Source organism: Luteimonas sp. A611, from assembly GCF_054072715.1.
Map to the genome: position 1 here is coordinate 1,300,024 of NZ_JBSVRP010000001.1, position 56,086 is coordinate 1,356,109.

Sequence of the window (56,086 nt, forward strand, 5' to 3'; positions counted from 1 at the left end):
TCGCGTAGCGCGCCCCGGTACTCGCGCGTCATGGCGTCCGCCATGATGACGAGTGGGGCTGGCGAGGCGGCCGGCAGCGCGTTTGCGACCGCGGACGCCTGCGCGGGCTCCGCACCGGACGGCTGAAGCTGCCAGCCCAGTCCGATGGCCAGCGCGAGAACAGCGGCTGCGGCCAGGGCGGGGAACAGGCGCGGGTGCCGGCGCGGTGAAGCCTCCGGGACTTGCGGCTGGGCCGCGATGCGCGCGGCGATGTCCGGCCACAGTTCGCGCGCCGGCGGCTCGGGGGTGCGCAATGCGCGCAGCTGCATGCGCAGCGCGGCGGGCAGGTCGTGATCGTGGCGACGGTCGTTCATGCGGGATCTCCCAGCTTCGCGCGCAGCAGCCGGCGCGCGCGGTGAAGTTGTGCCTTGGAACTGCCGACCGCCATCTCGAGCGCGGTGGCGATCTGCTCGTGCGTCCAGCCTTCGATGTCGTAGAGCACCAGCACCGCGCGCGCCCGCGGCGGCAGGCTGTCGATGGCCTGCTGCAGGTCCATCGACAGGGCGGTGCGATGGCCGGCGGTGTCGCCGGTGCCGATCTGGTCCAGCACGTCCTCGCCGCTGTCGATCATCGGCCCGCTGCGGCGGCTGCGCAGCTCCATCAGCGCGGTGTTCGCGGCCAGCCGGTGCAGCCAGGTACCGACGGCGCTTTCGAAGCGGAACCCCGGCAGCGCCTGCCAGGCGCGGACGAAGGCTTCCTGCGTGAGGTCCTCCGCGCGGCTGTGCTGGTGGCCGACCAGGCGCAGGATCACGCCGTGGACCCGGCCGGCGTGGCGCCGATACAGCGTCTCGAACGCAGCCACGTCGCCGCCGGCCGAGGCCCGCGCCAGGGCGTGGTCCACGTCGGCCGCAGTTGCGGCCTCGTCGAGGGAAGCATTCATCGTCGCCATCAGCATATCGAGTCCGATGCGGGGGCGCGGGGCAGGGTTTAAAGCGGATTAGTGGCCGCACCTGCCAGCCGGAAGCTGCGATGCGCGTCCGACGACCGGCCTGCCGCGCCCGGAAGCGGCGCGTTCTTCAACAGGGCATGGCGCTGGCCCTCCATGCTGCTTTTGTCGAGGCCCGATACGCCAGCGAGGGCGAAGGGAATCCATCCGGGGTCTTGCAATCGGGCACGCGATTGCTATCGTGCAATCGATTGCATCCATGCGGATTCGCGTGTCTGTACCGGTTGGGAGGCCGGTGGATGGATGGGCATCAGTTCGAGCAGGCCGAATGCGGCGGGCGCGGCAACAGCGCACGCCACGGGCACCACGATTCATGAACCTGTCCGCCGGCGGTTGCTCCGGGTGACGCGCGACGTATCTTCGAGGACTCGCCATGGCCCCGCAGCGTCGCCCGGCCGCCGTGCAGTCGGCCGCCGCAGGTGCTTGCCCGGACGGCGGCATCGGCAATCCCGGGGAGGCCTAATTTGAACCACACCTTCACCAGGCGCGATGCGTTGCGCGCCACGATGGTCGGCGGAATAGGGCTGGCCGCGTCCGCGCTCGTTCCCGCAGCGGCTGCTGCCGCGCAGCCGCTGAAGACCAACCTGAAGCATTCCGTGGCGCGCTGGACGTTCGGACAGATGTCGATCGCCGAGCTGTGCCGGACAGTGAAGCAGATCGGCTTCTCCGCCATCGACCTGGTCGGCCCGGACGACTGGCCCACGCTGAAGGCGCATGGCGTGCACAGCTCGATGTGCAACGGCGCCGAGCTCGGGCTGGAGAAGGGTTTTTCCGACACCCGCTTCCATGACGAACTGGTGGCGCGCTACACCCGCCACATCGACCTGGTGGCCGATGCCGGCTATCGCAACCTGATCTGCTTCTCCGGTAACCGGAACGGCATGGACCCGGGCGAAGGCATGGCCAATTCGGCTGCCGGCCTCAAACGCATCCTCGCCCACGCCGAGAAGCGCGGCGTCGTGCTGGTGATGGAACTGCTGAACTCGCGGGTGGACCACCCCGACTATCTGTGCGACCGCTCCGCATGGGGTGTGGAGCTGTGCGAGACGCTGGGTTCGGACCACTTCGGCCTGCTCTACGACATCTACCACATGCAGATCATGGAGGGCGACATCATCGCCACCATCCGTCGCCACCACCGGCACTTCCTGCATTACCACACTGCAGGCGTGCCTGGTCGGCGCGAGCTCGGCGAGGACCAGGAGCTGAACTATCCGGCCATCTGCCGCGCGATCCGCGACACCGGATTCGACGGGTATATCGCACAGGAATTCATGCCGTCGGCGCCGGACCCGGTGGCCTCCCTGCGCGAGGCTATCCGCCTCTGCGACGTGTAACCCCCGCCTCAACCAGGAACGCAGTCTCAATGGCGAACAATCATTACGACGCGATCGTCGTCGGCTCGGGCATCAGCGGTGGCTGGGCCGCCAAGGAACTGGCTGAAAAGGGACTCAAGGTGCTGATGCTCGAGCGCGGTCGCAACATCGAGCACATCAAGGACTACGTCAACGCGGGCAACGAGGCCTGGGACTACCCGCATCGCAACGTGCCCACCCAGGCGATGAAGGAAGCGCATCCGGTCCTGCGCCGCGACTACCCGCTGTCCGAGAGTACCCACGGGATGTGGGCCGACGAGACGGAGTGTCCGTACAACGAAACCAGACGCTTCGACTGGTTCCGCGGTTACCACGTCGGCGGGCGCTCGCTGCTGTGGGGCCGGCAGAGCTACCGCCTGTCGGACCTGGACTTCGAGGCGAACGCGCGCGAGGGCATCGCCGCCGATTGGCCGATCCGCTACGCCGACATCGCGCCCTGGTACGACCACGTGGAGACCTTTGCCGGCATCGCCGGCACCGTCGAGGGCCTGGACGTGCTGCCCGATGGCAAGTTCCTGCCGCCGATCCCGCTGAACGTGGTCGAGAAGGATGTAGCGGCGCGCATCCGCAAGGCCTTCGGCGACACGCGGCGGATGATCCACTCGCGCACCGCCAACATCACCGAGCCGCGTCCCGAACAGGGCCGGGCCAACTGCCAGTACCGCAACAAGTGCATCCTGGGCTGCCCGTACGGCGCCTACTTCTCGACCCAGTCGGCCACCCTGCCGGCGGCGATGCAGACCGGCAACCTCACCCTGCGTCCGTTCTCGATCGTGAAGGAAGTGGTGTACGACAAGGACCGCCGGCGCGCGCGCGGCGTGGAGATCGTCGATGCCGAGAATGGCCAGACCTACCTCTACACGGCCAATGTCATCTTCCTCAACGCATCCACCTTCAACTCAACCTGGGTGCTGATGAACTCGGCCACCGACGTGTGGGAAGGCGGCCTGGGCTCGTCGTCGGGCGAGCTGGGCCACAACGTCATGGACCACCACTTCCAGGTCGGCGCGCACGGCATCGTCGATGGCTTTGAAGACAGGTATTACTCCGGCCGGCGTCCCTGCGGTTTCTATATTCCGCGCTTCCGCAACGTCGGCGGCGACCGGCGCGATTATCTGCGCGGCTTCGGCTACCAGGGTGGCGCGAGCCGCCAGGACTGGTCGCGCAGCGTCGCCGAAATGGGCATCGGGGCCGGCCTGAAGGAAGCCGCGAGCATGCCGGGCGACTGGAGCATCGGCATGACCGCCTTTGGCGAGATGCTGCCCTACCACGACAACACCATCCGCCTGGACCACGGCACGCAGGACAAGTGGGGCTTGCCGGTCCTGGCGATGGACGTCTCGATCCGTGACAACGAGAAGTCGATGCGCCGCGACATGGGCGCCGACGCCGCCGAGATGCTGGAGGCGGCCGGGGTGCGCGACGTGCGCAGCTACGATGGCGACTACGCGCCGGGCATGGCGATCCACGAGATGGGCACGGCGCGCATGGGCCGCGACCCGAAGACCTCGGTGCTCAACGCGCACAACCAGGTGTGGGACGCGCCCAACGTGTACGTGACCGACGGGGCCTGCATGACCTCGGGCAGCTGCGTCAATCCGTCGCTGACCTACATGGCGCTGACCGCGCGCGCCGCCGACCATGCGGTGCGCGAGCTCAAGGCGGGGAACCTGTGATGGAACGCCGTGAACTGCTGAAGATGATTGCGTCCGCCACCGGCGTGGCGATGCTCGGCATGCCGGCCTTCGTCCTCGGACAGGCACCCGTCGCGCAGGGCGCCGCCGGTTTCACCGCGGACGACGTGGCCCTGCTGGACGAGATCGCCGAGGCGATCATCCCGCGCACCGACACGCCCGGGGCGAAGGACGCGGAGGTGGGCGCGTTCATGGCGCGCTTCGTCACCGACTGCTACAGCCGCGAGGACCAGGCCGCCTTCCGTGCCGGATTGACGGACCTGGACAGGCGCGCCGCTGGAAGTTTCCTGGCCCTGCCGCCGGCGGTCCGCCTGCAGATGCTGACCGGACTGGACCAGGAGGCGGGGGAACAGGCCCGCCGGGCGTGGGTGGCCGCCGATGGCTCGGGCAGCGGAGGCGGGGTGCATTACTTCACGATGATCAAGCAGCTGGTCCTCTTCAGCTTCTTCACCTCGAAGGTGGGTGCCACCGAAGTGCTGCGCTACGACCCGGTGCCCGGCCACTACGACGGCGACCTGCCTTACGAGCCGGGGACGCCGGCGTGGGCGACAAGGTGATGCGCGGCCTTTTCAACCGTTCGCGGCACAAGGTCACGGGCGCACGCGCGGTCCTGCTCGTGGGCGGCATCCTGGCCGGCGCGGCTGCGCTGGCCCATGATCCATCGGCCGATCCGGCGAAGACCGAAGCCTGGGCTCCGGTGCCTGCGGTCGTGGCCACGCCCGCAGGCGCGGCGCCATCGGATGCGGTGGTGCTGTTCGACGGCAGCGGCCTGACGGCGTGGGAATCCGAGCAGGGTGGCGAGGCACCGTGGGCGGTGGCCGATGGCGCCGTCACCGTGTTGCCTGGCAGCAAGGGCATCCGCACCCGGCAGCGCTTCTGCGACATCCAGCTGCATGTCGAGTGGCGCACGCCGATCCAGACCAGCGGTCTCGACGGCCAGAACCGCGGCAACAGCGGCATCTTCCTGCAGGAGCTGTACGAACTGCAGGTGCTCGACAGCCACGACAACGCCACCTATCCCAACGGCCAGGCGGCCTCGATCTACAAGCAGGCCATCCCGCTGGTGAACGCCTCGCGCGCGCCCGGCGCCTGGCAGGCCTACGACGTCATCTGGAAGGCGCCGCGCTTCTCCGAGGGAGGCGGGCTGCTTGCGCCCGCGCGCATCACCGTGCTGCACAACGGCGTGCTGGCGCAGGACGATACCGTCATCGCCGGCACCACCGAATACCGCGGCCCGCCTTCGTACTCTCCGCACGGCTGCGCGCCGATCTACCTGCAGGACCACGATTCCGAAGTCAGCTTTCGCAACATCTGGGTGAGGGAGCTGTAGGAACGCGTGGAGCCCTGCGCCCATCCGGGCAGCGTGCGACGACGCAGGTGCGGTCGCGAGCGCTGCCCGTGTGGCCGGGGATGACGGCTAGCCCACCGGATAGGCGAACTCGCTCAGCCCGAGTTTTGCCAGCACCGTATCCAGATGGCTGTAGGCCTCTCGCGTCGGTCCGGGGTAAGTCCCTGCAATGGCCACATTGCCCAGGTAGCCGATATCTTCCATGCCTTCCGGCGTGCAGAAATAGGCTGCCAGAACCAGGTTGCGCAGCCGGGCGAAGGCCCTGGCAATGCGCTGGAACTGCCGTGGGGTCTGTTCGTTGTCGTAGGCGATGTCATCGATGATCGCCAGGTGCTGCGGTGTGCCCAGCGCCCTGAATGACTGCGAAAAGCGCATGGCGGCTTCGTCGTCGAGCCAGGCGAGGGCCGACAGGACGGTCAGCCGGTCCTGCTGCTGGTCGGGATAGGGTGCACTCACCCATTCATCGATCACTGTCGGCACCTGCACCGCGGACGCCGACGGCGACTGGCCTTCCGTTGGCACGATGATGTCCGACAGCAATGCCAGCAGCGACAGCTGGGCCGGCGTCAACGTCAGCGGCCAGGACGCGTCCGGCGGAACCATCAGGTCCGGATCTTTGCCATAACCCTTGGCCGTCACCGGCTGCAGTTCAAGCTCCGGCCAATGCCCTTGGTCCGCTACGCCACCGGCGGCATCTTCCGTCGATGTCGAATCACAACCGGACAATGCAGGCAGCATCGCGCTTGCAGCCAGTGCGGCCAGCAGCTTCAGCGAGTCGCGCCGGCTCAACCTGTTCGCGTAAGCAGGTGCGATGCCGTCGTCGTGGGCAGCAATGTCCTGGTCCTGCGGTGGTTTGCGCATCACAGCGTCCCCGCCTTGAGTTGGGTGGCCAGCCAGGCGCTGTTGCGCATCGCCAGTGTCATGATGGTCAGGGTGCAGTTCTTGTGCGGGTTGGAGGCGAAAACGCCGCCATCCATCACGAACAGGTTCGGACAGTCCCAGCTTTGTCCCCACTGGTTGGTCACCGAGTCCTTGCTCGAGCCGCCCATCCGGGTGGTGCCCACCTCGTGAATGATCTCGCCACCTTTCTTGATCGCATCTTCTGCAGCGGGCAACTCGCCGACAGTCGCACCCATGGTTTCCAGGATGGCCTTGGCGGTTCTCAGGCCATGCTCTACTTGCTTGAGTTCATTTTCCGACCATCGCCAGTGGAAACGGGGTACCGGAATCCCCCATTTGTCCGTGACCCGTGGATCGATGTCCATGTAGCAATGCTCGTTCGGCAGCATCTCGCCGCGTAGAGCGAATGAAACGTAAGCCCCGTAATGCGCGCGCACCTGCTGTTTCAGCGCGGTGCCATACCCTTGCAGGTCGCCGCTGACATAGGCACCCGGCTCGGCGAAGCGTCCGCCAAGTTCAAAGTGGTAGCCGCGCGGGAAATCCAGTTCCTTGTTGGCGTGTGCCTTGTGTCCCCACCAGGGAATGAACAGGTGGTTGGCGGTGTGGCCGTCCTCGTTGTAGCGGGGCCGGTTCATCAGTGCCGGGACCAGCGCCGACAGGCTTGCACCGGTGGAGTCCATCAGGTTGCGGCCGACCTGGCCGCTGGAATTGGCCAGTCCGTCCGGGTGGCTAGCGCTTCTTGAATTGAGCAGGATGCGCGCCGACTCGCAGGCACTGGCTGCCAGGACCACAACTTTCGCGCCCAGTCGCCGTTCAGTACCGGTCTTCTTGTCGACATAGATCACGCCCGTGACGTTGCCGCCGGCATCGGTGGTCACGGTCCTGACCATGGCATCGGTGACGATCTGCAGGTTGCCGGTGGCCTGCGCCATCGGCAGGAGCGAGGTGGTGGTCTGGAAGGCGGCACCGATCGAGCAGCCGTAACCGCAGGGCGTGGCATAGAAGCAGGGCGCGCGGTCATCCAGCGGCCTGGTCAGCACGGCCCGGTGCATCGGAACCGCCGCGATGCCGTGCTTCTTCGCCGCAGCGGCAATCAGCAACTCCGGTACCCGTGGTACGGGTGGTGGCTGCAGGACCCCATCGGACGACGGCGGCATGTCATCCAGGCCGGTATTGGTGCCGCATACGCCAACCAGGGCTTCGGTTCTGTCATACCAGGGGGCGATGTCGTCGTAGTCGATAGGCCAGTCGGCGCCCAGGCCATCCCGGCTTTTTCCCTTGAAATCATGTTCGCTGAAACGCAGCGAATAGCGGCCCCAGTGGTTGGTGCGGCCGCCCAGCATGCGGGCTCGCCACCACAGGAACTCGGTGCCTTCGGCGGTGGTGTAGGGTTCGTCCGGCACCTGCCAACCGCCGCCGACGGTGGAATCGTAGAAGCCGAAGTCCTTGTCCGGTGTAGAGGCGCCCATCAGCGGTGCGGCAGAGTTGGGCCTGAACATCGGAGTTTCCGTTCTCGGGTCGTAATGGCGGCCGGCTTCCAGCAGCAGCACCTTGTGGCCCTGGCGGGTCAACTCGTAGGCGGCCATGGCGCCGCCGGCGCCTGAGCCGACAACCAGCACGGAATAGGCGGGATCGCTCATCGCTTCAGTTCTTTGATCTTGAGGTTCTTGAACCACACCACGTCGCCGTGATCCTGCAGGCCGATATGGCCGCTGCTGTTGGCGGCGAACCCCGGCCAGTTGGCGAATTTGCTTGCCGCCACCAACTGCTGCCACTCCGGACCGTGGATTTCCAACGATGCCGTCTGCACGCCGTTCTGCCAGACGGTCAGCTGGCCCTGGTCCAGAAGGATGCGCACCTGGTTCCACTCGCCGGCGACCCTGTGCGAGGCCGCAGGTGAGGCGATCATGTCGTACAGGGAGCCGGACCGATGGGTGTCCAGCTTGTTGTCGGGATGGCGTTCGTTGTCCAGGATCTGGATTTCCGGTGCGTGCGAATAGATGTGTTCGCCGGTTTCATTCGCCAGGATCAGGATGCCGCTGTTGCCGCCTTCTGCGATCTTCCAGTCCAGCGTGAGGTCGAAGTCCTGGTACTGAGCCCTGGTCAGGATGTCGCCGCCGCCTGCGCCGGTGAGCTTGATGGCGCCATCCTCGATGACCCACTTGTCGCTCAGCCCGTCCTGTTTGAAGTTGCGCCACTGCGACAGATCCTTGCCATCGAACAGAAGTTGCCAGCCGTCGTCCTGTTCCTGCCTGCTCAGCTGGTTGTCGGGGGCGAGGTGGTCGCCGAGAAAGGCCGCGCCCGTCCCGATGACGGCGGCAGGATCGAGCGGATGGTCGTGCTCGATGATGTACCACTTCACGCCCGCGTCCGCGGCGGCGGGAAGGATCGCATTCCAGTCGAGGACGCCCTTGCCCACGGCAGCGAAGCCCTGTTCTTCCTTCGCCTGGCCATCCGGCGCGTTGTCCTTGGCGTGGACTGAGTACACACGTCCGGGGAACTTGCCGAGGAACGCCGCCGGGTCGTGGCCGGCGCGCGCCACCCAGGCCAGGTCCAGCTCGACGGCGAGCGCCGGACCGGCGGCTTCGAACAGCAGCTCGAGTCCCGTCTCGCCGTCGAATTCGACCAGCTCGAACTCGTGGTTGTGGTACGCCAGCTGCATGCCCATCGGCTGCAGGCGTTCGGCCAGGGCGCCCAGCTCGCGGCCCAGCGCGCGCCAGCCTTCCGCGTCGGTCGGCCGCTCGACTTCCTGCAGGTACGGCACCACCAGTACGCGGTTGCCGATGGCGCGGTGGAACGCCACCACCTCGTCCAGGTCGCCGCGCAGCTCGGACAGCGCCACGTGGCTCGCGATCGCCTCGATCGAGTACTTGTCCAGGAGCCGTTTCAGCTCCGCGGCCGGGACATTCTGCGCACCGACCGTCTCCACCGCGTGGATGCCCGCGTCGTGGACGATCTTCAGCTGCTCCTCGAGCGAGCCGACGTTGCGCAGCGTGTACATCTGCACGGCGAGGGGGCTGGCGGCATCGCCCTGCTGTGCGCAGACGGGCAGGACGGTGCAGAGCACGAGTGCAGCGGCCGCAATCCTGCGCAGGGTACGGATGGTCATGATGTCCTCCGGGAATCGGGGTGACGGAACGGAACCCACGCCAGGCACGAGGCATGGCAGGTGGATGCACCGGCGCGGATCGGCACGCAGCCGGCCGCGCCGCGGGAACTCAGCCGATCGGCGTCCATGCGCGCGACCTGGCCGAAGCGATGACGCGATCGACGATGAGCGCCGAGCGCAGGCCGTCCTCGAACGTCGGCAGGCCCTCCGGGCGTTCGCCCGCGATGGCCCGGTAGGTGTCGGCGACAAAGGCCTCGAAGCAGTTGGCATAGCCCTGCGCATGGCCAGCGGGCAGCACCGACAGCCGCCGCTGCTCGGCGCTGCCGGCGCCCGGTCCGCGCACGAACACTTCCTCGCGCTGGTCCGGATAGCCCATCCACAACCGCTCGCAGTCCTCCTGGTCGAACGCCACGCTGGCCTTCGCCCCGTCGATCTCGAACCACAGGCGGTTGCGGCGCCCGGCCGAGACCTGGCTGACGGTGAGCGTGGCCAGGGTGCCGTTGCCGGTCTTGAACATGGCCGCGGCCACGTCCTCGCTGGACACCGCGCGGGTGTCACCGCCGGCCGCAGGCGTGGCGAAGCTCTTGCCGGAGGCCACGCCGCGCTCGGCGATCACCGTTTCGAACGCCGCGCTGACTTCGGCGAAGCGCTCGCCGCCGACCCATTCGACCAGGTCGCACCAGTGCGAGCCGATGTCGGCGAACACGCGCGACGCACCGCCCAGGGCCGGGTCCACCCGCCAGTTGTTGCTGGCCGGATCCAGCAGCCAGTCCTGCAGATAGCTGCCATGGATCAGGCGCAGCGGGCCCAGCTCGCCCTGGGCGATGCGCGCACGCGCCTCGCGCACCACCGGATGGTAGCGGTAGACGAAGGGCACTGTGGCCACCTGCCCGGTGGACTTGGCCAGCGCGGCCAGCGCGCGGGCGTCTTCAAGCGTGGTCGCCAGCGGCTTTTCGCAGATCACGTGCTTGCCCGCTTCCAGCGCCGCCTGCGCCATCGCCCGGTGCAGGTGGTTGGGCGTGCACACGTGCACGACCTGCACCTGCGGATCGGCGATGACGTCTTCGATGCCGCCATAGCCACGCGCGACGCCCCAGGCCCGAGCCGCTTCCTGCGCTCGTGCAGGCGAGGACGCGGCCACGCCGCGGACCACGGCGCCGGCCAGCACCGCCGCGCGGCGATGCACTGCGCCGATCATGCCGGTGCCGACGATGGCGACTCCAAGCGTGCTCATCGTGCAGGCCTCAGTGCGCGGAGGAAGCGGCAGGCGCGGCGACCCGCCCTTCGCGGAACAGGAACAGGAAGGCCACCAGCACCACGAATGCGACCGCGGCCGGGAACAGCCAGATCCTCTCCCAGTCCGGGCCGGCGTCGGTGGTGTAGTACTCCACGACCGCGCCCGACAGGAGGGTGCCGATCAGCATGCCCACGCCATAGGTGGCCAGGGTGATGAAGCCCTGCGCGCTGCTGCGGAAGCCCGGTCCTGCATGGGCGTCGGTGTAGATCTGGCCGGTGACGAAGAAGAAGTCGTAGCAGATGCCGTGCAGCACGATGCCGATCACCAGCAGGGCGAAGCCCGCGTCCGCGTCGCCGAAGGCGAACATCACGTAGCGCAGCACCCACGCGGCCATGCCCACCGCCAGCATGACCTTCACCCCCAGGCGCACGAACAGGAACGGCATGGCCAGCATCAGCAGCACTTCGGACACCTGGCCCAGCGACTGCAGCCCGGCCGCGCGACGTACGCCCACGTCATTGAGGAAGGGGTTGGTGAAGTTGTAGTAGAACGACAGCGGGATGCAGATCGCGATCGAGGCCAGGAAGAACACCAAGTAGGCGCGCGACCTGAGCAGGTGCAGCGCCGCATCCAGCCCCAGGATCTCGCCCAGCTTCGCATCGCGCTCGCGCGCCAGTGGTGGCGTGTGTGGCAGGGTGAGCGCGTACAGGCCCAGCACCGCCGAGGCGATGGCGGCCATCCTGAAGGTCAGGTCCAGGCGCTGGGTCTGCTCCCAGCCCAGCCAGCCGATCAGCACGCCCGCAATGATCCAGCCGATGCTGCCGGCCACGCGCACCGGCGGGAACTGCTTCTCCGGTGACTGCATGTGCCGCATCGCGATGCTGGTGGCCAGCGCCAGCGTCGGCATGAACAGCAGCATGTAACCGAAGACGAACCCGGAGAACGCATTGAAGCTGGTAGCCGTCGACGCCCCCCACATCAGCGCCGCGCCGGCCAGGTGCAGCAGGGCCAGGATGCGCTGCGCGGCGAAGTAGCGATCGGCGATCAGCCCGACCAGGAACGGCGCGACGATCGCACCGACAGACTGGCTGAGGAAGGCCGTCGCCACCTGGCTTGCGCTGGCTTGCAGCGGCCCATTGACCAGGTACGTGCCCAGGGTCACGAACCACGCGCCCCAGATGAAGAACTGCAGGAACATCATCACGCCAAGGCGCGACATCGTGGACGTCATCACTTCTCCTCCCAGGTCGGTGTCCGGATCAAACGGTGTGGATTCACAACCCCAGCATGCCGCGCAGCTCTTGTGGGCTGGCGCCGCCGTCGGCAAAGTCGTCGAACGCGTGTTCGGTCACGCGGATCAGGTGCTCGCGGATGAAGGCCGCCCCCTCGCGCGCGCCGTCCTCCGGGTGCTTCAGGCAGCACTCCCACTCCACGACCGCCCAGCCCGGGAAGTCGTACTGGGCCAGCTTCGAGAAAATCGCCTTGAAGTCGATCTGGCCGTCGCCGAGCGAGCGGAACCTGCCCGGGCGGTCGATCCAGTCCTGGTAGCCGCCATACACGCCGCTGCGCGCATCGGCACGATACTCGGCGTCCTTGGCATGGAAGATGCCGATGCGCGCGTGGTAGCGGTCGATGAAGCCCAGGTAGTCCATCTGCTGCAGCAGCAGGTGGCTGGGGTCGTAGAGGATTTTCGCGCGCGGGTGGTGGTCGACGGCGTCGAGGAAGCGCTCGAAGGTCGCGCCATCGTGCAGGTCCTCGCCCGGATGGATCTCGTAGCACAGGTCGACGCCGCAGTCGTCGAAAGCATCGAGGATCGGGCGCCAGCGGCGGGCGAGTTCGGCGAAGGCCTCGTCGACCAGGCCGGGCGGGCGTTGTGGCCAGGGATAGAGATAGGGCCAGGCCAGCGCGCCGGAGAAGGTGGCGTGCGCCTTGAGGCCCAGGCGCTGGCTGGCCTGTGCCGCCAGCGTCAGCTGCTCGACGGCCCAGGCCTGCCGGCCCGCGGGATCGCCGCGCCTGTCCGGCGGCGCGAAGCCGTCGAACATCGCGTCGTAGGCCGGGTGCACGGCCACCAGCTGTCCCTGCAGATGGGTGGACAGTTCGGTGATCCGGATCCCGTGGTCGGCCAGCATGCCGGCCAGATCGTCGCAGTAGGCCTGGCTTTGCGCAGCCTGGGCGAGATCGAAGATGTGCGGCGCGCTGGTCGGCACCTGGACGCCGCGATAGCCGAGGCCCGCGGCCCACTGGGCCAGGGTATCCAGGCGATTGAACGGAGCCTCGTCGCCGATGAACTGGGCCAGGAACAGCGCCGGGCCCTGGAGTGTCCGCATGCCGAGCCACCTGATGCAATCGATTGCATTCGATCCTAGCATGCGATGATCGGGGCACGCGTTGTGCACTGCATCGGGCGCATCCGGGACGGGGACATGGCCACCATCTACGACATCGCCAGGTACGTCGGCGTCTCGGCAGGCACCGTGTCCCGCGCGCTCTCGCGGCCCGAAAAGGTCCTGCCGGACACGCGCAAGCGCATCGAGCAGGCTGCCGCCGTGCTGGGCTACGTGCCCAATGCGGTGGCCCGGACGCTCAAGACCCAGCGCAGCGGCAAGATCCTGATCACGGTCCCGGACATCGGCAACCCGTTCTTTGCCCAGGTCCTCAAGGGTGCGGAGGACGCCGCGCAGGCGGCTGGCTACGCGGTCTTGCTCGGCGATACCGAGCACCAGGCGGAGCGGGAGGAGCGCTACGCGCAGATGCTGCCGCGCAACCAGGCCGACGGCATGATCGTCCTCGGGCATCGGCTTCCGCCGACCGCGCGGGAGATCGTCAGGCGGCTCGGCGCGACGGCGCCGGTGGTCAATGGATGCGAGTTCGATCCGACGCTGGGGATTCCCAGCGTCCACATCGACAACGCGGCCGCGTCGCGCACGGCGATGGAGCACCTGTATGCGCTGGGGCACGCGCGGATCGCCGTGGTCGGCGGTCCGCCCGACAATCCGCTGCATCGCCAGCGCCTGGAAGGCGCCAGGGCCGCGGCCCTGGCGCACGGCCGCCTGGAGTTGCTGATGCCGGTGCCGGGGGACTTCACGGTGGAATCCGGCTACGTGGCCGCGACGCGGTTTCTGGGCCAGGCGCCCGCGCCCACCGCCGCATTCTGTTTCAGCGACCAGATGGCGCTGGGGGTGCTCGCGGCCTGCAGGGACCTGGGCATCCGGGTGCCGGAGGATTTCTCGGTGGTCGGTTTCGACGACCTGGCATCCTCGCGCTATCTGAGCCCGCCGCTGACGACCATCAGTCAGCCCATGCGGGAGATCGGCGTCCGCGCGGCCAGGCTCCTGCTTGCCATCATCGAGTCCGTGGACGTGCCGCATCAGCAGACCTTGGACTTCAGCCTGATGCTGCGCGGGTCCACCGCCGCGCCGCCGCATGGACGCGTCTGACGCATGGTGATGGTGCAAGGGTAGCCGCGAGGCTCGGGGGCCGCCCCCCCCCAGAACTTTCCCGCAGCGCGGGGGCGAGCAGCAGGGGCGTGGGCGCCGGATGCCGTGCTCCCTTCCCGCCGGCGGAAAGGATCGATGCGCCCATGGACCCGCAGGAACGGGGGCGAGCGCGCTCCGCGCAGCTAAACTGGCCGTTTCCCGCAAGCCGCCGAGCAAGCCGTGACCCTCGCTTCTACCCGCACGATCAAGCAGGACGACCTGATCCAGTCGATCGCCGACGCCCTCCAGTACATCAGCTATTACCACCCGGTCGACTACATCCGGAACCTGTCCGCCGCCTACGAGCGCGAGGAATCCCCCGCGGCCAAGGACGCGATTGCCCAGATCCTGATCAACTCGCGCATGTGCGCCGAAGGGCACCGCCCGCTCTGCCAGGACACCGGCATCGTCACCGTGTTCCTGGAAGTGGGCATGGATGTGCGCTGGGAGGGCTTCAGCGGCTCGCTGGAGGATGCGGTCAACGAGGGTGTGCGCCGTGCCTACCGCCATCCGGACAACAAGCTGCGCGCCAGCGTGCTGGCCGATCCGGCCGGCAAGCGCCAGAACACGAAGGACAACACCCCGGCCGTGGTGAACATGAAGATCGTCGCCGGCGACAAGGTCGACGTGATCGTGGCGGCCAAGGGCGGCGGCTCCGAGGCCAAGTCGAAGTTCGCCATGCTCAATCCGTCGGATTCGGTCGTGGACTGGGTGCTGAAGACCGTGCCGACCATGGGCGCCGGCTGGTGCCCGCCGGGCATGCTCGGCATCGGCATCGGCGGCACCGCCGAGAAGGCGATGCTGCTGGCCAAGGAGTCGCTGATGGAGCCGATCGACATCCAGGACCTGATCGCGCGCGGCCCCTCCAACCGCGCCGAGGAGCTGCGGCTGGAGCTGTACGAAAAGGTGAACGCGCTGGGCATCGGCGCGCAGGGCCTGGGCGGCCTGACCACGGTGCTCGACATCAAGGTCAAGGATTACCCGACCCACGCGGCCAACCTGCCGGTGGCGATGATCCCCAACTGCGCCGCCACGCGCCACGCGCATTTCACCCTCGACGGCAGCGGCGCGGTCGCACTGGATCCGCCGTCGCTCGAAGACTGGCCCAAGCTCACCTACAACCCGCAGAACGCGCGCCGCGTGGATCTGGATACGGTCACCCGCGAAGACGTCGCCACCTTCAAGCCCGGCGAAGTGCTGCTGCTCAACGGCAGGATGCTGACCGGCCGCGATGCCGCGCACAAGCGCATGGTCGACATGCTCGACAAGGGCGAGAAGCTGCCGGTCGATCTCCGCGGCCGATTCATCTACTACGTCGGCCCGGTTGATCCGGTGCGCGACGAGGTGGTGGGCCCGGCCGGCCCGACCACGGCAACGCGCATGGACAAGTTCACCGAGCAGGTGCTCAGCCAGACCGGCCTGCTGGGCATGATCGGCAAGGCCGAGCGCGGCCCGGTGGCGCTGGAGGCAATCCGCAAGCACAGGTCGGTCTACCTGATGGCGGTCGGCGGTTCGGCCTACCTGGTGTCCAAGGCGATCAAGGCCGCGAGGGTGGTCGGCTTCGAGGACCTGGGCATGGAGGCGATCTACGAGTTCGAGGTCAAGGACATGCCGGTGACCGTCGCGGTCGATTCGACCGGCGAGTCGGTGCACCAGACCGGCCCGAGGCAGTGGCAGGCCCGGATCGGCAAGATCCCGGTGGTCGAGGTCGCCTGAGACGCGTCGCGTGCCGCGTGTCGGGCGACAGGACATACTCGCCTCCCGCATCCTCAGGTCCGCGCCATGGCTGTCGTCCTTTACGGGTCCAGGAGCACGGCCTCCCTGGTCGTGCATTGGCTGCTCATCGAACTGGGCATCGCGCACGAGCTGCGCATGCTCGATTTCGGCCGACGCGAGCACAAGTCCGCCGACTACCTGGCGCTGAATCCGCAGGGTCGCGTGCCGACCCTGGTGATCGACGGCCAGGTGCTGACCGAGTCCGCCGCGATCGCCATGCACCTGGCCGACCTGCATCCGGACGGCGGCCTGGCACCCGAACCGGGCACGCCGCAGCGCGCGGCGTACTACCGCTGGATGTTCTTCTGCGCCTACAGCCTGATGCCGGCGTACCGGCGCTGGTTCTACCCCGACGAGCCGGCGGGGCAAGGACAGGTCCCCGAGGTACAGGCGCGCGCGCTGGCGGAGCTGGAAGCCGCCTGGCAGCAGGTCGAGGATCACCTGCGCCTCGGTGGCCCCTACCTGCTTGGCGCGCAACGCAGTGCAGCCGACTTCGTGCTGACCATGCTGATGCGCTGGTCGCGCAACATGCCGCGGCCCACGGATAGCTGGCCGGCGCTGGTCGCGCATGCGGCGCGCATGAAGGCGCTGCCGTCGTTTGTAGAGGTCTGCCGGCGCGAGGGCCTGACCGACTGGACCTGAGGTCGCGCGCCGTCTAGACCTGCGAGCGCACTGGACGCAGCAGCTTCTCGACCAGCTTGTGGCGCAGCGGCCGGCGCTCCCACATGGCGTAGTCGTACTCGATCGTCTGTTCGAGATCGCGCTCGAAGGCTTCCGTCATGCACGCCGCGAACGCCGTGTCATAGACGTTGAGGCTGGCCTCATCGTTGAGGCGGAACGAGCGGATGTCGAAATTGGTCGAGCCCACCGACACCAGCTCGCCATCCACCACCAGCAGCTTCACGTGGATCATCGTCGGCTGGTACTCGTGGATCTGCACGCCGCCCGCCAGCAGCTCGCCCCACGAGGCCCTGGAGGAATGGCGCACCGTTTCCGAGTCGATGTGCTTGCCCGGCAGCAGCACCCGCACGCGTACCCCGCGTTCGCGCGCGCCCAGCAGCGCGCTGGCGATCAGCGGATCGGGGACGAAATAGGCCGCGCACAGGTCGATGCTGTGGCAGGCCGCGGAGATCGAGGTCAGGTACATCATGTGCATGCTCTCGCTGCCGCCAGCGGGCGATGCGACGAACAGGTGCGCATCGACGTCCCCTGCCGGCTCGATCGCGGGGAAATAGTCCACCCCGTTGAGCAGTTCGCCGGTGGTCTTGATCCAGTTGTCGTTGAAGGCCGCCTGCATCTGCGCCACCACCGGGCCTTCGACCCGGAAATGGGTCTCGCGCCAGTGCTCCGGATCCTGCGCGTGGCCGGTCCACTGGTCGGCGATGCCCACGCCGCCGGTGAAGCCGATCCGCCCGTCCACCACCAGCAGCTTGCGATGGGTACGGTTGTTCATGCGGCCCAGGTTGTACCAGCGCAGTGGCCGGTAGCGCTCCAGGCGCACGCCGGCGCCCTGCATGAGTTCCAGCAGCTCGTCGTCCATCTTCAGGCTGCCCGCCCAGTCCACTACCAGATGCACCGGAACGCCGGCGCTGGCGCGCTCGCACAGGGCATCGGCGACCTTGCGGCCGATCTCGCCCGACCAGTAGATGTAGGTCTCCATGGTGATGTTGCTGCGCGCGCCGCGGATGGCCTCGATCATCGCGGGGAAGATCTCGTCGCCGTTGTGGAAGGCCTGCACGCGGTTGCCGCCGATGATCGCCGGGCCCAGCAGGACAGACATCTCGCGCCTGAACTGCGGATCAGCCACGCCGTGGCGATGCTCGACCTTCTTCTGGATCTTCTTCTCGGGCGTGGCGAAGTTCATCGCCACCACGGCGGCCACGATCGTGGCCACGATTGTCAACGCGATCATCCAGTTCATGCGGCGGCTCCGGAAAAGCGTATGCCAGGGTATCGGGCTGCGTCGGTGCACTGGTCCGTGGCGGCCACGGCGCGGGCGACCCGGCTGGTCTTGGTCAATTCCCGCGCGGGGCGAACCACTCCTGCAGCGAGATGCCCAGGCCCACGTAGCTGGCCTTGTGGTTGTAGTCGATCAGGCTCTCGCCATAGCCGTGGAAGACCTGCAGGCGGCCGCGCATCGGCAGCGACTCGTGGATCGGAAAACCCCAGTCGAACTGCAGCGCGCCGCGTGAGCGGTCGCCGCCGCGCAGCGAATGCCTGGCCATCAGCGAGAATTCGTTGCGGCCGCGCAGGTAGGTCAGGGTCGCGTCGCCGCGACCGACGTAGTCCTCGATGTCGGGGTTGTCGTCGTCGCTGCCGTCGCCCACGCGGATCCAGGGCCGCAGCATCAGCGCCCAGTTGTCGCGGTCAAGGCCGATGTTGAAGATCACCCGGTTCCAGCTGCGCGACAGCGGATCGCCGCGGCCGTTGGACTGGTGGTTGATCCCGACCGCGGCCATGCGCCCCTTCCAGTCGCCGATGCTGTAGCCGTTGCGGAATACCAGCAGCACTTCGGGCTCGTAGTTGGTTTCGCGGAACGGGCGCGACTCCTCGGTGTTGTAGACCTGCCAGCGCGAGCTCTGGGTGTAGCCCATCCAGATGTCGCCGTTGTCGCCGAACAGGTTCTCCACCGCCTTGGTCTTGAAGCTGAGCTGGAACTTGGTCTCCAGCGCGTCCAGGTCCGTCGGCGAGGTGGCGGTGTTATCCGGATTGGCCGAGGACGGCATGTCGTTGACGTCCGAGGTCCAGAACATCGGCATCAGGTAGACCGGCTTGTAGACGCGGAAATTGAAGATGCCGAGCTTGGAGTCGCGCGCCAGCTCCCAGCGACTGTCGAGCAGCGAACCGCGGCCGGCGTTGGCCAGCGCGGCGACGGCTCGCGTTTCATGCGCGAACAGGCTGCCATCCGCATCGTGTTCGCGATCGGCCGCGTCCGGCGCGGCGTCCAGCGCTTGTCTCGCCCTGACTGCGGTCTGGTCGGCCTCCAGGGGATCCGCCGTGCTGCGCCCGGCCAAGGCGTCGTAGCAGGCCAGGCGCGCCGCGTCGACCTGCAGCGCAGCGCAGGCCTCCAGCGAGCTGGGTGTCTGCGCCAGGCAGGGGGCGCTCGCCATGGCGAGTGCGGCGAGTAGTGCGTCACGCAGGTGATTGCGGGTCATGGTGGGCAGGTGGCGGTTCGAGGAGGTTGGTGTCGGCCGCGGCGGCTTCCTGCGCGCGCGCCAGCTGGCGGTCGATGTCGCGGTTGACCGACGTGTCGGTCTCGGTGCCGTGGACCGGCTCGGGCTGCGTCGCGGGTGCTTCGTCGGCGGGCTGGTGTGCGGTGAGGATGTGATGGGTGGAGCGCGGCGGTTCGATGCCTTGTCGCGCGAAGGCGGCCTTGACCAGGCGGATGGACTCGCTGCGCACCTTGCCCAGGTCGCTTTCGCGCTGGTCGACCCAGCCGAAGAAGCGCAGCACGATGCCGGCCGTGCCGTACTCGTGGACAGTCCACGAGGGGCCGGGGTCCAGCAGCAGGCCTTCGACCCCGCAGATCTCCTCCAGCGCCAGCGACTGCGCAGTCCTGATCGACTGGCTGACGTCGATCGGAATGGTGAAGTCGAAGCGGCGATTGGGATTGCGCGAATAGTTGAGGATGATCGCCTTGAACACCAGCGCATTTGGCAGGCGCAGCTCGTTGCCTTCCAGCGTCATCAGCACGGTGGTGCGCGAATGCAGCGACACCACCTTGCCCTCGTTGCCGTCGACCACCACGTGGTCTCCCGGCGAGAACGGCTGGCGCAGGCTCAGCAGGATCCCGGCGACATAGTTCTCGGCGATGTCCTTGAACGCGAAGCCGAGCACCAGGCCGACCACGCCGGCAGAACCCAGCACCGCGGTGACCAGCGCAGTGGCATTGAGCAGGTTGAGCGCGATCACCACGCCGAACAGGATGATCACCACGCGCACCACGTTGCGGATCAACCCGTTCATGTAGGGGTTGTCGGTGCGCAATCGCAGCAGGTGCAGGCGCCGGGAGATGAAGCCGGCAAGCCAGGTGGAAAACAGCACGATCGCCAGCGCAACCGCCAGCAGCGGCAGCCAGGCAAGGAAGTCGCCCAGGCCGGCGCCGAGCTTGTCGAAGGCGTAATCGAAGCGGCCGCGGATGTCGGTTTGCGGCGGCGGAAGCGTCGTCGGTCCCGCCGACGGATCCTGCCCATCTCCCGCCTCGCTGGACGCGTTCGTTGCTGGAGCGGCAACGGGCTGCGGCGCCGTAACGGCCTGCATCGCTGCGACCGGCGCGGATATCGCAGCGAGCAGCAGCAGCGGCAGCAGCAAGTATCCGAACCTGCGCCGGGGGCGCGACGGTGATGCGAGCATGCGGAAGGATCGTGGTGAAAGCGGCAGTCTATCGTCGCGATGGCAAGGCGGCGTCAATCGGTCCACCAGGCCAGGGCGAAGACGCCGATCATCGCGAACGCCAGCGTGAGCTTGAGCACGATCCCGACGAAGATCCCGAACCATGTGCCGATGCCGACCTTGGTGGCGCGCCCCAGGTCGGTATGCGCCAAGCCGCGCCGGTCGATGAGTTCACCGATCACGGCGCCGACGAAGGGGCCGGCGAACACGCCGACCAGGCCGAAGAACAGCCCCACCACCGTTCCCACCAGCGCGCCGATCACCGCCAGCCGGCTGGCGCCGACGCGCCTGGCGCCCGCCGCCGAAGCAAGGAAGTCCACCCCGATCGAAACCAGGGTGAGTATCGCCAGTACGAGGATCGTCCATCCGCCGATCAGCTCGAACCCGCCGGCCCACGCGGCCAGCAGCATCCCGGCGAAGACCAGCGGCAGCCCGGGCAACGCCGGCAGCACCGTGCCGGCGATGCCGACCAGCACCAGCAGCAGGGCAAGGGCGTAGTAGATCGATTGCGCTTCCATGGACGCTCCGGAATCGGCGGGACGCCGCCGTCCGGGCATTCTGGCAAAAAGCGGGCGTCTGCGCGGGCGGCATGTCGACCGGAGACAGGAATCCGGACCCTGCGTCATGTCGACGGGAGAGAGAAATCCGAGCTCTGCGTCATGATACAGACGGGCATCCGGGTCGGTCCTGGACGCATGCGTTCAATGCGCACCTTGGTCCTGACGACGCAAGCGTGGCGGCTACCAGCCTTGGGCAGTCTTAAGCTCCGACACGTTCCCCGCGATTTGCTCAGCTGTGCGCCCGGCATCGGCATCAATGGCGGTGCGAAGTTCCCTCACGCCGGCGATGCCAGCGGAGATCGCCGCCGAGCCAGCGACCGCGGTGCCAAATGCCGCCCCGGGGAGTCTGGAGCCAGTGGCCACCGTCTCGAATTGTTGTACTGGCTTCCACCCCTCCGCAGTCACTTGGAAGACCCGGACCCGCGTGCGCAACTCGCTCGCCCCCATGCCAAATCCGATCACGAACCGCCGCGCTCGCGATCCCGTGTCGATGCGCACGAAGTCGCCCTCGATCACCAGATCGTTCATCTCGGGCTGGGCGGCACCGGCGACGCGCTCGGCGGGGAGACCGAGCGAACGGATACCCTCGACCAGCCTGGTCGCGAGGCTGTCCGCCACCGCCTCGGCGAGCAGGTCGGGCTGTTCTTGCGTCAATACCGCGTGCTCTCCCTCCTGGCGAGGTGAAAAGAGCATCTGGACATCGGTCGGGCCGGTGGTGAAATCGTATATGACGATCCGCGCAGGCCGCGGCAGCGCGAGCGAATGATCCGCCTGCACGTTCTTGACGCGAGCCCCAGCGCACCCGACACAGACCACCGCGATCGCGACGAACCACAGCGCCACCACGACACGTCGATTCGCTGACAGCCCCATGTGGCCTGCAGGCGTCGCTACCTTTACAACGGCGGACTTGATTCCCTGTGCCATGTCGGTTCTTCCTGGGTGACCTAGTTAATGAGCCGCGTGTCTGCTTACTTCGGCGACGGGTACCTCGGGGTCGGGTACCTCGGAGTCAGAAACGAAATACCGGCGCCTGCGTCGAACGCTCACCGCGGGAATCGGCCTTCACCGTCACTTTGCGCGATTCACCAGGTTTCCAAAGTTTCAGACACGCGATCGAAGTCGCCGCAAATTGCCAAGCCGCAGATTCGGATGCTTAACCCTGGCGGGTAAAAACGGTGTGAAGCGCCTCGTCAAGATGCGAGCGCTTCTATCGAGTCAAGGAACATGTCCCGGTCAAGGCTGTCATTGCTTACCTGGAGGCAAGTTTCTGACAGCGACCGTGCGTGCACTGGACGGACCACAGTGCCGTATCCAGACGGTCCAGCTGAAGAGGGACGGCCTCTCTCTTTCACTTGAGTGCCGTAACATCGCTTGTGAGGATTGAGGAGGTCGCCGTGCGTGGAGCCGTCGCGTTTGCGCTATGCCTGCTGCCCACTGCGTGCGCGCAATTGCCGCCGCGCGGCGAACTTCCGGAGGAATTCGCGCCTGCGCCGGCAACCGACGGTGCGATCGCCGAGCGGGTCGTCCCGATGGAGGCACGCCATCCCGGCCAGTCCGGCTTCCGCCTGGTCGCCACCGGTTCCGAGGCCTATGCCCTGCGCGCGTACAGCGCGCAGGCTGCGACTACCAGCCTCGATATCCAGGCCTACATCTGGAATGCGGACCTGACCGGCAAGCTGCTGGCCAGGCAGGCGCTGCTGGCGGCCGACCGCGGCGTCCGCGTCCGCATCCTGGTGGACGACTTCCCGGCGCGTGCGAATGACGCTGGATTCGCCGCGCTCGACGCGCACCCCGATCTCGAGGTGCGGATATACAATCCGCTGGTCAGCCGCAGCGGACTGGCGCGCAAGGCAGGAGAGTTCGCCACCGACTTTCGCCGCCTCAACCACCGCATGCACAACAAGAGCTGGATCGCCGACAACCGCATCGCACTGGTCGGCGGGCGCAACCTCGGCGACGAGTACTTCGACGCGAGACCGGTGGGCAACTTTATCGATCTTGACATGTTGATGGTGGGGCCCGTGGTGCGGGAAGTGAGCGCCACGTTCGACCGGTTCTGGAACTCGCCCTCCAGTTTCCCGATCGCGCAACTCTCGTCGCGGGCCGTTTCGCCCGAGGCATTGCGGCGGTTGCGCGGCGTGCTCGACGACAGCCAGGCCGAGCTCAGGGCCAGCGACTTCGCGCAAGTGCTGCGCGAGGATCCGCAGGTGCAGGCGCTGCTTGCCGGCGAGACCTACCTGCGATGGCATTCCGCCTGGCGCTTCGTCAGCGACGATCCGCTGAAGAAGCGGCTGGACATGGCCGATCGATCCGAGGTGCTGCGCGTGCTGTTGCCCGCTGTGCGTCAGGCGCAGCGGAATCTGCGCATCCTTACGCCCTACTTCGTACCCGCTGCAAGCGGCACCGCGGAGCTGGTCGCCGCCGCGCAACGCGGCCCGGAGGTGCAGGTCCTCACCAACTCGCTCGCCGCCACCGACGTGGCTATCGTGCACGGCGGCTACATGCGATCGCGACGCCCGCTGCTGCGCGGCGGGGTGCAACTGTGGGAGCTCAGGCCGGTCGGCACGTCCGATCCCGGATACAGCCTGATGGGCTTGTCGGGCGCCAGCCTGCATACCAAGGCGATGATCGTCGACGACCAGCAGATCTTCGTCGGTTCCTACAACCTCGATCCGCGCTCGAAGTCGCTGAACACCGAACAGGGCATCCTGGTGGCCGATCCCGTGCTGGCCGCAGAACTGACGCGTCTGTTCGACGCGAAGCTGCAGGGCGAGCGCGCCTGGAAGGTCACGCTGCACGGCAACCGCCTGCGCTGGAGCGACGGGTACCACGTCTGGACGCGCGATCCGCAAGCGGATGTGTCGCGACGAATTCTGGCCTGGCTGGCGAGTGTGCTGCCGATCGAATCGCAACTCTGAGGCCGCCGGATCACGCGCCGTCTTCAGACGGATGTCTGGTCAAAGCGCGCTTCTTCACGTCCAATCTCCTCGCTTTGGGGAATTGGACTCCAGGTCGCCACGCTACTCAAAACCGGAGGGGACGTGGCGCTGATGAGCGGGCCGACCCCGGCACAGAGCCCGAAGATCCAAGGGCGCACGAACAAGTTCGCGGACAAGGGTTCAACCCGGACTCGCGCCGCCAACCTTATGGTTCGAGGCTGTTCTTGTAGATCCCGCCATCCTTCATGATGACCAGGAAGTTCTTCTTGGGGTCTTCGATCAGCTTGAGGTTTTCCAGCGGGTTGCCCTCAACCAGCAACAGGTCCGCCAAGGCGCCTTCTTCCACCACCCCCAGCTTGCCGGGATAGGGATCGCGCGGGCCCGACAATTTCAGCAGTTCGGCATTGGTGGCGGTGAGCATGGTCATCACCTCCGGTGCGCTGTACCACTTGCCCATCCTGGTCAGAACCGCTCCTTGCCCGGCTGCATCGGCCGCCGAGAACAGGATGTCGGTTCCGATGGCCATCTTGAATCCGTATTGTTTCGCCAGTTCCACGGTCCGTTCGGTCCCGGAGACCACCTGCGCCAGCCGAGCGCGATTGGCGGGCGCCATCTGCGCACCGGGGGTGAGGTCGGTGAAGGGCTGGAAGCTCAGCCAGACGCCTTTGTCGGCCATCAGCCTGGCGGTCTCCTCATCCATCAGGTGGCCATGTTCGATGACCTTGACGCCCGCAGCGATCGAACGTTGCATCGCCGCCGGTGTGTAAGCGTGCGTGGCGACGTAGGTGCCCCAGTTCTCGGCGGCCTGTACCGCGGTTCTCAACTCGTCTTCGTTGAATGTGGACACGTCCAACGGGCTGTGCGGCGATGCCACGCCACCGCCGGCCGTCAGCTTGATCTGCGAGGCGCCGAGTGTCAGCTGTTCGCGCGCACGCACCCGCACCTCGTCGGGCGAATCGGCCACCATGACGCCGCCCGTGAGTTCCATGGGCGACAAAGGTCCGCCGAGCTGCCGTGGCAACTCGCTGAGACTGCGGAAATCGCCGTGACCACCGGTGATGGTGATGATGGCGCCGGAGGGATAGATGCGCGGGCCGACCACTTGCCCGGCGTCGATGGTCCGCTTGAGCGCGAACGAAGGCCCACCAAGATCGCGCACGGTGGTGAAGCCACGCATCAGCGTGGCTTCGGCCTCTACGTTGGCCAGTCGGGTCATGCTGTCCACGTCGAACTTCATCAGCTCCTGCATCGAGATACTTGCCAACATGACGTGCCAGTGGTTGTCGATCAGGCCGGGCATCAGCGTGCGCCCGTTGCCGTCGATGACGGTGACGCCTTCACCGGGCGGGACGTTGATCGCCTCGGCCGAGATGCTTTCGATCACATTGCCGCGCACCAGCACGTTGCGCGACTCCGAGAGCGTGCTGCTCTTGCCGTCGAACACCCGTACGTTCTGGAACAGGGTGACGGGCACGACTTGTTTCCCGGCAGCGGCCGCAGCGGGAGCAGCGGGAGCAGTGGGAGCAGTGGGAGCAGTGGCCTCGGCCGCTGCTGCAGGTGGCGCGGTCGCGCTGGCCGGCCCGTCGCCCGGATCATCAGGGCGGTTGCAGGCGGTGCAAAGCACGAGCCCAATCAGTGCCGGGATCGCGAGACTGGCAAAGACGTTCCGCATGGTGTTCCCCAATTGAGTCGGAGAGCGGGCTCGACTTCACCCCTGGCGGGTTTGACGATGAAACAGCGGAAGTTAAAAGTGGGTGATGATTGAGTGAAACCGACGAGGACTCAGCTGCACTACCGCTACGCTTGGCGAATCTGTCTTCTAAACGAACAACGTGCCGGGTGGCGCGCGCTTGCTGTGCTTCGGATTTCCATATCGCGGCGGAAGCCGCTCCTACAGCGGAAATCCCGGGATAACGGGTTCGTATTCGCTCCTTCGCTCCGAAACAGCGGCACGGCATCGGCACAGAAGCACCGGCACCGTGACTTCAATCGGGACGTGGGACCGCCGCGTCAGCTCGCGGAATAAGCGACGCCCGCATATGCGGGCGTCGACAGGAAGCTGCAATCAGTCGGCAGGAGCGGCAGGTCAAGCGACCGGGAGCTGCAATCAATACACCCAGGCGCGCCCGTTCTGCACGCGGACATATGAACCCTCGCGGATTCCGGCGAGGTCGGCCTGCTGCACCGAGGTGGTGCGGCCGTCGTCCATGCGGACGTGGACGGTATAGCCGCTGCGGTTGGATTCGACGCGGTTCTGGATCGCGTTGCCGGCCACGGCGCCACCGGCGGCGCCCGCAGCGATCGCGACGTTGCGGCGACCATCGCTGTCGGTGTTGCGGCGCGCCAGTTCCTTGGCCGCGACTGCGCCGACGATGCCGCCCAGCACCGGGCCGGCGACGTTGCTGCCACCGTCCCCCGATGCGCCCTGGATCGACACCACCGTGCCGCAGTCGAAGCAGCGACCGGACGGCGGCGCCGTGGAGTTGGAGCCGTAGCCGGAGCCGTAGCCGGGCGAAGTGCTGGCACAGCCGGCCAGTGCGAGCGTGGCGATCGTGGCGACACAGGTCATGCACATGCGAATGTTCATCGGGGCTCCTCGAGCTCAGGGGACTAGCGACACCGCAGCGTTGCGCGGCACGGTCCGGATACTGGAAGCAGCGGGGTGAACATCACGGCAATACGCACGCAGGCCGAGGCACGCGTGCCGGGACGATGCAGTCGCGGTTCAGCCGCGCGGCGTGCGCGACCGCCCTCTCAGCGGAAGTCCTGGTGGCAGGCCTTGCACGCGTCGCCGATGCTGGCGGCGGCGCGCTGCACGCCCTCGCAGCCCACGGCCGGTGCGGCCAATGCCGCGTCGAGCGTGCCGCGGAACTGGGCCGCATGCTGGACGAAGCGCTGATCGTCGCGCAGTTCGGGGAAGGCGCGCTCGAAATCGTTGCCGAGGCTGCGCAGAGACTGCAGGTGGGGCAGGGTGTCGGTCGGACTGCAGCGGTTGGCGACGGCGTTGTCGCGCATCTGTGCGGTCTGCGCGGACAGTACATGCATCAGCGCTTCGGGATAGTGGTCGCGCCAGGTTTTGCGCGACTCCAGCGTGCGCAGCAGCATCACCACCACCACCACGCCGATCACCAGCCCGAGCAGGAACACGAACAGGTAGCGCGAAGCGGCGGACGGCGGCTTGCGTGCGGGGCTGGGCCCGGAAGTCGGCGTGGCTGACATGGCGTTGGCTGCGTGGCTTGGCGTGGCCGGCGACGATACCACGCACCGCCCCGTTAGACTTGTCGCCATGGACGACACGGTTTGGAGCGAACGGTTTGCCGGCATCGACCGCCTGTACGGGCGGGGCGCGGTCGAACGCCTGCGCGGACGGCGCGTGGCCGTCGTCGGTCTCGGTGGTGTCGGGTCCTGGGTGGTCGAGGCGCTCGCGCGCAGTGCGGTCGGCCACATCACGATGATCGATGCCGATGACCTGTGCCTGTCCAACACCAACCGGCAGCTGCCGGCCCTGGCCGGCGAGTACGGACGCAACAAGGCCGAGGCGATGGCCGCACGCTGCCGCGCGATCAGCCCGGAGATCTCGCTCGATGCGGTGCAGATGTTCCTCACGCCCGGCAATCTCGCCGAACTGCTCGACCGCGGCTTCGACCTGGTGGTCGATGCCTGCGACAGCTTCCGAAGCAAGGTCGAACTGATCGCCTGGTGCCGGCGCCGCAAGCTGCCGGTGATCACGGTGGGGGCCGCCGGCGGCCGCACCGATGCCACGCAGGTACGCGTGCGCGACCTCTCGCGCACCGAGCACGACGCGATGCTGGCGCTGATCCGCAAGAAGCTGCGGGTCGAGTTCAACTTCCCGAAGAATCGCGACCGTTACTTCGGCGTGCCGGCGATCTACTCGTTGGAGAACGTGAAGTATCCGCAGCCCGACGGCAGCGTCTGCGGCCTGCGTCCCGCCGCGGGACCCGACGCCGCGCTCAAGCTCGACTGCGGCGCGGGCCTGGGCGCGGCCACCCATATCACCGGCGCCTTCGCCTTTGCCGCGGCGGGCAAGGCGCTCGAGATCCTGCTCAAGCAGCAGACAAAGCCCTGAACCCGACCGTTCGGTGCGCGAACGAGTCCTAGGTGGACGGCAGGGCGAACAGCCTGCGCGCGTTCGCCGTGGTCGCCGTGGCGATCTGCGCCGGATCGACATCGCGCAGGCGCGCGATCACGTCCAGCACGGTCACCAGCTTCGCCGGCTCGTTGCGCTGGCCGCGATTGTCGGCATCCGGCTGGTCGGGTGCATCCGTTTCCAGCAGCAGGTACTCCAGCGGCATCGACGCGGCCAGACGCCGCAGGCGCCGCGCGCGCTCGTAGGTGACCGGGCCGCCCAGGCCGAGCATGAAGCCGAGCTTCCACAGTTGCCGCGCCTGCTCCTCGCTGCCGGAGTAGCTGTGCACCACCCCGCGCAGCCCGCCAACCCGCCGCAGCGCCGCGATCACCGCGTCCACCGCGCGTCGCGCGTGCACGATCACCGGCAGGTCGTACTCGCGCGCCAGCCGCAGTTGGCCTTCGAACCAGTGCTGCTGGGCGTCGCGATCCAGATCCTCGATGAAATGGTCCAGCCCGCATTCGCCAACCGCGACCGGGCGCTCGCTCTCCAGCCATTGGCGCAGGCGCTCAAGGTCGCCGGCCCGATGTCGGTCGAGGAACACCGGATGCATGCCGTAGGCCGGGTACAGCCCGGGCGCCGACCTGCAGACCTCGCGCAGCCCGGACCAGGCGTCCGCATGGGTGGCCGGCACGACCTGCAGCTGCACGCCGGCGGCACGGGCGCGGGCGATGACCGCATCGCGGTCGGCGTCGAATTCGCCGGCGTCCAGATGGCAATGGCTGTCGGCCAGCAGCATCGGCTTGCGTCGCCGCCGATCAGCGGTGGCGTACGTCGCCGTCGATCGGACGCTCGCGAGGCGCCTTGCGATGCTTCCAGTTCGCCAGCAGCAGGGTGCCCAGGCCCAGCACGATCTCGTCGATGAAGGGGATCGGGTCGAACGGCAACAGCACGCTGATCGCGAACGCGAAAGCGGTAACCTTGAACAAGGTGGGGTAGCGCAGTCCGCGCGCCCAGTTGAGCAGCGGCAGCAGCAGGGGATTGGCCATTGCGGTGTGCACCCGGCGGGAGTGGCGACCGGGTCACGCTATCACGGCGGGCTGAAGGCGGAATTCATGGCGCTGTCAGTCTTCCGGAACTTTTCGAGCCCGCGTTCAGCTTGGTAGTGCTGCAATCGGACCGCACATGCAGTGGGCGTCGACCCCGAAGGAGAGCATCATGAAAAGCAATACCCTGGCCGTGGCACTGGCGGCCCTGCTGGTGGGCGGCGTCGCCATCGGCGCCTACCACAACAGCCGCGATACGGACCCGACTGCCGCCGCTGGCGCCGCTGGCGAAGAAGATGCACGGGGACTCGACTATGCCGAGGTCATCGGCGTGACGCCGGTGACCGAGAAGGCGGAGCTGTTCGCCACCGTGATCGGTTCCGAAGCGGTGCGCGAGACGACCACATCGTCCTCGCCGCGACAGGTCTGCAACGACGTCGTGGTGCAGGAACGCCTGCCCGAGCGCGACGGCAATGTCGGCGGCACGGTGGCCGGCGCGGTGATCGGCGGACTGGTCGGCAACCAGGTGGGCGGCGGCAACGGCCGCAAGCTGGCGACGGCCGCGGGCGCGACCGCGGGCGGCGTGATCGGGAACCGCGTGGACCGCAACCACGTCGGTGGCCGAGTGGTCGAGCGGGTGGACCGCCAGTGCCGGACCGTGCAGGACACCTCGCAGTCCTCGCAGGTCGTCGCCTGGAACGTGACCTACCGCAACCCGGACGGCACCACCGGCACGATGCGCACCGGCGACAAGCCCGGCGACCGCATCTCGCTGGGCACCGAGGACCAGACCATCGCCTACGACGTGACCTATCGCTACGACGGCAGCCAGCAGACCGTGCGCCTGCAGGATGATCCGGGCGATCGCCTGCCGGTGATCGATGGCGAGGTCATGGCGCGCGTGGCCGGGTCGGCGGTCCCGGATCGCGGCTGACCTGAGCCAGCGTTACCCGAACGGGCCGGCATTTGCCGGCCCGTTTGCGTTGGGGCCCACGGCTGGGACCCACGGCGCGGTCCCGACCGTACAATATGAAACTACTCCCGCCCCGAGCTGCGCGATGGCCCTGCACCCCTGCGACCTGTACGACGTCCGTTCCCTGCTCAGCGACGAGGAGCGCGCGGTCCAGGACAGCGTGGCCCGTTTCACCGACGAGCGCGTGCTGCCGATCATCGGCGATTGCTTCGACCAGGGCCGCTTCCCGGTCGAACTGGTCCCGGAGATTGCAAGTCTGGGCCTGCTGGGCGCGACCCTGCCGGCGGAGTACGGCGGTTCCGGACTCAACTACGTCAGCTACGGCCTGATCTGCCAGGAGCTCGAGCGCGGTGATTCCGGCCTGCGCAGCTTCGCCAGCGTGCAGTCGTCGCTGTGCATGTACCCGATCTTCGCCTACGGCACCGAGGAGCAGAAGCAACGCTGGCTGCCCGACATGGCGGCGGGCAAGGTGATCGGCTGCTTCGGCCTGACCGAGGCGCACGGCGGCTCCGACCCGGCCAATATGAAGACGCACGCGAAGCGCGACGGCGACGACTGGCTGATCAACGGCTCCAAGATGTGGATCACCAACGGCAACCTGGCCGACATCGCCATCGTCTGGGCGCAGACCGACGACGGCATCCAGGGCTTCGTGGTGGAGAAGGACTTCGCCGGCTTCAAGGCGCAGGAGGTCAAGCACAAGATGAGCCTGCGCGCGTCGGTGACCAGCGCGCTGTTCTTCGACAACGTGCGGGTGCCGGAAGCCAATCGCCTGCCGAACGTCAAGGGACTCAAGGGCCCGCTGGGCTGCCTGACCCAGGCCCGCTACGGCATCACCTGGGGCCCGATCGGCGCGGCGGTCGCATGCCTTGATGAAGCGCTCAACTATTCGAAGCAACGCATCCTGTTCGGCCGCCCGGTGGCGGCGACGCAGAGCGCGCAGATCAAGATGGCCGACTGGGCGCGCCGCATCACCGGTGCGCAGTTGCTGAGCCTGCAGCTCGGGCGCCTGAAGGATGCGGGCAAGATGCAGCCCACGCAGGTGTCGCTGGCCAAGTGGAACAACTGCCGCATGGCCATCGACATCGCGCGCGAGGCGCGCGACCTGCTCGGCGGCGCCGGCATCACCACCGAGCACTGCCCCATCCGCCACGCGCTCAATCTGGAATCGGTCATCACCTACGAGGGCACGGAAACCGTCCACCAGCTGGTGGTCGGGCGTGAGCTGACAGGCATCAACGCGTTCTGATCGCCGCGTGCACCCCGGACGCATGATCCGGGATCCGGCGGTTGGCGCTGCATTTGCGGGACTTCGTCATGTTGCAATCGGGCCCAGGAGACCTTGGCATGTCGCTTCCGGATATCCGCATCGAAACCGAACGCCTGCTCCTGCGGCTGCCGCAGGCCGGCGATTTCGACCGCTTCGCCGAGGTGCTGGCCGACGAGGATGCGGCGCGCTGGATCGGCGGCCACTTGCCGCGGGCAGCGGCCTGGCGCAAGTTCCTGCAGCAGCCGGGCGCGTGGCTGATCCAGGGCTTTGGCATGTTCTCCTTCATCGACCGCGACAGCGGCCGCTGGCTCGGCCAGGGCGGGCCCTGGAAGCCGGACGGTTGGCCGGGCAACGAGATCGGCTACATGCTCCATCCCGACGCCTGGGGCAGGGGCTACGCGACCGAGGCCCTGCCGGCGACCATCGACTGGGCACTGGCCCACCTCGGCTGGGACGACTTCATCCACTGCATCGCGCCGGAGAACGCCGCCTCGCAGAAGGTCGCGCAGCGCCTGGGTTCGCGCCTGCGCGGACCGGGTGCGCTGCCGCCGCCCCACCAGGACGCCGCCAACGACATCTGGGGCCAGACGCGCGAGCAATGGCTGCGCAACCGGGAGAAGGCGGCATGACCACCGTCCATGGCGTCTCCTGGTCGGGAAACTGCCACAAGCTGCGCCTGCTGCTCGAGCAACTGGGCCGGCCCTACCGTTGGATCGAGGTCGACATCCTCGCCGGTGCCACCCGCAGCCCCGATTACCTGGCGAAGAATCCCAACGGCAAGGTGCCGATGCTGGAGCTCGACGACGGCCGCATCCTGGTCGAGTCGAACGCGATCCTGTGCTGGCTGGCCGAAGGCACGCCCTACCTGCCGGCCGATCCCTGGCAGCGGGCGCAGGCACTGAGCTGGATGTTCTTCGAGCAGTACAGCCACGAGCCCTGCATCGCCGTGGCCCGCTTCATCTGCGGCTGGACGCCGCCCGACTCGCCGCGCCGCGCGGAGCTGCCGCGCCTGCGCGAGCGCGGTCACCTCGCGCTGGCGGTGATGGAGCGGCGCCTGGACGCGCACCCGTGGTTCACCGGTCCGGACTACGGCATCGCCGACATCGCGCTGGTCGCCTATACCGCGGTGGCGGCCGACGGCGGTTTCGACCTGTCGGGCTACCCGGCGCTGCGGGACTGGCTGGCGCGGGTGCGTGCAACGCCGGGTTTTGTCGCGATGCCTGCGCCGTCGGCCCAGGCAAGCGAGTGGATCGCGCAATCGAACCGCAGAGGCTGACGCCGCTGCAATGACGGCGGGCCTGCCCGCGATGGAATGAGTTTTCGCATGTTCGCCACTGTTCCCAATCCCATCCCGTCGCGCATGAAGGGCCTCAACCGCGCCGAGATCTGCGACCTCAACTTCCAGGAGTTCGTGCGCGGCTGGGACGGCCACGTCGACGCGAAGCCGGCCGACGGCGAGGCTGTCCTCGACGGTAGCGCCCTGGATGCGCGCGGCTTCCGCGAGCTGTTCGAATCGCAGCTGACCAGCCGCCATCTCGACCTGATGGCGCGCGTGCTGCGCGTGCAGGACAAGGTCTTCTACACCATCGGTTCCAGCGGCCACGAAGGCAACGCGATGGTCGCGCGGCTCACGCGCCATACCGATCCGGCGTTCCTGCACTACCGCAGCGGCGCCTTCATGGCCGAGCGCTTCCGCAAGCTGCCGGGCATGGATCCGGTGATGGATTCGGCGCTGTCGTTCGCAGCCTCGAAGGACGACCCCGCCAGCGGCGGCCGCCACAAGGTCTGGGGCAGCAGGCCGCTGTGGGTGCTGCCGCAGACGTCCACCATCGCATCGCACCTGCCCAAGGCCTTCGGCACTGCGGTGGCGATCGAGCAGGCGCGTCGCATCGGACATGCGCTACCGATTCCCGACGACAGCATCGCGATCTGCTCCTTCGGCGATGCCTCGAGCAACCACGCCACCGCACAGACGGCGTTCAACGCGGCGGCCTGGACGGCCTACCAGAAACTGCCGGCGCCGGTGCTGTTCGTCTGCGAGGACAATGGCATCGGCATCTCGGTCAGGACGCCGGACGGCTGGGTGGCGCGCAACTTCCGCCATCGACCCGACCTCGACTATTTCCACGCCGACGGCCTCGACCTGGCCAATGGCTACGGCGACGTGCAGCGCGCCGTCGAACACTGCCGGCGCACGCGGCGACCCACCTTCCTGCATCTGCGCACCACCCGGATCATGGGCCACGCCGGCACCGACTTCGAGATCGAGTGGCGCAGCATCGAGGAGCTGTGCGCGGTGGAGGCGAGCGACCCGCTGCTGCGTTCCGCTGCGATCGCGCTCGAATCAGGGCTGATGTCGAAGGACGAGGTGCTCGCGCTGTATGAGTCCACGCGCGTGAAGTGTTTCGCCGCCGCCGAAGATGCCGACCGTCGTCCGCGCCTGTCGACGCTGGAGGACGTGATGGCGCCGCTTGCGCCGCACACGCCAGACGCGGTGCAGGCCGAAGCCGCGCGTATTGCCGGCGGCGAGGCCCGCGCGAAGGCGTTTGGTGGCGAGGCGAAGCTTCCCGAAAGGCAGGGTCCCAAGCACCTGGCGGTGCAGATCAACGCAGCGCTGCACGACCTGTTCGCCAAATACCCCGAAGCGCTGCTGTTCGGCGAGGACGTGGCGCAGAAGGGCGGCGTGTACACGGTCACCAGGGGCCTGCAGAAGGCGTTCGGCCCGCGCCGCGTGTTCAACACCCTGCTCGACGAAACCATCATCCTTGGCCTGGCACAGGGCTTTGCCAACATGGGCATGTTGCCGCTGCCCGAGATCCAGTACCTGGCCTATTTCCACAATGCCTGCGACCAGATCCGCGGCGAGGCGGCCAGCCTGCAGTTCTTCAGCAACGGCCAGTACCGAAACCCGATGGTCATGCGCATCGCCTCGCTGGGCTACCAGCGCGGATTTGGCGGGCACTTCCACAACGACAACTCGATCACCGCGCTGCGCGACATCCCCGGGCTCGTGATCGGCTGTCCGAGCCGCGGCGATGACGCGGCCACCATGCTGCGCACGCTGATGGCGCTGGCGAAGGTGGACGGACGCGTCTGCGCCTTCCTGGAGCCGATCGCCCTGTACATGACCAAGGATCTGCACGCGGCCGGCGACGGCGGCTGGCTGACCGCGTATCCGCCGCCGCACCAGGCCATGCCGCTCGGCGAGGAGCGCGTATACGGCGCCGAAGCTGACGACCTGGTCGTTTTCACCTTCGGCAACGGCGTGCCGATGAGCCTGCGTGCCGCTCGCGCCATCGAAGCGGCACACGGCTGGAAGGTGCGCGTGGTCGACCTGCGCTGGCTGCTGCCGCTCAACGAAGCCGCCATCGCTCGCCATGCGCGTGATTGCGCCCGTATCCTGGTCGTCGACGAGGGCCGGCGCAGCGCCGGCGTGGGCGAGGGCATCATCACCGCGATCGTGGAGGCGGGCCTGGGCGCGAAGCCACTGCGGCGCGTGGTGGGGGCCGACACGTTCACCCCGCTGGCCGGGGCGGCGTTCCTGGTGATTCCGTCCGAGACGGAGATCGTGGCTGCTGCCGGCGCGCTGGCGGGCTAGCGCAGATCGCTCAGCGCGCCAGTCCATCCAGCAGCGGCAGCCGCCGGCACTCCATGCCGCCCACCAGGTATGCGCCGTCGCCGGCGTCCACCGGCAGCACGGCCAGTGCCTCGGCACCTGCGCTGCTGGCAATCCGGCCGGCAGCGCGGTCCGGGGCATCGACGGTGAAGACATCGCCAGCGGGGATGCCGGCCGCGGCACCCAGCCGCACCAGCCCGCGCTTGGCCTGGCCGAGGAAGTGTGTGCGCGCCACGATTTCCTGGCCGGGGTAGCAGCCCTTTTTGACGCTGTAGGCGCGCAGGCGATCCAGCGACAGCTGTTGCGGTGTCCACTGTTCGACCTGATCCGGCTCCAGCCGCGGCAGGCCGTGTGCGAGGTCGAGGGCGCGCCAGCGTGCGGCGGCCGCGGTGTCTTCGGGCGCCTGCGCGGTGCCCACCGCCAGGGTGCGCGCGCCGCCGGCTCCGCCCAGGTCCAGCTGCAGCGCCAGCGGGTCGGTCGTGCCGGCAAACGAGGCGTCGCGGGCCAGGTTCGGCGCTTCGAAGCGCCCGCTCACCTGCAGGTCCGCCTCGTGCGCGATCCGCAGCTTGCTGCGGAACACGAAGCGCGACAGCGCCGCCACGAACGCCGCCGGGTCGGAATCTGCCAGCAGCAGGTGCAGGTTGTCCGCGTCCTGCCGGAGCAGCGCGAACAGGGCAATCACGCGGCCCTTGGGCGTCAGCCAACCGTTCCACTGCCAGTGCCCGTCGGCCAGCGCGTCGACGTCGCCCATGAATTGCGCCTGCGCGAAACGGCGCGCATCCACGCCCTGGAGGCTGACCACGCTCCAGCCTGGAATGGCGAAAAATGTGCCAGTGTTGTTGTTTGGCTTGTCGGACATGGGGCGCGCGACTAAACTTTCATTCGTGAACGGTCAGGACATCTTAGGCGAACCAGACACCGACGGGTCTTCGGCAGCGACGCAACCTCCCGTTGCCGAGACGTCCCCGACCACGGTGCCGGCTTCGCCCGGGACATCCGAAGTCAACGGCCGCGATGGCCTCGACCCCACCCGGTACGGAGACTGGGAAAAGAACGGCCGCTGCATCGATTTCTGATTACCTGCGGGGCCGACGCCGGGTCGGTCACCCCGATCCAGCCACGCGGCCACGCCGCCAGCGAGGAGACCAGCCAGCGATGGCATACCGCAAACGCCCCACGTCGCCCTTCATGCTCGGGCAGACCTACCGTTTCCAGATCACCTCGCTGATGTCGATCCTGCATCGCATCACCGGCATCGCGCTGGCGCTGGGCGGCATTTCTCTGGTGTGGTGGCTGATGTCCATCGCCATCGGTGGCGATGCCTACGAGTTCGCGTCGCGCCAGTGGTCCTCGCCGCTGGGTCTGGCCTTCCTGTTCGGCTTCACGCTCGCGCTGGTCTACCACCTGCTCAACGGCATCCGCCACCTGTTGTGGGATGCGGGCTGGGGCTTCGAGATCCCGAAGGTCTACGCCTCGGGCTATGCGGTGTTCGCGGTTGGGGCCGTGCTCACCGGGCTGATCTGGTTCTTTGGCATGAGGGGAACGTCATGAGCGGTGGTGGAGAAACTTCGCGCGCGGAGCAGTTCCGCACGCCGCTCAAGCGCGCACGTGGGCTTGGCGCGGGCAAGTCCGGCACCGATCACTTCTGGACGCAGCGGGTCACCGCGATCGTCCTCGCGCCGCTGGCGATCTGGTTTGTCTGGACGCTGGTCACCCTGGTGGGCGCGGACCTGGAAACAGCCCGCGGCATCATCGCGCGGCCCTGGAACACCATCATCTTCGCGGTGTTCCTGGTCAGCATGTTCTGGCACGCCAAGCTTGGCCTGCAGATCGTGATCGAGGACTACGTGCATACGCGCTCGATCGAGATCACCGCGCATTTCCTCAACAACTTCCTTTGCGGGCTGGGCGCCATCGCGTCGCTGTATGCGATCGCCCGCATCGCCTTTGCCTCGTGAGCCTGCGATGACGTCCGCCTATCCCATTACCGAACACCAGTACGACATGATCGTCGTCGGCGCCGGCGGCGCCGGCCTGCGCGCGACCTTCGGGCTCGCGCACAAGGGCCTGAAGACCGCCTGCATCACCAAGGTCTTCCCGACCCGCTCGCACACCGTGGCGGCGCAGGGCGGCATCTCCGCTGCGCTGGGCAACATGGGCGAGGACGACTGGCGCTTCCATTTCTACGACACCATCAAGGGTTCGGACTGGCTGGGCGACCAGGACGCCATCCAGTACATGTGCCGCGAGGCCATCCCCGCGATCATCGAGCTCGAGCACCAGGGCGTGCCGTTCTCGCGCACCGAGGAGGGCAAGATCTACCAGCGCCCCTTCGGCGGCATGACCACGCACTACGGCAAGGGCACCGCGCAGCGCACCTGCGCCGCGGCCGACCGCACCGGCCACGCGATCCTGCATACGCTCTACCAGCAGTCGCTGGCGCACCAGGCGGAATTCTTCGTCGAATACTTCGCGCTCGACCTGATCATGGACGAGGAGGGCGCCTGCAAGGGCGTGCTGGCCATGGACATGGCCGAGGGCACGCTGCACCTGTTCCGAGCGCACGGCACGGTGCTGGCAACGGGTGGTTACGGTCGCGCGTACTTCTCCGCGACGTCCGCGCACACCTGCACCGGCGACGGTGGTGGCATGGCGCTGCGCGCCGGCCTGGGCCTGCAGGACATGGAGTTCGTGCAGTTCCATCCCACCGGCATCTACGGCGCCGGCTGCCTGATCACCGAGGGCGTGCGCGGCGAAGGCGGCATCCTGCGCAACGCCAACGGCGAGCGCTTCATGGAGCGCTACGCGCCCAACGCCAAGGACCTGGCCTCGCGCGACGTGGTCAGCCGCTCGATGACCATGGAAATCCGCGAGGGTCGCGGCGTCGGCGAGCACAAGGACCACATCTTCCTCGACCTGACCCACCTCGACCCCGCTGACATCCACAAGAAGCTGCCCGGCATCGCCGAGAGCGCGAAGATCTTCGCCGGCGTGGACGTAGAGAAGCAGCCGATCCCGGTGATCCCGACCGTGCACTACAACATGGGCGGCGTGCCGACCAACTACCACGGCGAAGTGGTGCAGCTGAAGAACGGCGATCCCGATGCGATCGTGCCGGGCCTGTACTCCATCGGCGAGGCCGCCTGCGTGTCGGTGCACGGCGCCAACCGGCTTGGGTCGAACTCGCTGCTCGACCTGGTGGTGTTCGGCCGCGCGGTGGCCAACCGCTGCGCCGAGACCATCAAGCCGGGCCAGCCGCACAAGCGCCTGGCCAGCGACGCCACCGACAAGGCGATCGGCAACCTCGACCGCCTGCGCAACGCCAGCGGCGACACGCCCACCGCCGTGATCCGCGACAACATGCAGCGTTCGATGCAGGGCCACGCGGCGGTGTTCCGCACCCAGGAAACGCTTGCCGAGGGCGTGCAGCAGGTGCGCGAGATCCGAGACTCCTTCGCCGACGTGCGCGTGAGCGACCGTTCGCTGGTCTGGAACTCCGACCTGATCGAGACCCTGGAGCTGCAGAACCTGCTGGGCCAGGCACTGGTGACCATCGTCTCGGCCGAGAACCGCAAGGAGTCGCGCGGCGCGCATGCGCGCGAGGACTTCCCGGACCGCGACGACACGAGCTGGCACAAGCACACGCTGTGCTGGATGGACGAGGCGGGCAACACCCGCATCGACTACCGCCCCGTACACATGTACACCCTCGACGACGAAGTCGAGGTGGTGCCGCCCGTGGCACGTGTGTATTGAGGATCGGGTCCGGAGTGGTAACCGGAAAGATCACAGGCGCCTGCCTGTGATCGTGACGGGGACCACGCACCGCAACCACGATTGCCGATCCGCGACTCCCGATTTCCGGAACTGATCAGATGGCCGAATTCACCCTCCCGAAGAACTCGAAGATCGGCAAGGGCCGCCACTTCAAGGCGCCTGCCGGTGCAACCCGCGTGCGCACCTTCAAGGTGTACCGCTGGAACCCGGACGACGGCCAGAACCCGCGCACCGACAGCTACGAGGTCGACCTCGACAAGTGCGGGCCGATGGTCCTGGACGCGCTGATCAAGATCAAGAACGAGGTCGACCCGACCCTGGCGTTCCGTCGCTCCTGCCGCGAGGGTATCTGCGGTTCGTGCGCGATGAACATCGACGGCACCAACACCCTCGCCTGCACGCGCGCGATTGGCGACTGTGCCAAGTCGGAAGTGCCGATCTATCCGCTGCCGCACATGAGCGTGGTCAAGGACCTGGTGCCTGACATGACCCACTTCTATGCGCAGTACGCATCGATCCAGCCCTGGCTGCGCACCCAGAGCGCGCCGCCGCCGGACCGCGAGCGCCTGCAGTCGCCGGCCGACCGCGACAAGCTCGACGGCCTGTACGAGTGCATCCTCTGTGCCTGCTGCAGCACCGCCTGCCCGAGCTACTGGTGGAACGGCGAGCGCTACCTTGGCCCGGCCGTGCTGCTGCAGGCCTACCGCTGGATCGTCGACAGCCGCGACGAGGACACCGGCGCGCGCCTGGACGACCTCGAGGATCCGTTCAAGCTCTACCGCTGCCACACCATCATGAACTGCACCCGGACCTGCCCCAAGGGCCTGAACCCGGCACAGGCGATCGGTTCGATCAAGCAGCTGATGCTGGCGCGACACGGCTGAGGACTGCTGGCGGTGCGGCCGCGGCGATGGTGTGGACGCCGTGGTCGCGGCTGAAGCCGCTCCTACAAAGGAAGCATGCGTCTCTGTGCCGCCTGGCGTGCCGGTCAGGCGATGCCCACGCGCTGCCCAGGGGATCGATCCTCCAATGAATCACGCTGCGCCAGATCCCGAGTTCAAACGCGTCCGCTGGCGCTGCCGTCGCGGCATGCGCGAACTCGACCAGTTGTTCGAGCGCTGGCTGGACCGCGAATGGGCGGCGGCTTCCGAAGCCCAGCGGGGCGTTTTCCTACGCCTGCTGGACTGCGAGGACGATAGGCTCTGGCACTGGTTCATGGGCCATGAGGCCGCCAGCGATGCCGAACTCGACGTGCTCGTCCGCCGCATCCGCGCGCTCCCTCCCGCGTGATCGCACCGCTTGCAGCGGCGCCGCCAGGATCGACTGGTGGCCGTCGCGCTGGCTGACCGGCGCGATCATGCTGCTTGGCGCGTCCGCTGGCTGTGCGCTGCTGGCCTCGGACCTGTCCGCGCGGCTGGCCTGGCCTGCGGCGGTGTTGGCCTGGGTCTACGGCGCCTGGCTGCTCTGGCGTGAGCATCGCCGCAGCCCCCATGCGTTCGTGTTCCGCGCAGGCGCCGCGCCGCTGGTGGACGGCGAACCGGCCGTGGGCTTCCAGCTGCATTGGCGCGGCCCGCTGGCCTTCGCCAGCTGGTGCGATGCGCGGGGGCGCAGGCAGCATCGTGCCTGGTGGCCGGACACGTTGCCGGCGCCGCAGCGACGTGAACTGCGACTGGCCGCTCCGACCGCGCAGGATGCCAGCCGCGGGGCTTCGATGGCACCATAGCGGTCCGTTCCGCGACGAGCCACCGCTTCGATGCCGCCCATGCCGCGACTGTCCCGCTATGCCCGGCCCCGCGGCGTTTGCCGCGCGTGCGCACGCTGACCGCGTCGCATGTTCAAACCGGTCCCCGTCGCCATCGGCCTGCGCTACCTGCGCGCCAAGCGCCGCAACGGCTTCATTTCCTTCATCTCCCTGGCCTCGATCCTCGGCATCGCGATCGGCGTGATGGTGCTGATCACCACGCTGGCGGTGATGAGCGGATTCCAGCGCGAGATCAAGGACCGCATGCTCGGCATGGTCGCGCACGCCACCGTCAGCGCCGATGGCGAGTCCATGAGCGGATGGCCGCATGCGATCGAGATTGCAAAGCGCGACGCGCGCATCTCCGGCGCGGCGCCCTACATCGATGCGCAGGCGCTGCTGCGCGGCGCGCGCCAGGAGCCCGCCGCGATCCGCGGCGTTTCGCCGCAGGACGAGGCGCAGGTGTCCGACTTGGCCAAATGGATGGTGCAGGGCGCGCTGTCGGACCTGGCGCCGGGCGAATTCAACATCGTGCTGGGCAAGGAGCTGGCGCAATGGTTGGGCGCGCGCGTCGGTGACAAGGTCGTGGTCACCACCGACTTCCAGGTCACGCCAATGGGCGCGGTGCCGCAGCTCAAGCGCTTCACCGTCAGCGGCATCTTCGAGGCCGGCTACCAGGACTTCGACCGCCGCCTGGCGGTGGTCAACATCCAGGATGCCCAGCGGCTGATGCGCATGGGCGACGGCGTCACCGGCGTGCGCCTGAAGCTGCACGACATGGACCAGGCCTGGAATGTCGCGGCCGACCTGGCCCAGGCGCTCGCGACCGAAAACCACAGCTACTACCGGGTCAGCGACTGGAGCATGGAAAACGCCAACATGTTCCGCGCGCTGAAGCTGGAGAAGACCATGATCGGCATCCTGCTGTCGCTGATCATCCTGATGGGCGCGTTCTCCCTGCTCAGCTCGCAGGTGATGCTGGTGACCGACAAGCTCGCCGACATCGCCATCCTGCGCACGCTGGGGCTGACGCCCGGCGGAGTGATGCAGGTCTTCGTGGTGCAGGGCACGTTGATCGGCCTGATCGGCACGGTGGCCGGTGTGATCGGCGGGCTGGTGCTGACCTTCAACCTCGAGCACATCCTGCGCGCGATCGAGCGCGCCTTCGACGTGGTGCTGATGCCCGAGGACGTGTACTACGTGACCGGCCTGCCCATCGACCTGCAGGCGGGCGACGTGGTCATGATCGCGGCCGTCGCCCTGCTGATGGCCTTCCTTGCCACGATCTATCCGGCCTGGCGTGCGGCGCGCACGGCGCCGGCGGAGGCGCTGCGCTATGAGTGACCGCAAGATCCCGGTCGTCGCCGGAATCGATGGCGAGCGCATGGTCCTGGATCCGGTCGACACGGAGCGGACGCCCGACGATCCGACCGTGATCCGCGCCGAGCAGCTCGGCAAGACCTACGCCGAGGGCACGATGCACACGCCGGTGTTCGACGGGCTGGACTTCCATGTCGACGCTGGCGAGACGGTCGCGATCCTCGGCGCCTCGGGCGCCGGCAAGAGCACCCTGCTGCACCTGCTGGGCGGACTCGACACGCCGACCACCGGCGAGGTGTACGTGTCCGGGCAGAAGATGAGCGCGCTGTCGGACGCGGCGCGCGGCCAGCTGCGCAACCGGGCGCTGGGCTTCGTCTACCAGTTCCACCACCTGCTGCCGGAATTCACCGCGCTGGAGAACGTGATGATGCCGGTGCTGCTGGGCGGCACCGCCGCGAACGTGGCCTCGGCGCGTGCACGCGAGCTGCTTGAAGCGGTTGGTCTTGGCCACCGGCTCGAACACAAGCCCGGCGAACTGTCCGGCGGCGAACGCCAGCGCGCGGCGGTGGCGCGGGCCCTGGTCAACCGCCCGGCCTGCGTGCTCGGCGACGAGCCGACGGGCAACCTGGACGAGCGCACCGCCGCGACCGTGTTCGAACTGATGCTGGAACTCAACCGCGCCCAGCGCACGAGCCTGGCGCTGGTCACCCACGACCGCCGCCTTGCGCGCAAGCTCGACCGGGTGGTCGAGCTGCATGAAGGCAGGCTGCGGGAAGTCGCACGCGACGAGGTCTGACGCACCGCCAACATTGCCTTGGCCGGCTGGCGTCCGGCGCGCCAGGGCAGATCCCGCGTTGCGTTCGGGACGACAGTCGCGTGCGCCGGCTGCGAACGTCTACTTCCCTGAGCGGCACGCTCCCTCGTCTGGTCCCCGGGATGTCATTCCGGACGAAGATGTCATTCCGAACGAAGTGAGGAATCTCTCCGCGGGCCAAAGTCGCCCGGCCGGATCAGATCCCTCGCTACGCTCGGGATGACAGCTGCGTGTGACAGCTGCGGAGGGCGGGCTCTGACCTTCGACCGGGCCGGCCTTCGAGCGGCGATGCCCCTCGCATCCCGCTCATCGCGCGGGAGAGCCGTCCTGACGCCCGCGCGCAGTCGGCGCGGGCCGTCGTTTCAGCGATTGCCACCGCGCGGACCGCGGTTGCCGCCGCCGCTGCGGTTGCCAGGGCCGCCGCCACCTGCGGGACGCGGGCCCTTCGGCCGGGCGTTGCCGCCGGGACGCGGACCGGCCGGGCGCGGACCCCGCGGACGTGCCGCGTTGGGGTTGTGGCCCGGCGAGGCGTGGTCGGAGGGAAAGCTCGGCGCGCCACCCGGATGTCCGTAGGGATGCGCGGCCTTGGCACGGCCCTGTCCGCCGCCCGGGCCGCGCTTCTTCCCAGGCCCGCCCGGCTTGCCGGGACCGCGGCCATCGGCGTTGCGATGGCCGGCCGGGCCGGTGTCGACGCCGTCAGGCACATACCAGCTGCGAAACGCCGCCGGGTTGCCGTCCGGCAGCGGCTTGGGGCCGCCTTTCTGGGTGCGCGGCTTGAACGGCTTCTGCGACTGCTTGGCCGCCTGTTCGCCGCTGACGGTCAGGCCGCCATGCGGCTTGTGGCCGCCACGGCCGCGACGATCCTCGCGCACGTGGTCGAAGCGGCGCAGTTCACGCCCTTCGTCGGCGGTGTTGTGTCCGTTGACGTAGCCCTGCGGACGACGGTCGTCGCCCACGTGCACGGTCGACTTGGCGGCCTTGCGCTGGCCGATCACCGGCAGCAGGGTCAGCGCCGGCGGTGGACCTTCTTCGAGCTTGAGCTCCTTGCGCAGCGCCTCGACCGGCGCGTCGGCCAATTCCAGCGATTGCCCGCGCAGCAGCGTCTGTGGCAGTGCGACCTTGCCGTAGCGGATGCGCTTGAGGCGGCTGACCTGGCAGCCCTGCGACTCCCACAGGCGGCGCACCTCGCGGTTGCGGCCTTCCTTGAGCAGCACCTGGAACCACTCGTTCGAATCGGTCCCGCCGATGCGCTTGATCTCGTCGAACTTGGCCGGGCCGTCTTCCAGCGCCACGCCGCGCGCGAGGCGGTCGACTATCTTGTCCGACACCGTCTCCTCGCCTTCGGGCGCACGCACGCGGCAGACGTATTCGCGCTCCATCTCGTAGGACGGATGCATCATCGCGTTGGCGAGTTCGCCATCGGTGGTCAGCAGCAGCAGGCCGGTGGTGTTGATGTCGAGGCGGCCGATCGCGATCCAGCGTGCGCCCTTGAGCGCAGGCAGGGATTCGAAGATCGTCGGGCGGCCTTCGGGGTCCTCGCGCGTGGTGACTTCGCCTTCGGGCTTGTTGTACATCAGCACGCGCGCCGGTTCGCTCAGCGCGCTGGCGACGAACTGGCGACCGTCGATATCGATGCGGTCGCCGCCCTTGACCGACATGCCGGTCTGCGCGACCTCGCCGTTGACCTTGACCAGGCCATCGGCGATGCGCTGCTCGAGTGCGCGGCGCGAACCAAGGCCGGCCTGGGCCAGTACCTTGTGCAGGCGCTCTTCGAGCCGGGATGTGATTTCGGCGGTCTTCTCTTCGCCGCGCTTGAGCGACAGCTTGCGGCTGCCGGTGGGGTGTTGCTCACTCATGTCTGCTCCGGGTGCTGTCGCCGTCGTCGGCGAGGGCGTCCTGCTGTTCGGCCGCGGCATCGTTGCCGTCGGGGTGGTGGGGGGTGTCTGTGTCGTGTTCGTATTCGAGGGTGTCGTCCCCGGTCTCGCCGGGTGCGGTATCCGTCAGCTCGTCGTCGACCGTGTCGATGTGGTCGGCGGTGGTGGTGCCGGCAATCACGCTGGAACCTTCATCTTCATCCGCATCCGCCGGGTCGCCGGACTCGCTTCCGGCTTCGTGGCCTGCCTGTCTATCGGCGGCCTCATCGCCCGCCTCGTCCTGCGCGACATCCGAATCGTTGGCCGCGATGTCGCCGTCGACCTCAGTACCGCCGTCCGCGGCGATCCCGCCCACGGCGCGCTCGCCCCCGAACTCGAACTGCGGTTCCAGCTCGCCGAAATCCTTGAGTTCGGACAGCGGCGGCAGCGCATCCAGGCGCTTGAGGCCGAAGTAATCGAGGAAGGCCCTGGTGGTGCCCAGCAGCTCCGGCCGGCCCGGCATGTCGCGATGGCCGACCACGCGGATCCACTCGCGCTCCTCCAGCGCCTTGATGATGTTGCTGTTGGTCGCCACGCCGCGCACCTGCTCGATCTCGCCGCGGGTGATCGGCTGGCGGTAGGCGATCAGCGCCAGCGTTTCGAGCGTGGCGCGGGTGTACTTGACCTGGCGCTCGGTCCACAGCCGGGCCACCCATGCATGCACGTCGGCCTTGACCTGGTAGCGCCAGCCCGAGGCGACCTCGACCAGTTCCACGCCGCGCTCGGCGCATTGCGCCTGCAGCACTTCGAGCGCGGACTGGATGCTGCCGTCCGGCGCCGGCTCGTCGAGCGGGAACAGCCCGGCAAGCTGGACGACCGTCAGCGGCTGGCTGGATGCCAGCAGCGCGGCCTCGACGATGCGGTTGATGAGCGATTGATCCATCGGCTGTCGGTTGTGTGTGGTTGTGTGTCGGGTGGGTCTTGCTGCGGCGTCCCTTGCGGGCGACGCGTCATGGTGCGGATCCGGGGCCGGGTCGTTGGCGTAGCGGCGGGCAGCTGCCATGGCCGCCCCTTGCTCAGCCGTCGGATCCCTCCGCCGGCTCATCGTCGAACTCGCTGGAGAACTCCAGCGGTTCGTCGGCCGCGCGGCCGGCGGCGAGCGACTTCACGTAGATCGGCGCCAGCGGGGCGTCCTGCACCACGTCCAGCAGTTGTTCCTTGGCCAGCTCCAGCACCGAAAGGAAGGTGACCACCACGCCGGGGCGGCCCTCGTTCGGGTCGAACAGCGCCTCGAAGCGGTGGAACGCGCCGTCCTCCAGCTTGCCCAGCAGCTCGCCCATGCGCTGGCGCACGCTCAGCGCGTCGCGACGGATCTCGTGGCTGGTGAGCAGCTCGGCGCGCTTGAGCACATCGTGCAGCGCCAGCAGCATCTCGCGCAGCTCCACCGGTGGCGGCGCCCTGACCGCGGCCCGGTCCGGCACGAAGGCCGTCGCGGGTGCGGTGTCGCGCTCCATGCGCGGCAGGGTGTCCAGGTCTTCCGCCGCCTGCTTGAAACGCTCGTACTCCTGCAGCCGACGCACCAGGTCCGCGCGCGGATCGCCCTCGTCGATCTCCTCGCTGGGCGGCCGCGGCAGCAGCATCCGTGACTTGATCTCGGCCAGGATCGCGGCCATCACCAGGTACTCGGCCGCCAGCTCGAAGCGCAGATCCTGCATCACCCCGATGTAGTCGACGTACTGGCGCGTGATCTCCGCGACCGGGATGTCGAGGATGTCCACGTTCTGGCGGCGGATCAGGTACAGCAGCAGGTCGAGCGGGCCTTCGAAGGCCTCGAGGATCACCTCCAGCGCATCGGGCGGGATGTACAGGTCCTGTGGGATCTGCAGCACGGGCTGGCCGTGCACCACCGCCAGCGGCATTTCCTGCTGCTGCGGATGTGCTTGCGCCTGCGCGGCGTTGTCCTGGGCGGGTTGGCTCATTCGGGGTGCGGCCCCCTCCGGGCCGTCTTGCGTAGCGGGTGGTGCAAGGCCGGCGAACGGCCAAGTGCTGCACGTGCGGGCGGGCTACCCGGCATGCAGGGGTCCGAACACCAGCACTGGTCAAAGCGTCTTGCGACCGGGCGCCACGTGCAGGCCATGCCGGAAACCGGCAGGAAACTGCGAAGGGGGCGTCGGGTCTGGCCGAAGGGTCGCGACTATGCGTCCTTGAGCGACGTGAGCGGCGTTCGGCTGCGGAACCTTGGGCCTAGGGTAAGCGCAGGGCGTGCGGGCTGTCCAGCGATGATGGCGGCTAGAATCAGCGGCGGTCAGGCTGGAGCACGCACATGTGGTACGCGATCGAGGGACATGACGGCGAAGCGGTGCTGGACAGGCGCATGGCCGCGCGGGAGCGGCACCTGGCGCGGCTGACCGCGCTGCGCGACGAGGGCCGGCTGCTGCTGGCCGGGCCGTGCCCGGCGATCGACGCGGAGGATCCGGGGCCGGCCGGCTTCAGCGGCAGCATCGTGATCGCCGAGTTCGAATCGCTCGAGGACGCGCGCACGTGGGCGCAGGCCGACCCCTACGTCGAGGCGGGCGTCTACGTACGGGTGGACGTGCGTCCGTTCCGGCCGGTACTGCCGCAGCCGGCCACGTAGCCGCCGCGCGCGATGCTGCGGCGTGCCATGCGCGCCTCGCTGGAAACGTTTACATTCGGCCAACTCCCGCGTATTCCGGCCGACGCCATGATTGCTTCGCGCTCGCTGACGATGCGTATCGTCCCCGTCCTGACCGGCCTGCTGGCGATTGCGATGGCCATCCCGGGGGCCTGGGCCGCGCCCGCGCCGGCACAGACGTCGGCCGGCGACCTGGCCGCCGAGCGGGCTTTCGTCGATGCGCTGATGGCCCGGATGACCCTGGCCGAGAAGCTCGGCCAGCTCAACCAGCCGCCGGGCGTGGGCAACAACACCGGCCCGGCGGCGATGTCGGGCAGCGAGGACCAGGTGCGGCAGGGCCAGATCGGTTCCTGGCTTGGCACCCACGGCGCCGCGCTGACCTGCAGGATGCAGCGGATCGCAGTGGAGGATTCGCGGCTGGGCATCCCGCTGCTGTTCGCCTACGACGTGATCCACGGCATGCGCACGATCTTCCCGGTGCCGCTGGGCGAGGCCTCGAGCTTCGACCCCGACGAAGTGCGCAACGCCGCGCGCGTGGCCGCGATCGAGGCCACTGCGCACGGCGTGCACTGGACCTATGCGCCGATGGTGGACATCGCGCGCGACCCGCGCTGGGGCCGCGTCGTCGAAGGCGCAGGCGAGGATCCCTACCTGGGCTCGGTGCTGGCCGCGGCCCGCGTGCGCGGCTTCCAGGGCGATGACCTGGCCGCAGCCGACACGATGCTCGCCACCGCCAAGCATTTCGTCGGCTATGGCGCGGCCGAGGGCGGACGCGACTACGACGTGGCCGACATCTCCGAGCGCACGCTGCACGAGGTCTACCTGCCGCCGTTCAAGGCTGCGATCGACGCCGGCGCGCAGTCGATCATGGCCAGCTTCAACGAGGTCGCCGGCGTGCCGATGCACGCCCACAAGCCGCTGATCCAGGATCTGCTGCGCGGCCAGTGGGGCTGGAATGGGCTGCTGGTCAGCGACTACACAGGCGTGATGGAGTTGATGCCGCACGGCGTGGCCGGCACCCGCGAGGAGGCGGGCCGGCTGGGCCTGCGCGCCGGTGTGGACGTGGACATGGTCAGTGCGATCTACCTCAAGGACCTGCCCGCTGCGGTCGAAGCCGGGCGCGTGCCGCTGGCCGAGGTCGACGCCTCGGTGCGGCGGGTGCTCAATGCCAAGTTCCGGCTTGGGTTGTTCGAGGATCCGTATCGCTACTGCAAGGACAGCGCCCGGCAGCAGGCGCTGACGCTCACGCCGGAGCATCGCGCGGCCGCGCGCCGCATGGCGCAGAAGTCGATGGTGCTGCTGGAGAACGAAGACGACGTGCTGCCGCTGCCCAAATCGCTGCGCTCGCTGGCGGTGATTGGGCCGCTGGCCAACGAGCCCTGGGCGATGCTCGGCAACTGGGTCGGGATCGGCCGGCCCGAGGATGCGGTGACGCCGCTGGCCGCGCTGCGCGAGACCATCGGCGGGCAGACGAAGCTGATCGTCGCGAAGGGCGCGGCGATCGATGACGATGACCGGTCGGGCTTCGACGCGGCTATGCGCGCCGCGCGCCAGGCCGACGCGGTGGTGATGTTCCTTGGCGAGCATCCGGAGATGAGCGCCGAGGCCAACAACCGTAGTTCGCTCGATCTGCCGGGCGTGCAGGAGCAGCTTGCGCTGGCGGTGGCCGCGACCGGCAAGCCGATGGTCGTGGTGCTGCTCAACGGCCGGCCGCTGTCGACCGGTGCGCTGCAGGGCAGGGTGCCGGCGATCCTGGAGGCCTGGTTCCCCGGCATCGAGGGCGGCAACGCCATCGTCGACCTGCTGTTTGGCGACGTGAATCCTTCGGGCAAGTTGCCGGTGACGGTGCCGCGCAACGTCGGCCAGGTGCCGATCTATCACGCGCGCCGCAACACCGGGCGCCCGCCGGCGAAGGACAACAAGTTCAGCAGCAAGTACATCGACGTGCCGTGGACGCCGCTGTATCCGTTTGGACATGGGCTCAGCTACACCAGCTTCGAGTACGGCACGCCGCAGGTCGCGGACGCGAAGGTGGCCGTCGGCGAACCACGCCAGCAGGTCCATGTGCGAGTGACCAACACGGGCCAGCGCGCCGGCACCGAGGTCGTGCAGCTGTATGTGCGCGACGACGTGGCCAGCGTGACCCGTCCGGTGCGCGAGCTGCGCGGCTTCCAACGCGTCGACCTGCAGCCGGGCGAGTCGCGCGACGTCGAGTTCACGCTTGGATTCGATGATCTGTCGCTGTACGACGCGCAGATGCAGCGCGTGGTGGAGCCCGGCACATTCACGGTGTTCACGGGCGGCAGCTCGGATGCGGCGCAGTCGGCGCGCTTCGAAGTGGTGGCGCCGTGAGCGTCACGATCAAGGACGTGGCACGACACGCGAACGTGTCGGTGGCGACTGTTTCGCGTGCGTTGAATGGCCACCCCAACGTGGCCGAAGACGTGCGCCAGCGCATCCTGGCCGTGGCCGAGCAGCTGCGCTACAGCCCGCACCACGCCGCCCGCAGCCTGAGCAGTCGACGCACCCAGACCATCGGCGTGGTGCTGCCCGACCTGTACGGCGAGTTCTTTTCCGAGCTCATGCGCGGCATCGACCAGGTCGCGCGCGAGCGCGGCCTGCATCTGCTGGTGTCGAGCTACCACGGCAACCCGCAGCAGCAGGGCGCCGCGCTGCGCACCATGCGCGGGCGCGTGGACGGCCTGCTGCTGATGTCGCCCTTCGTCGCCGGCGCCGAAGCCCTGGCCGCCGACCTGCCACCGATGCCCGTGGTGCTGATGAACCCGGCGCTGGCCGCTGCCGGGCATGCGTCGATCGGCGTCGACAACCACGGCGGCGCGATGGCGATGATGCGCCACCTGCTCGCGGCCGGGCACCGGCGCATCGCCTTCATCGCGGGGCCAGAAGACAACTTCGACGCTTGCGAGCGCCTGCGCGGCTATCGCGACGCGCTCGCGCAGGGCGCGCCGGGGATCGATCCGTGGATATTGCCCGGCGACTTCGACGAGGCCTCCGGACACGACGCCGGGCAGGCACTGCTTGAAAGCGCGCAGCGTCCCGACGCGGTGTTCGCCGCCAACGACATGATGGCGCTGGGCTGTCTGTTCGCGCTGAACGAAGGTGGCCTGCGCGTGCCGGACGACATCGCGCTTGCGGGTTTCGACGACATTCCCCTTTCGCGCTATGTACACCCGCCCTTAACGACCATGCGTGTCGAGATCGCCGCGCTTGGTGCGCGGGCCATCCAGCTGTTGTTGGAAGCTGAGTCCGGTGCGGCGGCTCTCGCGGTGTCGCCGGAGCTGTTGCAGCCACGCCTGGTGGTCCGCAAGTCGAGCCGGGTGCCAGGGACTACCGGATGAGGTGATCAAAGCAGTCGCCCGTCCGTTGCTGGAGTTGAAAACGACGCTGCAAAGCCCGCGTCATCCCCCGTTTCAACGACGAAAGGACCGCCCTGGGAGGGGCATCAAGATGAAGCGCAAGCCCTGTTTCCCGTCACGCACGCTGGAACGCAGCCTGCTCAGCGCGGCCCTTGCCGGCTTGTTGCTGTCGGCCCCCGCATTCGCCCAGTCCACCGCAGCCACCATCCGTGGCGAGGTGATGGTCGACTCCACGCCTGCCGCGCAGGCGCAGGTCACCGCCACCAATCTCGCCACCGGCCTGACCCGCAGCGTGCAGACCGGCGCCAAGGGCAGCTACAACCTCGTCGGCCTGCCGCCGGGCACCTATCGCATCGACGTCAACGCCAACGGCCAGGCGAGCTCGCAGAACGTCACCGTGGCGGTCGGCCAGACCGCGACCCTCGATCTCGGCGTCGGCGGCGTTGCCGAGACCGGCCGGGTAGGCGAGGCGACTGACCTGGACGCGGTGGTGGTGACCGCGCAGGCGCTCGTGGAGACCAGGACCTCGGAGGTGGCCACGTACGTATCGCAGAAGCAGATCGAATCCTTGCCCCAGGGAACCCGCAACTTCCTGGCATTCGCCGACACCGTGCCGGGGATGCAGTTCACGCAGGGCGGCGACGGCTCGACGCGGCTGCGGTCGGGCGCGCAGACCGCCAATGCGATCAACGTGTTCATCGATGGCGTCGGCCAGAAGAACTACGTGCTGGCCGGTGGCGTCAGCGGCCAGGATTCGACCCGGGGCAATCCATTCCCGCAGTCGGCCATTGGTGAGTACAAGGTCATCACCTCGAACTACAAGGCCGAATTCGACCAGCTGAGCAGCGCGGCCATCGTGGCCGCGACGCGATCGGGATCCAACGAGTTCGGCGGCAGTTTTTTCTGGGATCGGACCAGCACGGACTGGCGGGCGGCCTCGGAGTCCGAGAACGAGAGCGGCGAGAAGGCGGAATTCAAGGAAGAGCAGTACGGCGCTTCGTTCGAAGGCCCGATCATCCGGGACCGCCTGCATTTCTTCCTGGCCTACGAGGCAAAGGAGTACATGTCGCCGCGCGTCGTGACGCCGGGGCAGGGCTTTGAAAGCCGCGTGGAGGAGCTGCCGGCCGCACTGCAGCCACTGGTGGGCACGTTCAGCTCGCCGTTCAAGCAGGACATGTTCTTCGGCAAGCTCACATGGACGCCGGGCGACGCCCATCTGGTCGAACTCACCACGAAGATCCGCGAGGAGGACGAGCTCGGCAACTTCGACGGCACCCGCACTGCGCAGTACGGCAGCCTGAAGGAGAACACCGACAAGCGTTTCGACCTGCGCTACCAGTACAGCGCCGAGCGCTTCCTCAACGACATGCATGTGACGTACGAGGACGCGTTCTGGCGGCCGCGCCCGGCCACGCTTGCGCCGGGCTACATCCTGACGACCAGCAACCCGGACAATGTCATCCTGCAGGCGGGCGGCGGGCCCGATTACCAGGACAAGGGGCAGAAGGGCATCGCCATCCAGAACGATTTCACGTTCTACGCCGGTGCCCACACGATCAAGGCGGGGGTCAAGTTCAAGGACATCGAGATCAGTTCCCTGCAGCAGGACCCCTACAACCCGCAGTTCCGCTACGACATCGGCCAGAGCCTCACCGTCCCCTTCCAGGTCCGCTTCGGCGCTCCGCTGGCCGGCGACGGAACGGGCAGCATCACCACGTCCGGCAAGCAGTACGGCCTCTATATCCAGGACGACTGGGAGGTCAACGAGAAGCTGACGCTCAACCTCGGCATCCGCTGGGACTACGAGACCAATCCGGCCTATACCGACTACGTCACGCCAGGCGACTTCGTCACCGCCCTGCAGAGCTGGCCCAACATCAATGCGCCGGGCTCGGGCATCGCGGTGGGTGACTACATCAGCACGGGATCCGAGCGCAGCAACTTCAAGGATGCCTGGCAGCCGAGGGTCGGGTTCTCCTACGATCTCCAAGGCGACCAGCGCCACGTCATCTTCGGCGGCGCCGGCCGTGCCTACGACCGGAACCTGTTCTCGCAGCTGGCGCTCGAGTCGATCCGCTACACGTTCCCGCCCTATACCTTTTCGTTCGATGCGCCCGGGCACCCCTGCGATCCGACGGCGCCGAGCTGCCTGGCATGGGACCCGGCGTACTACGACCCGGAGGCGCTGTACGCGCTCACCGCGGCCAATCCGAACCTTGGCGCCGAACGCTACATCCTGCACAACGATCTCAAGACACCGTACTCCGACCAGTTCAGCATTGGCATGCGCAATGCGCTGGGCGACTGGATGACGGAAGTCACGCTGTCCCGCATCGAAAGCCACGACGGACTCGTGTTCCACCTCGGCAACCGCCGGCCCGGGGGTGACTTTTTCGCGCCCGGCACTACGTGGGGGCAGCCCTGGGACGACGGCGCGTTCGGTGTGCCGGGCTTTGGTCGCCTGATCATCGGTACCAACGGCATCGAGACCCACGCCAACACCCTGGCCATCAAGTTCGACAAGCCCTATACGGAGAACTCCGGATGGGGCGTCACCGTGGCCTACACGTACACGGATGCCGAGCAGAATGCGGACACCACGTCCGGCGGGGCGTTCCGGTATCCGGACCTGGGCTACTACGGGTGGGTGCCGACCGAAGGCGTGCCGGAACACAGGCTGGTGGCCACCGGCATCTACGATGCCCCGTGGGGCATCGTGCTGTCCGGCAAGGTTTCCCTGGCTACTCCCAGCCCGCGATACGGCGACAACTGCCTGCCCGGCTGGGACGACTGCTACTTCGACTACTACACGCCCGACGACACGCTGGGATTCAAGCAGGTCGACCTCGCGGCGAGCAAGACGTGGGACACGGGCACGGATCTGTCGTTTTACGTGCGGGGCGACGTGTTGAACGTGTTCAACTGGGTCAACTACGATGGCCGCAATGACTGGTTCGGGGAGCCCGGTAACCCAAATCCCAACCTTGGCCAGCCAAACAGCCAGCTGCTGCCGACCCGAACTTTCAAGCTGTCGTTCGGTCTGAACTGGTGATCTTGCCCGCGGGTGGTCGCCCAGGCGGCCGCCCGGCCCAACAGCGCGCCGCGGCGCTCTCGGAGTTGTTTGACAGCCATGCGATCCAGCTCTGTTCCGAGGGGCCGACCCTTATGGTCGATCGCAGTGGCATTGCTCCTGCTCGCCGCCTGCCAGCGCGAAGCGCCGCAGCCGGCCGAGTCCGCGGTCGCGCCGCCCAAGCCCGGCCCCATCCCGCAGGTGGTGCTGCCCGAGCCGGATCCGCGCACCGAGGAGCCGCCGGGTCCGCCGGAGCTGCCGCCGCTGTTCCGCGACATCGAGCGGCGCACGTTCCAGTTCTTCTGGGACACCTCCAGCGAGGTCAACGGACTGACGCCCGACCGGTTTCCGTCGCGCCCCTTCGCGAGCATTGCGTCGGTCGGCTTCTCGCTCACCGCCTATCCGATCGGCATCGAGAACGGCTGGGTCAGCCGCACCCAGGCGGTGGACCGTACCCTGACCACGCTTCAGTTCCTGGACGGTGCGCGGATGGGGCCACAGGCCACCGGGCGCAGCGGCCACAAGGGGTTTTTCTACCATTTCCTCGACATGCAGAGCGGGGCGCGCTACGCCCCGTGGGTGGAGCTGTCGAGCGTGGACACCGGCCTGCTGATCATGGGCGTGCTGTTCGCGCAGTCGTACTACACGGGCGATGACCCGCGCGAGGTCGAGATCCGCAAGCTTGCCGACAGCATCTACGCGCGCATCGAATGGCCGTGGCTGCAGCAGCGCGCGCCGCTGATCTCGATGGGCTGGTATCCCGAAAGCGGCTTCATCAGCCATGACTGGCGTGGCTACAACGAGGCGATGCTGGTCTACATCCTCGCGCTCGGCTCGCCGACGCATCCCATCGAGCCGGATGCGTGGGAGGCGTGGACGCGCACATACGAGCGTGACTGGGGCGTTTTCCAGGGCCAGGAGTACCTGAGCTTCGGCCCGCACTTCGGCCACCAGTACACGCACGTGTGGGTCGACTTCCGCGGCATCCGCGACGAATACATGAAAAACCGCGGCATCGACTACTTCGAGAACAGCCGCCGCGCGACCTACGCCCAACGCGCCTACGCGATCGAGAACCCGATGGGCTGGGACGATTACGGCCCCAACATCTGGGGCCTGACCGCCAGCGACGGGCCGCAGCGCACCTCGCAGCAGTTCAAGGGCGATCAGCGCGAATTCCGCCACTACAGTGCGCGGGGTGCGGGCCTGTCGGACCATTTCGACGATGGCACGATCGCACCGACCGCGTCGATCGGCTCGATCGCCTTCGCGCCCGAGATCGTGATTCCCGCCACCGAGGAGCTGTACGAGCGCTACGGCGAGTACCTGTATTCCAGCTACGGTTTCCTCGATGCGGTCAACCCGAGCTTCAAGTACGACGTGCCGCTCAAGACCGGGCGCCTCGTCCCCGGACGTGGCTGGGTGGCCAGCGACTACATCGGCATCGACCAGGGGCCGATCCTCACCATGATCGCCAACTACCGCAACGAATTCGTGTGGAAGGTGATGCGCGAGAACGCGCACATCCGCAAGGGACTGGAGCGCGCCGGCTTCACCGGCGGCTGGCTGGCGCCTCCGGGCGAACCGACGACCTCGGGCGAGCCGGATCCGGAAGCTGCGGCGGCCAGCGACATCGGCATGGCGCAGTCACGCCCGCATGACGAGGAGAAACCGCCAGCGGAGGCGAGGGCTTCGGATCCGCCGCAATAGTGTCTGCGACAATGCAGGTCGCCGCAGTCACGCCCGCGAACAGACCGATGCGCCCCCGTTTCCTCATGCTGCTGCCGCTGTTGCTGTGCCTCGTGTTGACCGCCTGTGCGCGCGACGAGGGCACCACCACGATCCGCTTCTGGGCGATGGGCCGGGAAGCGGAGGTGGTGGCGGAGCTGCTGCGCGAGTTCGAGCACGAACATCCGGGCATCCGCGTGGAGCTGCAGCAGGTGCCGTGGACCGCCGCGCACGAAAAGCTGCTGACCGCGTTCGCGGCGGACGGGCTGCCCGACATCTGCCAGCTCGGCAACACCTGGATCGCCGAGTTCGCGACGCTCGATGCGCTCGAGCCGGTGCAGGGCAGGGTGGACGCATCCCGGATCATCGACCAGGACGACTACTTCCCCGGCATCTGGGCCACCAACGTCGTCGATGGCGTGCTGTACGGCGTGCCCTGGTATGTCGACACGCGCCTGCTGTTCTATCGCAAGGACCTGCTGGCGGAGGCTGGCATCGCCGCGCCACCGCGCACCTGGGTCGAGTGGGAGCGGGCGATGGAGGCCATCGTCCGCACCGGCCCGCCCGGACGGCATGCGGTGCTGCTGCCGGTCAACGAGTTCGAGCCGCAGCTGTCGCTGGCGTTGCAGACGGGCGAGCCGCTGCTCCGCGACGACAACGGGCGCGGCAATTTCAGCGGTCCCGGTTTCCGCAAGGCGCTTGCCTTCTACGCCGGCATCTTCGAGCGCGGCTGGGCGCCGGCGGTATCGGACACGCAGATCTCCAACGTGTGGGATGAGTTTTTCCGCGGTTCCTACGCGTTCTACCTGTCGGGGCCCTGGAACATCCGCGAGTTCCGCGATCGCCAGCCGCCGGAGCTGGCCGACGCCTGGGGCACGATGCCGCTGCCGGGGCCCGACGGGCCCGGCGCGGGCATCGCCGGCGGCACCAGCCTGGTGCTGTTCCGCTCGTCCGAGCGCAAGGATG

At 68.0% G+C, this 56,086-nt stretch carries 50 protein-coding genes and 2 pseudogenes (2 of these 52 running past the window's edge); 29 read left to right on the top strand and 23 right to left on the bottom strand.

Features of this window, described 5'->3' with window-relative positions; genetic code table 11:
* Both ACW5EG_RS05790 and ACW5EG_RS05795 read right to left on the bottom strand, forming a co-directional pair.
* Positions 1-353, bottom strand: partial view of a hypothetical protein gene (locus ACW5EG_RS05790; RefSeq protein WP_457021048.1) — the 5' portion only. The gene continues 178 nt to the left of window position 1, outside the view; only the first 353 of its 531 coding nucleotides appear in the window; its start codon is at positions 351-353; the stop codon falls past the left edge of the window.
* Positions 350-934, bottom strand: a complete 585-nt coding sequence (locus ACW5EG_RS05795; RefSeq protein WP_457021049.1) for an RNA polymerase sigma factor — start codon at positions 932-934, stop codon at positions 350-352. The genes ACW5EG_RS05790 and ACW5EG_RS05795 overlap by 4 nt, the downstream gene beginning before the upstream one ends.
* Positions 935-1,491: 557 nt before the next feature.
* On the opposite strand from ACW5EG_RS05795, the gene ACW5EG_RS05800 reads away from it, so the two are divergent.
* Genes ACW5EG_RS05800 through ACW5EG_RS05815 form a run of 4 tightly spaced genes read left to right on the top strand, consistent with a single transcriptional unit; the run spans position 1,492 to position 5,385 of the window.
* Positions 1,492-2,322 carry a hydroxypyruvate isomerase family protein gene (locus ACW5EG_RS05800; protein ID WP_457021407.1) on the top strand — a complete coding sequence of 277 codons (831 nt, stop codon included), beginning with the start codon at positions 1,492-1,494 and terminating at the stop codon, positions 2,320-2,322.
* Between the two features lie 29 nt (positions 2,323-2,351).
* Positions 2,352-4,037 (top strand): GMC oxidoreductase, encoded by a 1,686-nt coding sequence (locus ACW5EG_RS05805; protein WP_457021050.1) that lies wholly within the window; start codon positions 2,352-2,354, stop codon positions 4,035-4,037.
* Positions 4,037-4,612, top strand: a complete 576-nt coding sequence (locus ACW5EG_RS05810) for a gluconate 2-dehydrogenase subunit 3 family protein (RefSeq protein ID WP_457021051.1) — start codon at positions 4,037-4,039, stop codon at positions 4,610-4,612. Before ACW5EG_RS05805 ends, ACW5EG_RS05810 begins: the two co-directional genes overlap by 1 nt.
* Positions 4,612-5,385: a 3-keto-disaccharide hydrolase gene (locus tag ACW5EG_RS05815; RefSeq protein ID WP_457021052.1), complete on the top strand. Its 774-nt coding sequence runs from the start codon at positions 4,612-4,614 to the stop codon at positions 5,383-5,385. Before ACW5EG_RS05810 ends, ACW5EG_RS05815 begins: the two co-directional genes overlap by 1 nt.
* Before the next feature lie 87 nt (positions 5,386-5,472).
* On the opposite strand, the gene ACW5EG_RS05820 is transcribed toward ACW5EG_RS05815, so the two are convergent.
* The 7 genes and pseudogenes from ACW5EG_RS05820 to ACW5EG_RS05850 all read right to left on the bottom strand — a co-directional run bounded on the left by ACW5EG_RS05820 (position 5,473) and on the right by ACW5EG_RS05850 (position 12,976).
* Entirely contained in the window at positions 5,473-6,264 is a 792-nt protein-coding gene (locus ACW5EG_RS05820) for a gluconate 2-dehydrogenase subunit 3 family protein (RefSeq protein ID WP_457021053.1), read from the bottom strand.
* Entirely contained in the window at positions 6,264-7,943 is a 1,680-nt protein-coding gene (locus ACW5EG_RS05825) for a GMC family oxidoreductase (RefSeq protein ID WP_457021054.1), read from the bottom strand. The genes ACW5EG_RS05820 and ACW5EG_RS05825 overlap by 1 nt, the downstream gene beginning before the upstream one ends.
* Positions 7,940-8,563: a 3-keto-disaccharide hydrolase gene (locus ACW5EG_RS05830; protein WP_457021408.1), complete on the bottom strand. Its 624-nt coding sequence runs from the start codon at positions 8,561-8,563 to the stop codon at positions 7,940-7,942. Before ACW5EG_RS05830 ends, ACW5EG_RS05825 begins: the two co-directional genes overlap by 4 nt.
* A 15-nt stretch (positions 8,564-8,578) precedes the next feature.
* A pseudogene (locus tag ACW5EG_RS05835) lies at positions 8,579-9,304 on the bottom strand (sugar phosphate isomerase/epimerase family protein); the annotation flags it as partial.
* 217 nt (positions 9,305-9,521) lie between these two features.
* A complete protein-coding gene (locus ACW5EG_RS05840; RefSeq protein ID WP_457021055.1) occupies positions 9,522-10,646 on the bottom strand; it encodes a Gfo/Idh/MocA family protein in 1,125 nt (374 codons plus the stop codon).
* A gap of 10 nt (positions 10,647-10,656) precedes the next feature.
* Positions 10,657-11,880, bottom strand: coding sequence for an MFS transporter (locus ACW5EG_RS05845; RefSeq protein WP_457021056.1), 1,224 nt, complete (start codon positions 11,878-11,880; stop codon positions 10,657-10,659).
* Between the two features lie 43 nt (positions 11,881-11,923).
* Positions 11,924-12,976, bottom strand: coding sequence for a sugar phosphate isomerase/epimerase family protein (locus ACW5EG_RS05850; RefSeq protein WP_457017806.1), 1,053 nt, complete (start codon positions 12,974-12,976; stop codon positions 11,924-11,926).
* A 96-nt stretch (positions 12,977-13,072) separates the two neighbouring features.
* Between ACW5EG_RS05850 and ACW5EG_RS05855 the strand changes: the two genes are divergently transcribed.
* From ACW5EG_RS05855 to ACW5EG_RS05865, 3 genes are all read left to right on the top strand, one after another.
* The gene (locus ACW5EG_RS05855; protein ID WP_457021057.1) at positions 13,073-14,086 is read left to right on the top strand and encodes a LacI family DNA-binding transcriptional regulator; all 1,014 of its coding nucleotides are present in this window, start codon (positions 13,073-13,075) and stop codon (positions 14,084-14,086) included.
* Between the two features lie 219 nt (positions 14,087-14,305).
* Positions 14,306-15,841, top strand: a complete 1,536-nt coding sequence (locus ACW5EG_RS05860; RefSeq protein WP_457017808.1) for a fumarate hydratase — start codon at positions 14,306-14,308, stop codon at positions 15,839-15,841.
* Positions 15,842-15,907: 66 nt separating this feature from the next.
* Complete coding sequence (locus tag ACW5EG_RS05865; RefSeq protein WP_457017809.1) at positions 15,908-16,543, top strand: glutathione S-transferase family protein; 636 nt, start codon at positions 15,908-15,910, stop codon at positions 16,541-16,543.
* A gap of 13 nt (positions 16,544-16,556) precedes the next feature.
* Here ACW5EG_RS05865 and ACW5EG_RS05870 read toward each other — a convergent pair whose 3' ends face one another.
* The 5 genes from ACW5EG_RS05870 to ACW5EG_RS05890 form a co-directional block, all read right to left on the bottom strand.
* Positions 16,557-17,822 carry a phospholipase D-like domain-containing protein gene (locus ACW5EG_RS05870; protein ID WP_457021058.1) on the bottom strand — a complete coding sequence of 422 codons (1,266 nt, stop codon included), beginning with the start codon at positions 17,820-17,822 and terminating at the stop codon, positions 16,557-16,559.
* 94 nt (positions 17,823-17,916) lie between these two features.
* A complete protein-coding gene (locus tag ACW5EG_RS05875; RefSeq protein ID WP_457017811.1) occupies positions 17,917-19,056 on the bottom strand; it encodes a phospholipase A in 1,140 nt (379 codons plus the stop codon).
* Positions 19,034-20,212, bottom strand: a complete 1,179-nt coding sequence (locus ACW5EG_RS05880) for a mechanosensitive ion channel family protein (protein ID WP_457021059.1) — start codon at positions 20,210-20,212, stop codon at positions 19,034-19,036. Before ACW5EG_RS05880 ends, ACW5EG_RS05875 begins: the two co-directional genes overlap by 23 nt.
* A gap of 95 nt (positions 20,213-20,307) precedes the next feature.
* A complete protein-coding gene (locus tag ACW5EG_RS05885) occupies positions 20,308-20,811 on the bottom strand; it encodes a DUF456 domain-containing protein (RefSeq protein ID WP_457017814.1) in 504 nt (167 codons plus the stop codon).
* A gap of 222 nt (positions 20,812-21,033) precedes the next feature.
* On the bottom strand, positions 21,034-21,780 hold the full coding sequence (locus tag ACW5EG_RS05890; RefSeq protein ID WP_457017815.1) for a DUF4410 domain-containing protein: 747 nt from the start codon (positions 21,778-21,780) through the stop codon (positions 21,034-21,036).
* Positions 21,781-22,250: 470 nt separating this feature from the next.
* On the opposite strand from ACW5EG_RS05890, the gene ACW5EG_RS05895 reads away from it, so the two are divergent.
* Complete coding sequence (locus ACW5EG_RS05895; RefSeq protein WP_457021060.1) at positions 22,251-23,774, top strand: phospholipase D-like domain-containing protein; 1,524 nt, start codon at positions 22,251-22,253, stop codon at positions 23,772-23,774.
* 226 nt (positions 23,775-24,000) lie between these two features.
* Here the strand turns inward: ACW5EG_RS05895 and ACW5EG_RS05900 are convergent, their stop codons facing one another.
* The 3 genes from ACW5EG_RS05900 to ACW5EG_RS05910 all read right to left on the bottom strand — a co-directional run bounded on the left by ACW5EG_RS05900 (position 24,001) and on the right by ACW5EG_RS05910 (position 27,014).
* Positions 24,001-25,269, bottom strand: coding sequence for an amidohydrolase family protein (locus tag ACW5EG_RS05900; protein ID WP_457021061.1), 1,269 nt, complete (start codon positions 25,267-25,269; stop codon positions 24,001-24,003).
* Between the two features lie 633 nt (positions 25,270-25,902).
* The gene (locus tag ACW5EG_RS05905) at positions 25,903-26,382 is read right to left on the bottom strand and encodes a glycine zipper 2TM domain-containing protein (RefSeq protein ID WP_457017818.1); all 480 of its coding nucleotides are present in this window, start codon (positions 26,380-26,382) and stop codon (positions 25,903-25,905) included.
* Positions 26,383-26,549: 167 nt separating this feature from the next.
* Positions 26,550-27,014: a hypothetical protein gene (locus ACW5EG_RS05910; RefSeq protein WP_457017819.1), complete on the bottom strand. Its 465-nt coding sequence runs from the start codon at positions 27,012-27,014 to the stop codon at positions 26,550-26,552.
* A gap of 67 nt (positions 27,015-27,081) precedes the next feature.
* Between ACW5EG_RS05910 and ACW5EG_RS05915 the strand changes: the two genes are divergently transcribed.
* Entirely contained in the window at positions 27,082-27,882 is an 801-nt protein-coding gene (locus ACW5EG_RS05915) for a tRNA threonylcarbamoyladenosine dehydratase (protein ID WP_457021062.1), read from the top strand.
* A 28-nt stretch (positions 27,883-27,910) separates the two neighbouring features.
* Here ACW5EG_RS05915 and ACW5EG_RS05920 read toward each other — a convergent pair whose 3' ends face one another.
* Both ACW5EG_RS05920 and ACW5EG_RS05925 read right to left on the bottom strand, forming a co-directional pair.
* A complete protein-coding gene (locus ACW5EG_RS05920; RefSeq protein WP_457021063.1) occupies positions 27,911-28,681 on the bottom strand; it encodes a TatD family hydrolase in 771 nt (256 codons plus the stop codon).
* Between the two features lie 19 nt (positions 28,682-28,700).
* Complete coding sequence (locus ACW5EG_RS05925; protein ID WP_457017822.1) at positions 28,701-28,931, bottom strand: DUF6116 family protein; 231 nt, start codon at positions 28,929-28,931, stop codon at positions 28,701-28,703.
* A 169-nt stretch (positions 28,932-29,100) separates the two neighbouring features.
* On the opposite strand from ACW5EG_RS05925, the gene ACW5EG_RS05930 reads away from it, so the two are divergent.
* The 5 genes from ACW5EG_RS05930 (at position 29,101) to ACW5EG_RS05950 (ending at position 34,769) form a co-directional block, all read left to right on the top strand.
* On the top strand, positions 29,101-29,862 hold the full coding sequence (locus tag ACW5EG_RS05930; protein ID WP_457021064.1) for a glycine zipper 2TM domain-containing protein: 762 nt from the start codon (positions 29,101-29,103) through the stop codon (positions 29,860-29,862).
* A 124-nt stretch (positions 29,863-29,986) separates the two neighbouring features.
* Entirely contained in the window at positions 29,987-31,150 is a 1,164-nt protein-coding gene (locus ACW5EG_RS05935) for an acyl-CoA dehydrogenase family protein (protein ID WP_457017824.1), read from the top strand.
* A gap of 98 nt (positions 31,151-31,248) precedes the next feature.
* Positions 31,249-31,800, top strand: a complete 552-nt coding sequence (locus tag ACW5EG_RS05940; RefSeq protein ID WP_457017825.1) for a GNAT family N-acetyltransferase — start codon at positions 31,249-31,251, stop codon at positions 31,798-31,800.
* Positions 31,797-32,447, top strand: coding sequence for a glutathione S-transferase family protein (locus tag ACW5EG_RS05945; RefSeq protein ID WP_457021065.1), 651 nt, complete (start codon positions 31,797-31,799; stop codon positions 32,445-32,447). The genes ACW5EG_RS05940 and ACW5EG_RS05945 overlap by 4 nt, the downstream gene beginning before the upstream one ends.
* Positions 32,448-32,495: 48 nt before the next feature.
* Positions 32,496-34,769, top strand: a complete 2,274-nt coding sequence (locus ACW5EG_RS05950) for a thiamine pyrophosphate-dependent enzyme (RefSeq protein ID WP_457021066.1) — start codon at positions 32,496-32,498, stop codon at positions 34,767-34,769.
* 10 nt (positions 34,770-34,779) lie between these two features.
* Here ACW5EG_RS05950 and ygfZ read toward each other — a convergent pair whose 3' ends face one another.
* A complete protein-coding gene (gene ygfZ / locus ACW5EG_RS05955; RefSeq protein ID WP_457021067.1) occupies positions 34,780-35,646 on the bottom strand; it encodes a CAF17-like 4Fe-4S cluster assembly/insertion protein YgfZ in 867 nt (288 codons plus the stop codon).
* Here ygfZ and ACW5EG_RS05960 point away from each other — a divergent pair.
* From ACW5EG_RS05960 to lolD, 9 genes are all read left to right on the top strand, one after another.
* Positions 35,645-35,863, top strand: coding sequence for a DUF1674 domain-containing protein (locus ACW5EG_RS05960; RefSeq protein WP_457017829.1), 219 nt, complete (start codon positions 35,645-35,647; stop codon positions 35,861-35,863). The genes ygfZ and ACW5EG_RS05960 overlap by 2 nt on opposite strands.
* A gap of 79 nt (positions 35,864-35,942) precedes the next feature.
* A complete protein-coding gene (gene sdhC, locus ACW5EG_RS05965; RefSeq protein WP_457017830.1) occupies positions 35,943-36,338 on the top strand; it encodes a succinate dehydrogenase, cytochrome b556 subunit in 396 nt (131 codons plus the stop codon).
* A complete protein-coding gene (sdhD, locus tag ACW5EG_RS05970) occupies positions 36,335-36,745 on the top strand; it encodes a succinate dehydrogenase, hydrophobic membrane anchor protein (RefSeq protein ID WP_457017831.1) in 411 nt (136 codons plus the stop codon). Before sdhC ends, sdhD begins: the two co-directional genes overlap by 4 nt.
* Positions 36,746-36,752: 7 nt before the next feature.
* Positions 36,753-38,543: a succinate dehydrogenase flavoprotein subunit gene (gene sdhA, locus ACW5EG_RS05975; protein WP_457017832.1), complete on the top strand. Its 1,791-nt coding sequence runs from the start codon at positions 36,753-36,755 to the stop codon at positions 38,541-38,543.
* A gap of 119 nt (positions 38,544-38,662) precedes the next feature.
* Complete coding sequence (locus ACW5EG_RS05980) at positions 38,663-39,448, top strand: succinate dehydrogenase iron-sulfur subunit (protein ID WP_457017833.1); 786 nt, start codon at positions 38,663-38,665, stop codon at positions 39,446-39,448.
* Positions 39,449-39,593: 145 nt separating this feature from the next.
* On the top strand, positions 39,594-39,854 hold the full coding sequence (locus ACW5EG_RS05985) for an FAD assembly factor SdhE (RefSeq protein WP_457017835.1): 261 nt from the start codon (positions 39,594-39,596) through the stop codon (positions 39,852-39,854).
* Positions 39,802-40,287 (top strand): hypothetical protein, encoded by a 486-nt coding sequence (locus tag ACW5EG_RS05990; RefSeq protein ID WP_457021068.1) that lies wholly within the window; start codon positions 39,802-39,804, stop codon positions 40,285-40,287. The genes ACW5EG_RS05985 and ACW5EG_RS05990 overlap by 53 nt, the downstream gene beginning before the upstream one ends.
* Before the next feature lie 108 nt (positions 40,288-40,395).
* On the top strand, positions 40,396-41,649 hold the full coding sequence (locus ACW5EG_RS05995; RefSeq protein ID WP_457021069.1) for a lipoprotein-releasing ABC transporter permease subunit: 1,254 nt from the start codon (positions 40,396-40,398) through the stop codon (positions 41,647-41,649).
* 40 nt (positions 41,650-41,689) lie between these two features.
* Positions 41,690-42,421 (top strand): lipoprotein-releasing ABC transporter ATP-binding protein LolD, encoded by a 732-nt coding sequence (gene lolD, locus ACW5EG_RS06000; protein ID WP_457021409.1) that lies wholly within the window; start codon positions 41,690-41,692, stop codon positions 42,419-42,421.
* A 380-nt stretch (positions 42,422-42,801) separates the two neighbouring features.
* Here lolD and ACW5EG_RS06005 read toward each other — a convergent pair whose 3' ends face one another.
* The 3 genes and pseudogenes from ACW5EG_RS06005 to ACW5EG_RS06015 form a co-directional block, all read right to left on the bottom strand.
* The gene (locus tag ACW5EG_RS06005) at positions 42,802-44,295 is read right to left on the bottom strand and encodes a pseudouridine synthase (protein ID WP_457021070.1); all 1,494 of its coding nucleotides are present in this window, start codon (positions 44,293-44,295) and stop codon (positions 42,802-42,804) included.
* Positions 44,296-44,458: 163 nt separating this feature from the next.
* Positions 44,459-45,235 (bottom strand): annotated as a pseudogene (gene scpB / locus ACW5EG_RS06010) (SMC-Scp complex subunit ScpB); the annotation flags it as partial.
* 133 nt (positions 45,236-45,368) lie between these two features.
* Positions 45,369-46,271, bottom strand: a complete 903-nt coding sequence (locus tag ACW5EG_RS06015; RefSeq protein ID WP_457017840.1) for a segregation and condensation protein A — start codon at positions 46,269-46,271, stop codon at positions 45,369-45,371.
* 344 nt (positions 46,272-46,615) lie between these two features.
* Here ACW5EG_RS06015 and ACW5EG_RS06020 point away from each other — a divergent pair, with 344 nt between their 5' ends.
* The 6 genes from ACW5EG_RS06020 to ACW5EG_RS06045 form a co-directional block, all read left to right on the top strand.
* Positions 46,616-46,927, top strand: a complete 312-nt coding sequence (locus ACW5EG_RS06020) for a YciI family protein (protein WP_457017841.1) — start codon at positions 46,616-46,618, stop codon at positions 46,925-46,927.
* A 111-nt stretch (positions 46,928-47,038) separates the two neighbouring features.
* Complete coding sequence (locus ACW5EG_RS06025; protein ID WP_457017842.1) at positions 47,039-49,297, top strand: glycoside hydrolase family 3 N-terminal domain-containing protein; 2,259 nt, start codon at positions 47,039-47,041, stop codon at positions 49,295-49,297.
* Positions 49,294-50,304: a LacI family DNA-binding transcriptional regulator gene (locus tag ACW5EG_RS06030; RefSeq protein WP_457017843.1), complete on the top strand. Its 1,011-nt coding sequence runs from the start codon at positions 49,294-49,296 to the stop codon at positions 50,302-50,304. The genes ACW5EG_RS06025 and ACW5EG_RS06030 overlap by 4 nt, the downstream gene beginning before the upstream one ends.
* Positions 50,305-50,413: 109 nt before the next feature.
* A complete protein-coding gene (locus tag ACW5EG_RS06035) occupies positions 50,414-53,374 on the top strand; it encodes a TonB-dependent receptor (protein ID WP_457017844.1) in 2,961 nt (986 codons plus the stop codon).
* 78 nt (positions 53,375-53,452) lie between these two features.
* On the top strand, positions 53,453-55,102 hold the full coding sequence (locus ACW5EG_RS06040; protein ID WP_457017845.1) for a glucoamylase family protein: 1,650 nt from the start codon (positions 53,453-53,455) through the stop codon (positions 55,100-55,102).
* A gap of 47 nt (positions 55,103-55,149) precedes the next feature.
* Positions 55,150-56,086 carry the 5' portion of a sugar ABC transporter substrate-binding protein gene (locus ACW5EG_RS06045; protein ID WP_457017846.1) on the top strand. It continues 335 nt past the right edge of the window, so only the first 937 of its 1,272 coding nucleotides appear in the window; the start codon lies at positions 55,150-55,152; its stop codon lies beyond the right edge, outside the window.

Coding starts and splice junctions, on each gene's coding strand:
- ACW5EG_RS05795 (WP_457021049.1), bottom strand. CDS start 934: ATGCTGATGGCGACGATGAATGCTTCCCTCGACGAGGCCGCAACTGCG.
- ACW5EG_RS05800 (WP_457021407.1), top strand. CDS start 1,492: ATGGTCGGCGGAATAGGGCTGGCCGCGTCCGCGCTCGTTCCCGCAGCG.
- ACW5EG_RS05805 (WP_457021050.1), top strand. CDS start 2,352: ATGGCGAACAATCATTACGACGCGATCGTCGTCGGCTCGGGCATCAGC.
- ACW5EG_RS05810 (WP_457021051.1), top strand. CDS start 4,037: ATGGAACGCCGTGAACTGCTGAAGATGATTGCGTCCGCCACCGGCGTG.
- ACW5EG_RS05815 (WP_457021052.1), top strand. CDS start 4,612: ATGCGCGGCCTTTTCAACCGTTCGCGGCACAAGGTCACGGGCGCACGC.
- ACW5EG_RS05820 (WP_457021053.1), bottom strand. CDS start 6,264: ATGCGCAAACCACCGCAGGACCAGGACATTGCTGCCCACGACGACGGC.
- ACW5EG_RS05825 (WP_457021054.1), bottom strand. CDS start 7,943: ATGAGCGATCCCGCCTATTCCGTGCTGGTTGTCGGCTCAGGCGCCGGC.
- ACW5EG_RS05840 (WP_457021055.1), bottom strand. CDS start 10,646: ATGAGCACGCTTGGAGTCGCCATCGTCGGCACCGGCATGATCGGCGCA.
- ACW5EG_RS05845 (WP_457021056.1), bottom strand. CDS start 11,880: ATGACGTCCACGATGTCGCGCCTTGGCGTGATGATGTTCCTGCAGTTC.
- ACW5EG_RS05850 (WP_457017806.1), bottom strand. CDS start 12,976: ATGCGGACACTCCAGGGCCCGGCGCTGTTCCTGGCCCAGTTCATCGGC.
- ACW5EG_RS05855 (WP_457021057.1), top strand. CDS start 13,073: ATGGCCACCATCTACGACATCGCCAGGTACGTCGGCGTCTCGGCAGGC.
- ACW5EG_RS05865 (WP_457017809.1), top strand. CDS start 15,908: ATGGCTGTCGTCCTTTACGGGTCCAGGAGCACGGCCTCCCTGGTCGTG.
- ACW5EG_RS05870 (WP_457021058.1), bottom strand. CDS start 17,822: ATGAACTGGATGATCGCGTTGACAATCGTGGCCACGATCGTGGCCGCC.
- ACW5EG_RS05875 (WP_457017811.1), bottom strand. CDS start 19,056: ATGACCCGCAATCACCTGCGTGACGCACTACTCGCCGCACTCGCCATG.
- ACW5EG_RS05885 (WP_457017814.1), bottom strand. CDS start 20,811: ATGGAAGCGCAATCGATCTACTACGCCCTTGCCCTGCTGCTGGTGCTG.
- ACW5EG_RS05890 (WP_457017815.1), bottom strand. CDS start 21,780: ATGGCACAGGGAATCAAGTCCGCCGTTGTAAAGGTAGCGACGCCTGCA.
- ACW5EG_RS05905 (WP_457017818.1), bottom strand. CDS start 26,382: ATGAACATTCGCATGTGCATGACCTGTGTCGCCACGATCGCCACGCTC.
- ACW5EG_RS05910 (WP_457017819.1), bottom strand. CDS start 27,014: ATGTCAGCCACGCCGACTTCCGGGCCCAGCCCCGCACGCAAGCCGCCG.
- ACW5EG_RS05915 (WP_457021062.1), top strand. CDS start 27,082: ATGGACGACACGGTTTGGAGCGAACGGTTTGCCGGCATCGACCGCCTG.
- ACW5EG_RS05920 (WP_457021063.1), bottom strand. CDS start 28,681: ATGCTGCTGGCCGACAGCCATTGCCATCTGGACGCCGGCGAATTCGAC.
- ACW5EG_RS05925 (WP_457017822.1), bottom strand. CDS start 28,931: ATGGCCAATCCCCTGCTGCTGCCGCTGCTCAACTGGGCGCGCGGACTG.
- ACW5EG_RS05930 (WP_457021064.1), top strand. CDS start 29,101: ATGAAAAGCAATACCCTGGCCGTGGCACTGGCGGCCCTGCTGGTGGGC.
- ACW5EG_RS05935 (WP_457017824.1), top strand. CDS start 29,987: ATGGCCCTGCACCCCTGCGACCTGTACGACGTCCGTTCCCTGCTCAGC.
- ACW5EG_RS05940 (WP_457017825.1), top strand. CDS start 31,249: ATGTCGCTTCCGGATATCCGCATCGAAACCGAACGCCTGCTCCTGCGG.
- ACW5EG_RS05945 (WP_457021065.1), top strand. CDS start 31,797: ATGACCACCGTCCATGGCGTCTCCTGGTCGGGAAACTGCCACAAGCTG.
- ACW5EG_RS05950 (WP_457021066.1), top strand. CDS start 32,496: ATGTTCGCCACTGTTCCCAATCCCATCCCGTCGCGCATGAAGGGCCTC.
- ACW5EG_RS05960 (WP_457017829.1), top strand. CDS start 35,645: ATGGGGCGCGCGACTAAACTTTCATTCGTGAACGGTCAGGACATCTTA.
- ygfZ (WP_457021067.1), bottom strand. CDS start 35,646: ATGTCCGACAAGCCAAACAACAACACTGGCACATTTTTCGCCATTCCA.
- sdhC (WP_457017830.1), top strand. CDS start 35,943: ATGGCATACCGCAAACGCCCCACGTCGCCCTTCATGCTCGGGCAGACC.
- sdhD (WP_457017831.1), top strand. CDS start 36,335: ATGAGCGGTGGTGGAGAAACTTCGCGCGCGGAGCAGTTCCGCACGCCG.
- sdhA (WP_457017832.1), top strand. CDS start 36,753: ATGACGTCCGCCTATCCCATTACCGAACACCAGTACGACATGATCGTC.
- ACW5EG_RS05980 (WP_457017833.1), top strand. CDS start 38,663: ATGGCCGAATTCACCCTCCCGAAGAACTCGAAGATCGGCAAGGGCCGC.
- ACW5EG_RS05985 (WP_457017835.1), top strand. CDS start 39,594: ATGAATCACGCTGCGCCAGATCCCGAGTTCAAACGCGTCCGCTGGCGC.
- ACW5EG_RS05990 (WP_457021068.1), top strand. CDS start 39,802: ATGCCGAACTCGACGTGCTCGTCCGCCGCATCCGCGCGCTCCCTCCCG.
- ACW5EG_RS05995 (WP_457021069.1), top strand. CDS start 40,396: ATGTTCAAACCGGTCCCCGTCGCCATCGGCCTGCGCTACCTGCGCGCC.
- lolD (WP_457021409.1), top strand. CDS start 41,690: ATGGTCCTGGATCCGGTCGACACGGAGCGGACGCCCGACGATCCGACC.
- ACW5EG_RS06005 (WP_457021070.1), bottom strand. CDS start 44,295: ATGAGTGAGCAACACCCCACCGGCAGCCGCAAGCTGTCGCTCAAGCGC.
- ACW5EG_RS06015 (WP_457017840.1), bottom strand. CDS start 46,271: ATGAGCCAACCCGCCCAGGACAACGCCGCGCAGGCGCAAGCACATCCG.
- ACW5EG_RS06020 (WP_457017841.1), top strand. CDS start 46,616: ATGTGGTACGCGATCGAGGGACATGACGGCGAAGCGGTGCTGGACAGG.
- ACW5EG_RS06025 (WP_457017842.1), top strand. CDS start 47,039: ATGCGTATCGTCCCCGTCCTGACCGGCCTGCTGGCGATTGCGATGGCC.
- ACW5EG_RS06035 (WP_457017844.1), top strand. CDS start 50,414: ATGAAGCGCAAGCCCTGTTTCCCGTCACGCACGCTGGAACGCAGCCTG.
- ACW5EG_RS06040 (WP_457017845.1), top strand. CDS start 53,453: ATGCGATCCAGCTCTGTTCCGAGGGGCCGACCCTTATGGTCGATCGCA.